A 55,654-nucleotide genomic window follows, 5' to 3' on the forward strand; every position below is an offset into this window, starting at 1 on the left:
CATGCGGCAGTCCTCGCAGAACGTCAGCGAGACCATGAACGTGGCGCTGGCGTGCGCGGCCGCGTTCCAGGCGGTCCACCTGCAGAACCTGGCGAAGCCCGGCAGCATCCGGTCCGTGGCGCTCGTCGGTCTCGGCGCGCGGACGGGACAGGTGCCGGCCCAGGTGTGCGCCAACCTCATGTGGACGGGCTACACGCTGTTCCACGACCACGGGTTCGCGGACTACGACGCCTTGCGGGCCGCGGTACTGGGGCAGCTGGACGACATCGAGGGCGCGGGGCCGGCCCAGCGGGTCCGGATCAAGGTGCCGGCGCAGCCTTCCGTCGCCCCGGCCGCGGACCCCCTGGGGCTCGCCGAACTGTTCACCGGCGGAGGTGAGCCGTGGCTGCCGCTGCTCGGCCCGGTGATCGAGGCGCAGCCGGGGGCCGGCGCCTTCGTCGGACCGAAGCGGAGCCCCGAGGTGGTTCCGGTGCGCGAGCTGACGTTCCAGGCGCTGAAGCCGCATCCGCCGCACAAGTGGAAGGTGGTGGCCTTCGGGCAGAACCCGTACCCGCGGGCGGAGAGCGCGACCGGCATCGCGATGTTCGACAACACGTTCCACGACTGGAAGGACAGTCAGTTCGGCCGGGTGGTCAGTATTCGCTGCCTCATCAAGGCGGCCGCGATGTGGAAGTACGGCATCGCCAGGAAGACGCCGATCGCCGGCGTCCGCGCCCTGCTGGAGAAGGAGGACACGGTCCAGCCGCCGGAGTGGTTCCAGGCGATGCTCACCCAGGGCGTGCTCCTGCTGAACGCCTCCCTCACGGCCAGTGCGGACGGGGCGGCGCCGACCGATCGGCACACGTCCTTCTGGCGGCCCGTGGTCGAGCAGATCATCGAGGAGATCCTCCGGGCGAAGCAGGATGCCGGCGAGGAGGACCGCGGAGTGGTGTTCGCCTGGTGGGGCGCGCACGCCCGGAGCCTGAAGCGGGTCGTCCAGCGCCTTGAGAAGAAGTACCCGGGGGTCGAGGTTAGGCACCTGGACCACGTGAATCCGGCCGCGCAGGGGGACGCCTTCTGCGAGGGGGACCACTTCACCTGGGTGAACGACGCCCTGGCGGCGGTGGGGGCCGAGCCGGTGGACTGGCTGCCGAGCAGGGGGTGGGACCAGCACACGCCCGACGCCGCCGGCTCCGAGCGGATGGGCGCGTTCATCGCGTCGACGATGGAGCTGCACCAGCTGTATCTGGAGCGGCTCACGAGCGTCAAGGACGAGGGTCTCGTCCTGCCACCGATCACCGGAGTCTTCGACACGCCGGTGATGGACTTCCGCAAGGCCGTCGAGCCGGTGACGCGGGTGCTCGCGAACCTGGACCGGTACGTCGAGCGGTCGAGCCGGTTCGCCGAGGCCAAGGTGGCGCAGGCGGAGGCCGCGGGCGGAGCGTCCGGGGCCGGCCTGTCCGCGGACGCGATCTCGGCGCTGTACCTGTACACGTGCGAGTCGGCGTTCTACCGGGAGATCAACGCCGTGCTGCGGTCCCCGGACCGGGAGCGGCTGGTGCCCTACCTGCCGTATCTGCGGCTGCTGTTCTCGGCCGTCGCCGAGCTGCCGGCGCAGACCCGGCCGTTGTGGCGGGGAGTGTCCCTCGACCTGCGGTCCCAGTACCCGCTGGGGCGGACGGTGACGTGGTGGGGCGTCTCGTCGTGCACGTCCGAGCCGAGCGTGGCCCGGGCCTTCCTCGGCAGCCGTGGCCGGCGGACGCTGTTCGAGGTGACGCCGGCGCGGGCGGTGGGGATACGGCGGTTCTCCGCGTTCACGGGCGAGGAGGAGTACATCCTCACCCCCGGCACCCGGCTGAAGGTGACGGAGGTGAGCACCGAGCGCGGCGGGCTGTGCACCGTACGCCTGACGGAACTGGAGGGCCAGGGGCTCGTCTCGTAGACCGCCCGAGGGCGGCGAAGCGGCGTTCAGCCGCCGGCTGCCGGAAGCACGCACGTCACACCCTCCGCCCCGGGCGGCTGCGCCGGCGACGTCGCATGCCGGTCAGCCGGAGGCGGTCCTTCTGAACCAGCCGCTGAAACTCGACGCCCCGGCCTCGGAATCGGCCCCCGGTCCGCTCGCGGCGCACACTCCGGTGCCCGCGCCGTCGGCATCGCGCCGGACGGCCCTCGCCAGGACCCGCTCCGCCTCGGCACGCCAACTCGCCGCGGTCGCACGGGGCGGCGGCAGGAAGGGGCCCCGCTCCGGCGCGTCGGCGGCCGCTCCGAAGAAGTCGCCGCCCTTGCGTTTCACGTCGTCCGTCCCCCAGGAGCGGCCGGAGTCGCGCGCGGGGACCCTCTGCAGGTGGGGGATGTGCTTGGCGCAGTGGATGTACGCCTCTTCGACCGTGATCTCCACCCAGACGCGGGCCCGCCGCCCGGGCACGGGGTCGGTCGCGAGCGTGGGGTGGTCACGGCGCATGTCGTCGTCGGCCACGATCCTGGCCCGGCCGTTGACGTGGAGTCCGATGCGGTCGCGGAGGAAATCCACCATGAGGACGCCGACGTGCGGGTTCTCCTCGATGTTGCCCAGGCTGGCGTGGACGCCGTTGCCCCGGTACTCGGGGTAGGCGAGCGTCACGTCGTCCAGGACGTGGAGGAAGCCGGGCGGGCCCGCGCGGAAGGTGTTGTCGCACTCGCCGTGGCGGTCGGCGGTGGCGAGGAAGAACATCTCCTGCCGGGCCGCGAACTCCCGCATCCGCGGGTTCAGGTGGTCCAGGACCTGCTCCGCGTAGAACCGGTCGGCGCGCTCCGCGGTGCCCAGGCGCTGCTGGATCAGGTGTTCGCCGTCGCTGCCGGGGCGGGTGGTGCGCAGAGGCGCCGTCACTGTCTGCCGCTGCTCAGCCTGTTCGAAAGTGCTCACGTACTTGCCCCGACCAGTCCTTCGATGGAGTCGTGCCGTATGCGACGGGAGGGGACGCCCATGTCCAGCAGGGTGTCGACGCCGCGTCGGATCATGCCGGGCGGGCCGGACAGGTACACGTCGTGGGTGTGCCACGAGCCGTACTCGCGTACCGCCTCGGGAAGTCCGCCGGACAGGCCGGCGGGACCGTCGTCGACGACCGGCCGGACCGAGAGCCAGTGGTGCGACTGCTGGAGCCGCAGCATGGTGTCGAAGTCGTACAGGTCGTCGTTGCGGCGGGCACCGTAGAACACGTCGACGGATCTGTGCCGGCCGTGCTGCGCGACGTCCTCCACCAGGGCCTTGATGGGCGCGATGCCGGTACCGCCGCCGAGGCAGAGCAGCCCGCTGTCGGTGGTGTGGTCGATCGTCATGGAGCCGGTGGGCGCCCCGAGTCGGATGACGTCACCGGGACGGGCCCGGTGGACCAGGGCGTTGGACACCCAACCCGCCGGCACGGCCTTGACGTGGAAGGAGAGCAGGCCGTCGGAGCGCGGGGCGGAGGCGAAGGAGTAGTGGCGCCAGACCCGTGGCCACCAGGGCGTCTCCAGGGCGGTGTACTGCCCGGCGAGGAAGGGGTACGGCTGGTCGGGCCGGACCGTGACGACCGCGATGTCCTTCGTACGCATCTCATGGGCGACGACCTCCGCCTGCCACCAGGCGGGCGCGCGCAGTTCGTCCGCGGTCGCCGCGTCGATCATGATCTGGGAGATGGTCGTGTAGGCACTGACCCACGCGGCCTGGGTCCTTGGCCCCCAGTTCACGGGCGCGTACCGGGTGAGGGCACCGATCAGGGCCTCGCCGACGGCCGGATAGTGCTCGGGCCGGGTGCCGTACTTGCGGTGGCCCCGCCCGAGGTGGGTCAAGTACGTGGTCAGGGTGTCGGGGTCGTCCGCGTGGGTGGCGGCGGTGAGCAGCGCTTTGAAGAGCCGGTCGCGCTGGGTGTCCATCGCCGCGGGGAAGAGCGCCCGAAGGTCGGGGTGGCGCAGGAAGAGCAGCGCGTAGAAGTACGAGGTGACCGTGTCGGCGATCGGCTCGATCTCTGCCATCGTCCGGCGCAGCAGTTCCGTGTCGGAAGCCTCCGCGGGTGCGGCGGGCGGCTCCTCCGGGTGGCGCCGCTGCGGCGGTACGGAGCGGGGCGCGGCCGTGGCCCTGCCGGGGCTTCGCGCGAACCAGCCTCCGCCGCCCATGCCCCCGTCGGTCCGGTCGCCGTCGGCCGAACCGTTGGCCGGAACTTCCATCGGTCTGCCTCGCCTCGAACGTCTACGGTCGGTCTTTCGTCCTGGGCCGGTCGTCACACGGGGCCCACAGGCCCCTGGTGCCCCACTTCTCGTTCACCATTCATCCGATCAGATGAACGCGGGCAGACCATACCCCGTTCGAGCGAACATGGCGCGGGCACTCCGTCACGTCCGCGACCTGCGTGTTTTCGCTGGTCAGCTCGGGGTTACTGACGAGTCGGGTGGGCACGCCGTCCCCTTCGACCCGAGTCGGCACGCGATTCGCCGACAGAAGACTCACGGATTCACCAAATCTCCTTCACATTTACGGGCCGGTGTAGACCACGCCCCCTCAAGACGCCGCCGACCGTTGTTCCTGACCGCCCTCCGACGGAAGAGAGAACACCTCCGACCTGCGTTTCGGGCCGCCGCCGCGCGAGCGGTCACTCGCCCCTGCGGCAGCGGCATCCGGACGGTCACCTCAGGAACCTTCCAGCAGACCGCTCAGCGTCTCGGCGGCGCGTACCGCGGCGTCACCGCAGCAGTTGTTGAACAGGACGTGCAGCTGCTCGGCCCGGTCCGCCAGAAAGCGCAGGCGCGGCAGCCAGGCGGCCAGTTCCCCCCGCGTGTAGGAATGACGGAAGCGGTCCTCCTTGCTTCCGGTCCCCCACGCGGCGCTACGGCCGTGGAAGCGGACCACTGCGAGCCCCGAGGACGTGACGGGTGTGACAGGAGGCATCGAGTGGGGCAGCCCTTGGACCGTGTCGACGGCCACCGCGGTGGCGTCCAGGTCCCTCAACAGCGCGGTGGTGCGCTCCCGCTGGTCCTCGCGCCACCAGTCCGGATGGCGGAACTCCACGGCCATCGGCCACTCGTACGCCCGTTTCCTGGTGGCATGGAGCACGGTCTCCGCCCGCGCGCCCGGACCGAACCACGGCGGGAACTGGAACAGTACGGCGCCCAGCCGGCCGGATTCGCGCAGGGGTCGCAGGGCCGCGCCGAAACGATGCCAGACCTCGTCGAGCAGCTCCGGGTCGCCGAGGGCGTGGTCGCGCAGGTCGGCGGGCAGGGCGGTCTTGCGGGTCGGGTGGCCGGTGAGGAGGGAGAACGCCTTGACATCGAACCGGAAGCTCGGCGGCGTGCGTTCGCTCCAGAGCAGACTGTTGCGCACGCTGGGGAGCGCGTAGTAGCCGGCGTCGACCTCCACGACGGAGAAGCGTTCGGCGTAGTGCCGCAGCCTCCCTTCCGGGTCACGCCGCCCGGGCGGGTACCATCCGCTGGCTACCAGCGCCTTGTCCGTCCACGAACACGTCCCGATCAACAACTCGCCCATACCGGCCGTCCTTTCTTCCTCGCCCCTCTACCCGCGAAAGCCCTCACCTCGCTCCGTGACGAACGGCGGGTTCACGTGTGAGGCCATGGCATGGCGCGACCGCCATGAAGTCGTCCACCGCACCACTGGAAGACGTCGGACGCCGAGGCTCCGGCGATCGGTTACGGAGGGGCCGCGCGCCTCGAACTGCACCCAGAGCCCGGGGCGGAGGCCGGGCTCCTCGGAGCAAAGCGCCGACTCCTCGAGATGTCTCCGCACCTGCCGCAGATGCGGGGTGCGCGGCGCGGCTCTGGCAGGCCGCGGCTTGCCCACCGACAGGTGGATGACGTCGCGCGATCGGGCCCCACGGCCGGTGGCTCGGCCCTGCCGGGATGCGGGAGCCGTCGCTTCCACCATGCGGGCCGCGAAGCACCGGCCCTGCCTGCGTCACCAGGAGGGCCGGTGGGCCGGATGTCCCTGAGGAAAGCCGCTCGGGGGTTCTGTCAGAACGCGAAGACCGTGCTGTCCGCCGTACGGGCCATCAGCTCGCACGGGTTGGCGTAGGTCGCCGACCAGTTGACGCGCCGGCCTCGCCAGACGCCGTCACCTGTGATCGTGACCGGCTTCCACTCGCGGGTGCAGGGGCGGCCTTCCCGTAAACCGGTCAGGCTCGTGAAGTCGCCATCTGCGGAGGCCAGTTCCGCGCAGGCCTCCTTCGGCGCGGGGTGGCTGCCGGACGGTACGGGGGCGCAGGTCAGGGTGACCGCACGGACGACGGTATTGGTCGCCGCGTGCTCACCCTCACTGAGGGTGAGCACGAGTGCCGACGGCGCATAGAGGCTCGCGGGCGCCGCCTCAGCGGCGCCCGTGCCGGTGAAGGCGGTGCCGACGAGCGCGAGGCCGGTCGCGGTGGCGAACGCGGTGGCGCCGAGGGTATGGAAGTAGCGCACGGAGGTGTCCCTTTCGTGGGGTGACAGGGGTGGTGATGCGAGCCGATCGGCTGCGCACCGGAGTCTTGTCGAAGCGGAGGGTGATCGCACACGTGGTCGTAGCTTTCCGGCCGCGCCCGCAACAGCCACCTACCGATTGGTCGTTCGGCCAGTTGAAAGGGTGTGTTCCGGTACTCCGCCCCGCTCCCCGGTCGCGGACGACACGGGAAGTCCAAGCTCGAACGATCCGCTGACCTGCACCGTCGCGGAAAAAGTTCGGGATTTGACCGCCCGTACCCACGCGTCATCGTCCGGAACCCAAGACCTCGGCTCCTCCAGCCGAACCGGGCTGGCCCTCACCACGGCCCCGCCCGGGCTCTGCTGTGGTCCTGCCCCTTACCGACAGCCGCCAGGATCTCCGGCAGCCGCTGGAGTTGCGGCCACGTCGACGGTCACCGCGAAACGTCCGTCCTGAGCGAGGCGGGCGTCGACCGCCCATCCGGGAACGAGCGCGTCGGAGTACCGGCCGTCCGAGATCGCGCGCTCGGCCCGGGCGACCAGTGTGTGCGTACCTGCTCGGCGGTGCTGTTCAGGCCGGACTGCGGCGGGGCCGGCTGCCCGTTTCGGTACCGGTCCCGAGCAGGAGAACGATGGTCCCCGCGGTTCGTGCGGAGCCCGCTTGTCGTCGGCCGCTGACGGCGGAGGCGGGGTGGTCCCCCACTGGTCCCCAAAAATGATCAAGGGGCCGTTTCAGATTACTCTGAAACGGCCCCTGACCTGCGACTCTTTCGAGTCGGGACGACAGGATTTGAACCTGCGACCCCTTGACCCCCAGTCAAGTGCGCTACCAAGCTGCGCCACGTCCCGATACCCGTCTGACCTGGGGTTTCCCCTGGCCGAACGCGCATGAGAACAATACCGCACTTTCTCCGGTGGTCACGTCCGGGTTTCCGACCCGGCCACGCACGCCGGTCAAACCCGTCATACCCGGTTCACTCTCCGTGACGCGCCTCCACGCCCCCAAACGCGCCCGCGCCCCTGCCGCACGAGATCGGAGGCCGGTGTCACGTGGGCAAGGAAGGGGTCGCGGGGGCTCGGGAGGCCGCTCCCCTGGGGAAGCGGGGGCTCATATGGCGACACCAGGCAGTCCCCACGCCATATGCCCGCACCTTCGTTGCCGTTGGCATGTGGCAGAAAGCTGACCGTCGGAAATCGACTGTCGACCGGCTCGAGCAGGCCGAGACCACATGAAACATAGTCAGAAAGGGACGTCAACCATCCAGGTTTCGGACAAACTTGGTGGCGATATTGATCCGTTCCGGAAAGATCAACACCATGAAGAGGTCGGCCTGTTCGGGACGGGACCACTGCCGATGCACCACCTGCGCGGACAACTAGACGAGCAGGCGTTTCGCAGAGGAGAACTCGGATGGACAGCTACTTCAGCAGCCGACTGCATCATGAGCTCAGGCAGACGGTCCGCGACTTCGCGGAGCGTGAGGTTCGGCCACGGATAGCCGAGATGGAGGCCTCCCGGACGGTCCACCACGAGCTCTCCCGCAAGATCGCCGAACAGGGCTGGCTGGGCGCGACAATCAGCCAGGAATACGGCGGTATGGGCGCCGGTCACCTGGCCAAGACGATCATCATCGAGGAGCTCTCCCGGGTCAGCGGCGCCATGGGCGCCATGGTGCAGGCCTCCCAGCTGGGCACCGCCAAGATCGTCCACTTCGGCAGCGACGAACAGCGCAAGACCTGGCTTCCGGAGATCGCCGCGGGCGCGTGCCTGCCGACCATCGCCGTCACCGAGCCCGAGTCCGGCGGTCACGTCCTCGGGATGAGCGCGAGCGCGGTCCGGGACGGCGACGACTACATCCTCAACGGCAGCAAGGTCTTCGTCGGCAACAGCCACGTCGGCGATCTGCACGGCGTCGTGGTCAGGACCGGTCCGGGATCGAAGGGGCTCACGGCCTTCCTGGTCGAATCCGATCGCCCGGGGTTCAGGCTCGGTCCCCAGCAGCAGGCCATGGGCCTCCACGGCTTCAGCTTCGGCGAGCTGATCTTCGAGAACTGCCGGGTCCCGGCCTCGAACCGGCTCGGCGACGAGGGCGACGGCCTCGCCGTCGCGTACTCCTCCAGCGTGCTGTACGGACGGGCCAACCTCACCGCCGTCTCGCTCGGGATCCACCAGGCGATCCTGGAGGAGACCACACGGTTCGCCTCCGAGCGCATCCGGTACGGCAAGCCGCTCCACGAGCTCCCCACGGTCAAGCTGAAGCTGGGGCAGATGCAGTCCCGGCTGATGACCGCCCGGCTGGCCGCGTACCACGCCGTGCACCTGCTCGACCAGGGGCTCTCCTGCGACACCGAGCTCATGAACGCCAAGCTCGTCAACGTCGAGTCGGCGATCGACTCCGGCCGCAGCGCCATGGAGATCCACGCCGCCGCCGGCCTCTTCACGGACCGGGCCATCGAGCGGTACCTCCGCGACGCCCACCACATCTTCGCCCCGGCCGGCACCTCCGACATCCAGCTCCTGCGGCTGGCCGAGGTCGCTCTCGGCCAGGACAAGGGCAGCTGGTCGGAGCGGCTCTCCGACCTTGTCCGCACGCCGGCGCCGGAGCCGGCGCACATCTGATCTCCCACCCCCACGGACCGGGAGCCCCGGTACGGCAGCGGCCGTACCGGGGCTCCCGGGCGTCCGTCGGGACGGATCAGAACATGCCGTCCTCGCGGCGGTGGATCTGCTCCATGAGCTCCGCCGCCATCGCCTTGATCGTCTCCAGACCGGCGCGCCCCCACGGCCGGACGTCGGTGTCGACCACGCAGATGGTGCCCAGCGCGACACCGGTACGGTCGATCAGCGGCGCCCCCATGTAGGAGCGGATGCCGATCTCGTCGACGACCGGGTTTCCCGCGAATCGCGGGTAGTCGCAGACGTCCTCGAGGACGAGCGCCTTGCGCCGTACCACGACGTGCGGGCAGTAGCCGTGGTCACGGGCCATGAAGCGGCCGACGCCGCCCCCGCCCGCCGCCGCTGCGCCCAGGTCGCTGCCCGAGTGCGTGCCCTCCGGGGTGTGCAGCCCCGCGAAGAACTGCCGGTTCTCGTCGATGAAGTTCACCATCGAGAACGGCGCGCCGGTCACCTCGGCGAGCCGGTGGGCGAAGTCGTCGAACGCCGGGTCCGGCCGCTCCCCGAGACCGAGTTCGCGCAGCCGCTGCACGCGGGCGGGCGCCTCCTTGTCGATGGGGGTCAGCAGGAGGTGAGCGGTCGGGTCGTAGGTCATGGCGTGGCTCCGTAGCTCGGCACGGTGTCCGGGATGGTGGTGAGCAGATGCTGCACGAGGGTCAGCAGGGTGCGGATTCCGGAGCTGGAGATCCGGGCGTCGCAGAGGACGACCGGCACCTCCGGCTTGAGGTCGAGGGCGGCTCGTACCTCGTCCGGTTCGTAGCGGTAGGCGCCGTCGAACTCGTTGACCGCCACGACGAACCGGATCCCCCGCCGCTCGAAGAAGTCCACGGCGGAGAAGCACTCCTGGAGCCTGCGGGTGTCGGCCAGGACGACCGCCCCGAGCGCGCCCTCGGAGAGCTCGTCCCACATGAACCAGAAACGCTCCTGGCCCGGGGTTCCGAAGAGGTACAGGACATGACGGTCGTCGAGCGTGATGCGGCCGAAGTCCATGGCGACGGTGGTCGTGGTCTTGGACTCCACGCCCTCCAGACTGTCGGTGGCCGCGCTGACCGAGGTGAGCAGCTCCTCGGTGCTCAGCGGTTCGATCTCGCTGACCGCGCCCACGAGGGTCGTCTTGCCGACGCCGAATCCGCCCGCCACCAGGATCTTGAGCGCGGTGGGGAAGGGGTCGGCCGCGAGACCGTCGTGGCGCTCAGAGCCGTTTTCGTAGGCCATCGAGCACTGCCTCCAGCAAGGAACGGTCGGTTGGGTTGGCGTGGAGGCGGGGAGCCCGGGCGGTCAGCGCCCCGCAGTCCACGAGGTCGGAGAGCAGGACCTTGGTGACGACGGCCGGGAGCCGTAAGTGCGCCGCGATCTCGGCCACCGAGGTGGGCCCCTCGCACAGCCCGAGGGCCAGGCTGTGTTCGGGGCCCATGTGCGGCTGGGGTGACGATCCGGTCGCCATCACCATGGACAGCAGGTCCAGGGCGGTGGTGGGCTTGGTCCGGCCGCCGCTCACGGTGTACGGGCGGATCAGCCGCCCGGCCGCGTCGTCGAGCCAGGGCCCGTCCTGATGAGACGTCACGACTACTGCCCGAGACCGCCCACCGCGCCGGCGGCCTGCCGGGCGGGGGTGACCAGGTACGGCCGGACGCTCTTGACGAGCATCGCCATCTCGTACCCGAGGACGGCGGCGTCCGCCTCGCGCCCGGCGAGGACGGCCAGGCACGTGCCGGAGCCCGCGGTGGAGACGAAGAGGAGGGTGGAGTCGAGCTCCACGACCACCTGGCGGACCTCGCCGCCGTCGCCGAACCGGGCGCCCGCGCTGCGGCCGAGCGAGTAGAGCCCGGAGGCGAGGGCCGCCATGTGGTCGGCGGCGTCGGGGTCGAGACCGTGCACGGATTTCACGAGACCGTCGGAGGAGAGGAGGACGGCGTTGCGGGTGTACGGGACCCGCTGGACCAGTCCGCTGAGCAGCCAGTCGAGGTCCGAGGAATGGCCGGTGGGCACATTGCTCGCCATGGTGCATCTACTCCTTGTGCGCGTCGTCGGGACGCGGCGATTCATGGGGGGCGGGCTGGGATTCGGCGAGGCCGATACCGCGCTGGAACGCGGCCATCAGGCCCGGGTCGTGCAGAGCGTGCTCCTCGGTCCTGCGGGTCACGGGCTGGTCCCGCAGCTGCGGGACGATGTGCTCCTGTGCGCGCCGCTTGGGGAGCAGGGGCCGGCCGTCCTCATCGGCCCGGGGAGCCGGGCGGAGCGGCGAGAGCAGGTGCTCCGGGGGCCCCGGGCGCTCGGCACCGGACTGCCGGGCCGGTACGGGGGCGTGACCGGGGTCCCCGTACGCGCTCGGCCGCTCGCTCGTGCGGGCGTAGGGGTACGACCCGGGCGCGGGGCTCTCCTGCTGAAGCGGTGCGGCCCGCTCGGGGGAGGGCGAGGGTACGGGGGCCGTGGCGGCCGTCCCGTTCATGGCCGGTGTCCCGTTCATGGCCGGTGTCCCGTTCATGGCCGGTGTCCCGCTCATGGAAGCCGGCGCGGGCGCTTGCAGGTGGCCGGAGACGGGGCCCGTGGTGTGGCCGGAGGTGTGCGCCACGACCGGGGCCGGGGCATGGCTCGGCGCGGGGGCCGGGGCGTGGGCCGGGAGGGGACTCGGCGCGGGGGCGGGGGCCGGGGCGGGGACATGGCTCGACGCGGCGGCCCCGGGCAGGCCCTGCGGCTGCATCTGCACCTGGCCGGGCGGGATCGCCGCGGAGCCGACGGTCGCGGCGGTCTGGCGCTCGTGCTGCGCGAGGCCCTCGGGGTCGGAGCCGAGAAGGCCCTGCGGGAGGACGAGGACGGCCTGGACACCGCCGTAGATGTTGGACTGGAGGCGCACGGCGATGCCGTGCCGGCGGGCGAGCGCCGAGACGACGAAGAGTCCGATGCGGCCGTCCTGGAGCAGATGCGCGACGTTGACCTGGTCGGGATCGGCGAGCAGGGCGTTCATCTTGTTCTGCTCGGTGACGGGCATGCCCAGTCCCCGGTCCTCGACCTCGATCGCGAGGCCCGCCGTGACGTACTGGGCGCGCAGCAGCACCGTGGTGTGCGGCGCGGAGAACAGCGTCGCGTTCTCGACGAGTTCGGCGAGAAGGTGGATGACGTCGGCCACGGCATGGCCCCGGAGCGTACCGTCGATCGGGGGGACGAGCTTCACGCGCGGGTACTGCTCGACCTCGGCGATGGAGGAGCGCAGCACCTCGGTCATGGTGACCGGATTCGACCACTGGCGGCGGGAGATGGCGCCGCCGAGCACGGCGAGGTTCTCGGCGTGGCGGCGGATGCGGGTGGCCAGGTGGTCGACGTGGAACAGGCCCTTGAGCAGCTCCGGGTCCTCGACCTCGTTCTCCAGCTCGTCGAGGAGCTGGATCTCGCGGTGGACCAGGGACTGGAGGCGTCGGGCGAGGTTGACGAAAACCTCGACCTTCTGTTCGTTTCCGACGCTGCTGGAGAGCCGGGACGCCTCCACGACGGCTGCCACGGCGGCCTCGTGAGACCTTGTCAGCTCCTGCGACAGCAGATCGAATTCGTCACCGGACCCGGGGGCGGCCGGCTGCGCGGGACGGGGCGGGGGGCCTTCGCCCCTGCGCAGTTGTTCGACGACCGTCCGGAGTTCGCTCTGGCCGCGGGCGCTGGCGCGGCGCAGGGAGTTGCAGCGGTCCAGGACGGCCTTGGCGGCCCGGTCGGCGCCCAGCGCGGCGGCCGTCAGGGAGGCGACGGTGAGGGCGGCGGCGCCGGTGAGCGCGGCCCAGAGGCCGGGCGTGGGAGTGGCTCCGGTGGAGCGGATGGTGAAAAGAACGGCCGCTGCCCCGCCGAGGGCCACCGCGACGGCGGGGAGGACGGAGGTGCGCAGGAGCTGGGGGCGTATGCGGGCTTCCGCGGGAAGCGGTGCGCTGGTCTGCGCCGGGGGGTTGCTGTGGGTACCGGTGGCGGAGCGGGCACCTGGCCGGCCGTGCCGTCCGCCCTCGCGTCGATCGGACCGCGAGGCGGGTGCGCGAAGTTGAGACATGAGTGTCCTTGGTACGTGCCCAGGATTCGGCGTACTGCGGGGGGCGTTCTGCAGGGGGTCGACGGGGGAGGTTTTCTACAGACGTGCGACGAGCCTACCGATGATCATCAACCACACACTGTAGTCGTCAACCGTTCATGTGCGGTGCGCAGTTGGCAAACTTACCCGTAGAGCGGGCCGCTCTGGTATTGCCCCTGGTACGACAGGCCGAGAGCGATCGGCCGAAAGTCGCCGCTCCGACCCGGAGGGGCTGCGGCGAGCGGGAGCGGAAGAGGGCGGAGGCGTTCTCACGCCTCCGCCCTCTGCGGAAATCGTCTCCGACCGGAATCCTCTGGAGGAGGGCGGCAGGGCCGGCCCCCAGGGGGTACGCGCGCACCCGCGTCTGGCTCCTGCGTGGCCCTCCGTCCCGGGGAACGGGAGCGGCTCAGGCCCACGGACCTAGGCGTACGCCGTCCTCGCCCCGACCGTCCGGTGACGGTCGGTAAGAGCGGAAGCTCCCCGGCCACCCGCGAAGCCGACCTCCGGCCCTGGCGGACCGTGACCGGTCCCCCGGCCCGACAAAGCCCTGTGCGGGGTGACCCAAGGCTCAGACCGACCCGCGCCAGGCCCCCGTCTCCTGGCCGCCGCGCTGCTCGATGAAGGACTTGAACCGCTTGAGGTCGCCCGTCACCTGCCGCTTGACGAGACCGAGCTTGTCACCGACCGTCTCGGCGACGCCCTCGGGTTCGAAGTCCATCTGGAGCATGACCTTCGTGCGCGCGTCGCTCAGGCGGTGGAAGGTGACCACGCCGGCCTGCCCGACCTCTCCGTCGACCGTCGTCCAGGCAACCCGCTCGTCCGGGATCTGCTCGGTGATGACGGCGTCGAACTCCCGCCGCACGCCGTCGATCTCCGTCACCCAGTGCGTCAGCGTGTCCGTCCGCTGCTCGATCCGCTCCACCCCGTCCATGAACCGGGGGAACGTCTCGAACTGGGTCCACTGGTCGTACGCGGCGCGGACCGGGACGTCGACCTCGACGGACTCCTCGACCTTCGACATGGTGAACACCCTTCTGCTGATCGGATCGTGCCGGGTATGGCACGGATTGCTTGTCTTCGCGTATCCCGTACGGCGCCGCTCACACCTCATCCGACCCGCGGCATGCCCGCCGCCACTCAGCGGGCGGCGTCGAGGGCGTCGCTCCGGTCGTCGCCCTCGGCCTCCGGGGCCGGTGCGTCCCATGGGGCGGGGGCCGCCGATGCGGTCCAGTCGTCCAGGGCCGCGCCGTCGACGCAGAGGATGCCGCTCATGGCTGCGTACTCCAGGGCCGGCGCGGTGAACGAACTGGTCGTCACGATGACGGCCACGTCGGCCTGGTGGACGGTGAAGCAGGTGCCGCCGAAGCGCTGGAGGTCCTGGGATCCGACCCGGTGGTCGTCCGCGTAGTGCTTGCACTGGAGCACCGCACGGCGTCCGTCCGCGGTCGTCGCGACGACGTCGGCGCCGAGGTCGCCCGCACCCCCCACCACCTCCACGGCGGAGCAACCGTCCCGGGCGCAGAGCGCGGCGACGGTGTGCTCGAAGCCGTCGGCGTCGACGGACGCGTGGTCCAGTGCGTCGGTGCCGACGGGGGGCGGCTCGACGGGGACCTCGGGCCGCGGGTGGGGACGGCGGCGGGTGGGGGCGACGCTCCAGCGGGCCATCGCCAGTCCGAGGCCGAGGACCGCCACGAGTGCCACGGGTATGAGGGGCATCCCCGCCCCGGTCTCGTGGGCGGTCTTGAGCAGCAGCAACGCTCCGCCGCCGACGGCCCCGGCGAGCCCGACCGCCAACGCCACGTCGCGCCCGGTCCTCCCCGAGCCTTTCCCGACCGCGCTCCTGCCCTTGCCGCCGACCATTGCCATGCGGGCCCCCTCCTGGTGTGCGACGCGTTCGGCCCTCGCTCCCGCCCTCAGGCCGGGGCTGCGGGACCGCGCCGGTGTGGCCGACTCCCGTCTAACCCCGTACGCCCTTTCGAAACGACAGCGCCTCCGATGCCTGTGCCGGACCACCGCCCTGAGCCCCGGACGCCGTCCCCACGCGACGACGGCGACCTCACCACCAGCGTCGAAACCGGCGGTACCGTCCTCCAGTTGGGCCATGTGCGCGGTGACACCACCCTGCGGCAGCCGACGGACACCGGACCGGCGTTTCCCCTCGCCATTCGCCGACCACTACTCCTGGAGCCATCGTGTTGATCCGGATACGACCGGGCCGCCTGGCCGGTCTGCTGCTGTCGACCGCACTCGCCGCCGGCGGCCTGACCGGCTGCTCGTTCCTCTCCCCCTTCAAGAGCTGCGAAGGAACCAAGAGCCGGGTGAAGGACCTGGGATCGCTCCCCATCCTCGAATCCAGGCCCGCGAGAGCGACCGTCCCCAGGGACTTCGAGGACCTCGCCCCCGGGTGCCTCGACGACAGCGGGGACGCCTGGCTGTTCGCCGAGCGCACGTACGCCTTCCCCGGCACCAGGTCCGAGGTGCTCGAGCACTACCGAACGGCGGCGGAACGCGACGGCTGGAAACTGGAGCCGGACCCCGGGCAGCCGCCCGTACCCGCGGAGACGGCGGGGCTGTGTTTCACCAAGGGCGCGGACGGGGAGGCCATGATGCTGACCGTCTCCTTCATGACGGCCCGGGAGTTCGCGTTCGAGGGCTACAAGGCCGGTCCCGAATTCGCCTCGGGATCCGGCTTCCGCATCGCAGCCGGTTCGGAGACCGACGGCGCGAGGACCGGGTGCTGGGACTAGGGGGTGTCTCGTCGATCATGCCGGGATCGCCCGGCACCGCGCCGCGGGCCCCGTCAGTTCGGGAAGGAGAAGTAGAGCGCCTCGCTGTAGAAGGACGCGAAGTGCCTCTGCCAGTCGGCCCGGACCGAGGCCAGCCAGTCGTCGTTCTGGCCGACGATCGCCGCCTCGGCCTTGGCGACGGCGTCGGGGATGTCCTCGGCCACCAGACGCCGCACGCTCGCTGCCGGATCCTCGCCCGTCATCGAGATGATCTCCCCGGTCTCGAGGACGAAGTACTGTGCCTGCTGCTTCTCGAGGTGGGCCGTGGTCCTCGCGGCGCATTCGGCGAACTCGGCGTCGTCCTCCAAGCCCTTGCCGACCGCGTGCAGGAGGTCACGGAGCAGGGCCGCCCCGGCGGCGTACTCCGCGGCGATGCCGATCGGAGGATTCCAGATCATGGACGGGACGATCGTCGTTCCGCGCCCCGCCATGAGTTTGTGCGCGAGCGGGATGTCCCAGTTGTGCTCGGATATGCACCGGATCCGCTGGGGGAGCTCCGCCTCGCTCGGCATCGAGTCCGCGGAGTAGAGATAGGAACGGTTTGCCATGGCGGGGACGCTAGCACCGGGATCCGACACTGCCGGCTCCGTCGGACTCCTGGGCGTCTCGTCGGGTACACCGCGAGCCCGGCCTGGTCGGCGCGACGAAACCCCGCCGCGCCGACGGCGGTACGCCGCGCGCCGCCGCGCCGGGCGGTCGAAGCGGCACCCCGAGCGGCGGACGACACCGCTCCGCGCCAGAATGGAGCCCACCCGCACAGTGTGCTCGGCCGAGCTCTCCGCGCTGCGCGGGCACCTGCCCCCGTACCCGAGGAGCTGACCGTGGCCGGCCTCGACGGCTTCACCGACGTACTCGACTACCCGATGTACGCCGTCACGGCGTCGGCCGACGGCGAGCAGGGCGGCTGCCTGGTGGGCTTCGCCTCGCAATGCTCGATCGACCCGCCCCGTTTCATGGTGTGGCTCTCCACCGCCAACCGCACCTACCGCATCGCGCGCCGCGCCTCGCACCTCGCGGTCCACGCCCTGCGCCGGGACCAGAAGGAGGTCGCCGAGCTGTTCGGAGGCCGGACCGGCGACGACATCGACAAGTTCGGCCGGATCGCCTGGCGTCCGGGGGAGGGCGGAGCGCCGGTACTGGACGACTCCTGCGCCTGGCTCGTGGGCCGGGTGGAGAACCTCGTCGAGGGAGCCGGAGGAGACCACGTCGGCTTCCTGCTCGTCCCCGTCACGCAGAGCCCGCCCGGCCCGGTCAGGCCGCCGCTGCTCCGGTTCAGTGACGTGGCAGACCTCTCGCCGGGTCACCCGGCCTGAGATCACGGTTCCGGATCCTCCCTGCCGAAGCTCCGCTCCCGGAGGCCGCAAGCGGAAGAGACGCCTACTCTTGGATTGAAGCCTCAGCGGAATCGGAGGACACCATGATCGTCCTCGGCATCATCTTGCTCGTCATCGGCTTTGTGGTCGGCATCAACATTCTCTGGACCATCGGGATCATCCTCGTGGTGATCGGCGTCATCCTCTGGATCCTGGGCGCGGTCGGTCACCAGGTCGGTGGGCGTCGGCACTACTGGTAGCCAGCCCGAACAGTCCCGGCCACCGGCGTCTCCGGTGATCGCGATGCCCTCCGGCGCCGAGCCACGGGCCGCGTCGCCCAGCCACCGCGCGTCCGGTCGTGGTCGCCTCCCCGAAGGCGCCCAGTGGACGGGTATGCGAAGCCCTCGTCGAGCGCTTGGACATCCCGGCGTCGTCGATGCCGTACTTCGCCGTCGACGACGCCGCCCCGAACGGCCGCCCGGATCGGCGAACGCTGTGCCGCCATGACCGCCTCGGGACCGGGGGTCGGCCGGTGCGGTCCTTTCGGAGCGGTTCAGGTCGACGCCCGGACCAGCCGCGCGGTGGAATCCTCAATTCGCTTGCGACTGCCCAGGTGAGCTGGAGCAAGATGCTCCCATGGACGTGGAAAGCTGCGTGGCCGAGGTCATCGAGCGAGAGCTGCAGTTGCTGAGTCCGGCCGGCCGGTCCTCCAGGGCACTGGCGGACGAACTCCTCGATCCGGAGTTCGTGGAGGTGGGGGCCTCAGGGCGCAGGTGGGATCGCCCGTCGATGCTCTCGGCGCTGCCGGACATGCAGGGTGCGGCCGACGATGGCCCGCAGTATGTGCCCACTGAGATGACGGGCACCGTACTGGCGCCCGGGGTGGTGCATCTGACGTTCGAAACCATGATCGATGGCAGACGAGCCCGGAGGAGCTCGATCTGGCGGAAGTCGGACGAGGAATCCGGGTGGCGGATGTATTACCACCAGGCCACGCCCGTGCCGAACGCATGAGGCGGTGAGCCCGTTCCGGCGGCATTGCTGAGCGAGGCGCCGTAGCGCTGCACACCCGCGGAGCCGGCTCACGGGTCAGCCGTCGTTCCGTCCTTGGAAAGAGAGCTGACCCGCTCCTGGCCGACGGGTATGGTGCACGCATCCTCGTCGTCCAGCGGCCAAGGACACCGGTCTCCGGTTCGCCCGGAATCGGAACCCGGGTTCAAATCCCGGCGAGGCCATCCGGGAGTGATCCCCCTCCGATCGGCGAGGGCCCGGACCACCGGGTGGTCGGCAGGCGCACCGGTCCCGCCGGTGTCGTCCTCGCTCGGCGTCACCGATCGCCCGCCAGGTCGAGGTCGTCGCTGCGCGTGTCCTCCGTCGCGACCTCGATACCCCGGGGGCCGAGCCACGGGCGTTCGATCGGACGGGACACCGGCAGCCACCACGGCTCCTCGGGCAGCTTCCCCGCCGGCTCGAACGGCTCGCCCGGCCGGGGGGTGGCCACCGCCTGGCCGGCCTTCTCGGCCGCGTCCCTCGTCCACTCCCCCGGCTCCGCCCAGGCGTGCGGGGCGAGGTTGAAGGTGCCCCAGTGGATCGGCAGCAGGACACCGCCCGGGGTGCCTCCCTGCAGGTCGAGGTGGGTCTGGACACCCTCGGCGGGCGTCATGTGGATGTCGGCCCAGAACTCCGAGTAGGCACCGATCTGGATCATCGTGGCGTCGAAGGGGCCATGCGCGGCGCCGATGTCCTTGAAGCCGGAGAAGTAGCCGGTGTCGCCGCTGTGGAAGATCCGGTGGGACGGTCCCGCCACGACCCAGGACGCCCAGAGGGTGTGCTGCTTGTTGCGAAGTCCCCGGCCGCAGAAGTGCCGGGCCGGGGTGGCGGTGAGCCTCAGCTCGCCGATCTCGGTGGACTCGTTCCAGTCCAGCTCGCGCAGGCGGGAGGCGGGCACTCCCCAGTGCTCCAGGTGCGCACCGACGCCCAGCGGCACCGCGAAGAGCGTGTCGGTGCCGGCCAGGGCCTTGATCGTGGGCAGGTCGAGGTGGTCGTAGTGGTCGTGCGAGATCACGACCACGTCCACCGGGCCGAGTGCGGCGAGCGGCACAGGCACCGGGTGGAGCCGCTTGGGGCCCGCGAAGGGGAACGGCGAGCAGCGGTCGCCCCAGACCGGATCGAAGAGGACCCGGTGGCCGTCGATCTCCGCCAGGACGCTGGAGTGCCCCATCCAGGTCAGGCGCAGACCGGTGGCCGGCGGCCTGGCCAGGTCGGCGAGGGTGGTGGGGTGGACGGGGATCGCGCCGGTGGGGGCTCGGCGCGCGCGCCCCTCCTTCTCGAAGTAGATCTTGGCCAGCTCGACGCTTGACCCGGAGGGGCCGCGTCGCGCCGGTTCGGGGTTCTGGAAGATCCCGTCCGCGAAGTTCGGCGAGCGGCGGATCCGGGCGAGACGCTCACCCGTGGGATCCGCGCCGAAGGACTCGGGGCGCAGCGCGCGCAGCCGGGCCCGCGGGGAACGGTCGGAGCCGGTACCGGTCACAGGACCTCCTGATCTCTGGGGGTCGTTCCATTATGAGCGGCCCGCACCGGAGTCGGCCGGGCGGTCGGGCGGCCGGGCGGTCGGGCGGTCGGGCGGTCGGGCGGTCGGGCGGTCGGGCGGTCGGGCGGTCGGCCGTACTGAACCGCCGTTCAGTACGACTCGCCCTTCCCTCCTGGAGACACCCCGATGAACGCCCCTCCCCTGCTCTCCGTCGGCTGGACCGACCATGTGACTGGATGCCGGGGCCACCTGGTGGTCGACCGGCTGGTGCGCGGGGTGGCCGGCGGGGGTCTGCGGATGCGCGAGGGGTGCACGGCCGAGGAGGTCGCCGGGCTCGCCCGCGGCACGACCATGAAGGAGGCCCTGCACTACGACCCGTCCGCCCGGTACGTGCCGCTGGGCGGCGCTAAGGGCGGTATCGACTGCGATCCCCGTTCCCCCGAGGCGTACGGGGTGCTCGTGCGCTACCTGCGGGCGATGCGGCCGTACGTCGAGCGGTTCTGGACCGCCGGCGAGGACCTCGGGCTCACCCAGGACCTCGTCGACCGTGCCGTGGCCGAGGCCAGGCTCGTCTCCTCGGTCCAGGCCGTGTACCCGCTCCTGGAGGACGAGGCGGCGGCCCGGAAACGGCTCGCCGACGCCTTCGCGATCGACGTGGACGGCATCGGACTCGACGAGCCGGTCGACGGCCTCGGGGTCGCCGAGTCCGTGCTCGTCGCCCTCGACCGGGCCGGTCGACCGTACGCGGGGACCCGGGTGTCCGTGCAGGGGCTCGGCACGATGGGCGGGGCGACGGCCCGTTTCCTGGCCCGCGCCGGGCTGCGGGTGGGGGCGGTCGCCGACGTCCGGGGCACGATCGTCGACCCGGACGGCCTCGACGTCGAGGCGCTGCTCGCCGCCCGGGACGCGCACGGGACCGTCGACCGCTCCGCGCTGCATCCCGGCGACCGCGAGGAGCCAGGACCCGCCTGGCTCTCGGCCGACGCCGAGGTCCTCGTCCCCGCGGCCGTCTCGTACGCCATCGACACCGCGAACCAGGACCGGATCACCGCCCGCTGGATCGCCGAGGCGGCCAACACGCCGGTCCTTCCGGAGGCCGAGGCGGCGCTCGCAGCGCGCGGAGTGACCGTGCTGCCGGACGTGGGCGTGAACTCGTGCACCAACGCCTGGTGGTGGTGGACGCTCTTCGGCGACATCGAGGCCGACGCCGGTCAGGCCTTCGACCGGAGGCGCGCGGGGTCGCGTCCGTGCGGATCTCCGACGTGGCCTCCGCGCTCGGCGTGAGCAACGCACTTGTGCTCTACCACTTCTCGTCGAAGGAGCAGCTGGTCGCCGCGGCCTTCGCGCACGCCGCCGAGGCCGACCTCGCCCGGCTGCCGCGGCTGCTCGGACGGCGCTCCCCGGCGGTACGACGATTGCGGGCCGCGGTGCGCTGGTACGCCCCCACAGGCCGGGCCAAGGGATGGCGGCTGTGGATCGAGGGCTGGTCGGTCTCGCTGCGCGATCCGGAGCTGCGCCGGGTCGCGGCCTCCCTCGATCAGGAGTGGAAGACGGCGCTGACCCGGGTGATCGAGGAGGGGGTGGCCGCCGGGGAGTTCCGCTGCGCGGATCCCGCCGCCGCGGCCTGGCGGCTCACCGCCTTCCTCGACGGCCTCGCCGTCCAGACGACGGCCTACACCGGCCCCCTCTCGCGCACCACGATGCTCCGCTGGGCGGACGCGGCCCTCATCCGGGAGCTCGACCCCCCCGGACGAGCAGCCGACACCCGAACCCCCGCAGATCGAGACCGGTGCCGAACACGAGGACGACGCTAGGGCCCGGCACTGACAAACGGTCGGCAGCCGCCCCGGCGAGGGGCGTTGTCGGTGCCGCTTGGTAGAACTCTCTCCATCAGCCGAGCCGTCTCGACCGTTGTCTGGAGCGCCGTCATGACCGTTGGCACCTACCTGCAGGAATTCCACGGCCTGCCCGTGTTCGACTTCCCGGAGGCGGACGCGCGGGTCGAGCTGCCCGCGACGGAGACGGTCGCCTGGCGGATCTCCGCCCCGACGTACTCCGATCCCGGGGACGAGCTGTGGGGGCAGCGGTTCGAGCGCTTCCTGAAGACGGTCGACACGGCCCGGGTGCGCGCCCTGGTCGTCGGTGGCTGGGACGAGGCCTACGAGAACTCGTCCGCCGACATCGTGACCGCGCTGATCGGCGCCAACGACCGTTTGACGGCCCTGGAGGCGGTGTTCCTCGGTGACATGACCGGTGAGGACTGCGAGATCTCCTGGATCGTCCAGTCCGACGTGACGCCGCTCCTCGCCGCCTACCCGGCCCTCAGGGAGTTCGGGGTGCGCGGTGGCTCGGAGTTGGCGTTCCCCTCCCTGCGCCACACCGGTCTGGAGAGCCTGGTCGTGGAGACCGGCGGTCTGGGCGCCGAGGTGGTGCGCGGCATCGTGGGCAGTGACCTGCCCGCCCTGGAGAACCTCGAACTCTGGCTCGGCACCGACGAGTACGGCGGCGACAGCTCCCCGGAGGACCTGGCGCCGCTGCTGGCCGGCACGGCCTTCCCCGCGCTGCGCCGACTGGGCCTGCGCAACAGCGTGATCCAGGACGCCGTGGCCGCCGCCGTCGCGGGCGCGCCCGTCGCCGCCCGGCTCGAGCGGCTCGACCTGTCCATGGGCGTGCTCACCGACGAGGGCGCGGCGGCCCTCCTCGACGGGCAGCCGCTGACCCACCTCGCCCACCTCGACCTCTCCCACCACTACCTGTCGGAGGCGATGTGCGAGCGGGTCCGCGCCGCGCTCGTCCCGCACGGCGTGACCGTCGCACTCGACGACGCGCAGGTGGCGGAGGACGACGGCGACGGGGACGTCTGGCGCTACGTCGCGGTCGCCGAATGACCTGCGGCCCGCGTCTCGTGGTCGTCGGCGATCCGGCGGGCCGCCGCGTCGCGTTCTTCCAGGACGCGCTGCGGTCCGCCGGGCTGCCCGGGGCGCGGGCGGTGTCCTGGCCGGAGGTGCTCCGGGGCCGGGCACGGTTCGGCGGGGGCGAGACCGTGCGTCTGGACTCTCCCGGCGAGGATCCGGAGGCCGACCGGATGCTGCGCGGGGTCGACGATCCGGCCCGGGTCGAGGGCACGGGGCGCTGGTACGAGCGGTTCACCACCGCCGTGGCAGGGCTCGCCCGCTCCGTCGCGGAGGCGGGCGCCGTCCTGGTCGACGACCCCGACGAGCTCGCTGTCCTGTTCGACAAGAGGCTGAGCCACGGCCGGCTGCGGGCGGCCGGTGTCCCGGTGCCCGAGTCGCCGACCTCGGGTGCCGGCGCTCCACCGGTGCGCGGCTGGACCGATGTCAGGGCGCTGACCGCCGGGGCGGGGATGCGCAGGGTGTTCGTGAAGCCCGCGCACGGCTCCTCCGCCTCGGGGGTGCTGGCGGTGGAGACGAACGGCGCGGGCCGGGTCCAGGCCACCACCTCGGTGGAGCGTGCGGCCGACGGGCGGCTCTTCAACTCCCTGCGGGTACGGCGCTACACGAGCGAGCGGGAGGTCGCCGCGATCGTGGACACCCTCGCCCCCGACGGCCTGCACGTCGAGCGCTGGCTGCCGAAGGCCACCCAGGGCGGCCGGGCCGCCGATCTGCGGGTGGTCGTGATCGACGGGCGGGCCACGCACGCCGTGCTCCGCACCAGCCGTTCCCCCATGACCAATCTGCACCTGGGTGGCGCCCGGGGCGATCTCGACGCCGCACGGGCGGCGATCGCCGCGGCCGGGGGCCGCTGGGCGGAGGCGGTCGGGGTGTGCGAGCGGGCCGCCGCCGCCTTCCCCGGCACCCGGTGCGTGGGCGTCGACCTGCTGCCGGCGAGCGGCTGGCGCCGGTTCGCCGTGGGCGAGGTGAACGCCTTCGGCGATCTGCTACCCGGTCTCACGGGCCTGCCCGGCAGCGGCGCCGAGGGGCTCGACACGTACGGCGCCCAGATCGCCGCGCAGTTCGGGCGCGGCCACGACGGCGCCCGCGCCCCTGACCGTACGCACGACTCGCCCCGAGCCCACCGAGCCGCGCGGACCTCCCGAGCCACGCGCCCCACCCGCACCACCACAGGAACGAGCGCCACGTGAACCAGCCCGACATGAACGCGATCGTCGGCAGCCACGACCTGCTCCTGGTCACCCTCGACACCCTCCGGTACGACGTCGCGGCCGAGCTCGCGGCCGAGGGCCGCATCCCGAACCTGGCCCGTCACCTCCCCGGCGGCGTCTGGGAGCGGCGGCACGCCCCCGGGAACTTCACGTACGCCTCCCACCAGGCGATCTTCGCCGGATTCCTGCCGACCCCCGCGGCGCCCGGCCCCCATCCCCGGCTGTTCGCCGCCCGCTTCGCCGGCAGCGAGTCGACGGCCGACGGCACCTGGGTCCACGACACTCCTGACGTCGTGTCCGCGCTGGCGGCCGAGGGCTACCGGACGGTCTGCGTCGGCGGGGTGGGCTTCTTCAACAAGCAGCCGCCCCTCGGCTCCGTGCTCCCCGGCCTGTTCCAGGAGAGCCACTGGGAGCCTTCCTTCGGTGTCGCCTCCCCCAGCTCCTTCGAGTCACAGGTCGCGCGCGCCGAGGAGGTCGTCACCGGACTCCCGCGCGAGGAGCGCCTTTTCCTCTTCGTCAACGTGTCGGCGCTCCACCAGCCCAACTGGTTCCACCTGCCGGGCGCGACCCGCGAGGCCGGCGACTCCCGGGAGACCCACGCGGCGGCCCTGGAGTACGTCGACCGGCACATCGGGCGGCTCTTCGCCGCGATGAGCGGCCGCCGCCCCTGTTTCGCCATCGTCTGTTCCGACCACGGCACGGCGTACGGGGAGGACGGCTTCACCGGGCACCGGCTCGGCCACGAGGTCGTGTGGACCGTGCCGTACGCGCAGTTCGTGTTGCCCGGCCCCGAAGGCGAGGCGGCGGCATGAGCGACACCCCCCGCCCGTACCGGAGTTACGTCTACGCCTACCCGCACAAGACGGCATACCGCGCGCTCCCCGAGCGCCCGGAGCTCGCCGCCCTCTGGGCCGGGGAGCCGAAGGACGCGCTCTCCCTCTACGCGCACATACCGTTCTGCGAGGTCCGCTGCGGCTTCTGCAACCTGTTCACCCGGATCGGCGCCCCGGACGAGCTGACCACCCGTTACCTCGACGCCCTCGACCGCCAGGCCGCCGCCGTCCGCGAGGCCCTCGGGGACGGCTCGCCGGTGCGGTTCGCCACGGCCGCCTTCGGCGGCGGCACGCCCACCTTCCTCACCGCCGCCGAACTGGAGCGGCTCTGCGACATCGCCGAGAAGCGGATGGGCGTAGACCTGCGGGCGGTGCCGCTCTCCGTCGAGACCTCACCGGCGACCGCGACGGCCGACCGCCTCGCGCTCCTGGCGGAGCGGGGCGCGACCCGGCTCAGCATCGGCGTGCAGAGCTTCGTCGAGGCCGAGGCACGGGCGGCGGTCCGGCCGCAGCGCCGCGCGGACGTCGAGGCGGCGCTCGGCCGCATCCGGGACACCGGCGTGCCCGTCCTCAACATCGACCTGATCTACGGCATCGACGGGCAGACGGAGCGGTCCTGGCGGGTCTCGCTGGACGCGGCCCTCGCCTGGCGGCCCGAGGAGCTCTACCTCTATCCGCTGTACGTCCGGCCGCTCACCGGTCTGGGCCGGGTCCAGGACCCGTCGGCCGCCGACCGGGAGTGGGACGAGCAGCGGCTCCGCCTCTACCGCTCCGGCCGGGACCACCTCCTCGCGCGCGGCTACGAGCAGGTGTCGATGCGGATGTTCCGCCGGGCGGACGCCGGTCCCGCGGGGCCGGACGACTACGCCTGCCAGACGGACGGCATGATCGGCCTGGGCTGCGGCGCCCGCTCGTACACCTCGGCCCTGCACTACTCCTTCGACTACGCCGTCGACATGCGGGAGATCCGCTCGATCATCGACGCGTACGCCGGGACCGAGGACTTCTCCCGCGCCGAGGTGGGCCGGGCGGTGGACGCGGAGGAGGCCCGCCGCCGTCATCTCCTCCAGTCGCTGCTCCAGGCCGAGGGCATGCCGGTCGCCGGGTACGAGGAGCGGTTCGGCTCCTCGCCGTTCGCGGACTTCGGCGCGGAACTCACCCGGTTCGCGCGGTACGGCTGGCTGGACACGGACGCCCCGGAGGGGCTGCTGCGGCTGTCGCCCGAGGGGCTCGCGCACTCGGACGGGCTCGGGCCCGAGATCTTCTCCCCCGCCGTACGGGCCGCGATGGCCGCGTACGAGGCGAAGTAGGCGGCGGCCGTGGATCTCACCCTGCTCTACCGGGGCCCGCTCTCCTCCTGCGACTTCGACTGTCCGTACTGTCCCTTCGCCAAGCGCCGGGACAGCCGGGAGCAGCTGCGTGCCGACCGTGCGGCGCTGGAGCGGTTCACCGGCTGGGCCGCGGCGCAGACCGGGGACCGGCTGCGGATCCTCTTCACCCCGTGGGGCGAGGGTCTGGTCCGCTCCTGGTACCGGCGGGCGCTGGTCGAACTGTCCCGGCTGCCGCACGTCGAGCGGGTGGCGATCCAGACCAACCTGAGCTGCCGGGCCGAGTGGCTGGCGGATGCGGACCCGGAGAGCGTCGCGCTCTGGTGCACGTACCACCCGGGGCAGACGCCGCCCGAGCGTTTCCTCGCGAAGTGCCAGGAGCTCGCGCGGCGAAGGATCCGGTACAGCGTCGGGGTGGTCGGTCTGCCCGAGCACCGGGAGCACGCCCGCCGGCTGCGGGCCGCGCTGCCGGCGCACGTCTACCTCTGGGTGAACGCGGCCGAGGGGCACACGTACAGCGACGCGGAGGCCGAGGAGTGGACGGAGCTCGACCCGCTGTTCCCGTACAGCCGGCATCCGCACCGCTCGGCGGGGCTCCCCTGCCGCACCGGCGAGTCGGTGATCTCGGTGGACGGCGAGGGGACGGTACGGCGCTGCCACTTCGTCAGGGCGGAACTGGGGAACCTGTACGACGGTTCGTACCGCGCCGCCCTGCGTCCCCGCGCCTGCCCCCTCGCCGTCTGCGACTGCCACATCGGCTACGTCCACCTGGAGACGCTGCCGCTGTACGACGTGTTCGCCGGCGGGGTCCTGGAGCGGATCCCCGCCGCTGTGCCGCCTACAGGGGCATGAGGTCGGGGCGCTTGGCCGCGACGTGGTCGCCGGAGCTCTCGCCGCGCAGCCGGCGCCCGATCCAGGGCACGAGGTACTCCCTGGCCCAGTTGATGTCGTCGCGGCGCACCTCCAGGGTGCCGCGCTGCGGGACCGGCGGCCACGGCTGGTCCGGGTCGGCGGGCACCGGCAGGCCGAGGACCTGGGCGGCACGCAGGGCGACGCGGGTGTGTCCCTCGGCCGAGAGGTGCAGCCGGTCGCCGTCCCAGGCGCGGCGGTCCTGGACGGACTTCAGCGACCACAGGTCGAGGACCGGGCAGCCGTAGCGGTCGGCGATGGCCCGGACGTGGCCGTTGTAGGTGGCGATCTTGCCGCGCAGGTGCTTGAGGAGGGTCACCCCACGGGTGTCGAATCCGGTGGTCACCATGACGGTGCCGACGGCGGAGGTGAGGTCGGCGACGGCGCGTTCGAAGCGCTCGGCCACGTCGTCCGGGTCCGTTCCGGGGCGGATGATGTCGTTGCCGCCCGCACAGAAGGTCACCAGGTCGGGGGCGAGTTCCTTCGCCCGGGGGACCTGTTCCGCCACGATCTGGTCGAGAAGGCGCCCGCGTACGGCCAGGTTGGCGTAGCGGAAGGCGTCGTGCTCCGGCAGCTGGTCGGCGAGCAGGACCGCGAAACGGTCCGCCCAGCCCACGTACGTCCCGTCGGGCCCGGGGTCTCCGACGCCCTCGGTGAAGCTGTCACCGATCGCCGCGTACGACCCGAATACGTTCTTGTCTCTTGATCTCGAATCGTCTGCCACGGGAGCACATCCTTCCTCCTGGCCTGTGACTTACGCGACCGTAAGGAGGGGTTGACGGTGGGTGACATATGCCACCGATAAAGATTCCGCCAAGCCGGAATACGCCGGAGGCCCGGCACGTACGTGCCGGGCCTCCGGAAAAAGCGCTACTGACGTTCCGTCAGATGTTCACGCCGTGCTGGCGCAGGGTGGCCAGGGGGTCGATGTCCGAGCCGTACTCCGGCCCGGTGCGCATCTCGAAGTGCAGGTGCGGGCCGGTGACGTTGCCGGTCGCGCCGGAGAGGCCGATCTGCTGGCCGCCGCTGACGGCCTGGCCGGCGGAGACGGAGATCGAGGACAGGTGGGCGTACTGCGAGAAGGTGCCGTCGGCGTGCTGGATGACGACCTGGTTGCCGTACGCGCCGCCGTCGCCGGCGGAGTAGACGGTGCCGGGGCCGACCGCGACGACGGTGGTGCCGGTGGAGGCCATGAAGTCCACACCGGTGTGGTAGCCGGAGGACCACATGGAGCCCGCGGCGCGGTACGGGGTGGAGATGCCGCCGCTGACCGGGGCGACCCAGCCGGAGGAGGAGGTCGTACCGGCCGGCGAGGACTCCGCGGCGGACGACGCGGTGGTGGTGGCCTCGGCGGCGGCCGGGGCCGAGGGGCGCTCGCCGCCGCGGGAGGCGCGGGGGGTGTCGCCGTTCTTGCCGGAGCTCTGCGTGCTCTTGGGCGCGGCCTTCGGCGCGGCGGCCTTGGCGCTGTTCTTCGCGCCGAGGGTGAGCTTCATGCCGGGCAGGATGAGCGAGGGGTTCTCGCCGATGACCCGGCGGTTGTCCTCGTACAGCCGGTGCCAGCCGCCCGCGAGGTGGTGCTCGGCAGCGATCTTCGACAGGTAGTCGCCCCGGACGACGGAGTACGTCTTCGGCGCGGCCTTCGCGGTGGCGGGCGCCGCCTGGACGGCGGCGGCCTTCACCTGGGCGGGAGCGGCGGCCGGGGCGGCCTGCTCGGCGGCGTGGGCGCCGGTGGCTCCGAGGAGCGGGAGGGCGACGACGGCGCCTCCGGTGCCGGCTGCGGCGATGCCGCGGGTCAGGAGGTTGGACTTGGTGCGGCGGTGCTTACCCTTCGCGGGCATGGCGAATTCCTCTCCGGCGCCTGCGAGGTGAGCTGTCGGGTTCGGACTGGAGATGTCCGGTCGCGTGGACACGCGACTTCACCCCGAGCCGTCCTTCTTCGAGGGATCGGCGACTTACCTGGGTCCCCCGCTCCTGCCTTGTACGGGTGAGTGCGGATTCCGGTCGGTGGCAGGATTCGGCGGTCCGTCCGGATTGAGCGCGACGCTAGACGAGGGGGGTCGGCGCGAACAAGCCACAGTTTTCCCGCGCTCCCGGATGACGCGATATCCGGTCGGAATTCCGGTCACCCTCCGTGGAGGGCGGTCCCCGGATCCCCTTTTGCCGGGGGTATTTGGAAAAGACGATCAGGCACGGTCCGTCACGGTTATGACGCTGCTCACGCGTCGATCCCCATCTCCCCTGCAACCGGGGCGGGTTATCTCGAACTCCTCAATACGGACAGATCACCCATTCCCGTGCGAGGGGGTGTGTTCCAGGGGCCTCACCCGAGATGATTGCCCCAGGAACCGATCGACAGAACAGGAGCAGCCGTGACGCAGCAGCTGCCGCAGACCCCGCCCGCCGAAGCCGCCGAGCCCGAGCTGGCGGAGGTCCGCAACTTCCGGGACGTGGGCGGCCTGCCGACGACGGACGGGCGCGCCGTCCGTCCGGGCCGCCTCTTCCGCAGCGGCCATCTCGCCCACGCGACGGAGGACGACGCCGCCTTCCTCGCCTCGCTGGGCCTGCACACCGTCTTCGACTTCCGCAACGAGGCGGACCGGAGGGTCGAGGGTGCGGACGTCGAGCTGCCCGGCGTGCGGAACGTGAACATACCCCTCAACGACCCGGCCGACGGCAAGGAGTTCTGGAGGCTGGTGCGCGACGGCGAGACCGCGCAGCTGCGGGAGGTCCTCGGCGACGGCAAGGCGGCCGCCCGCATGTCCGCTTCGTACCGGAAGATGGTGGTGGAGCGGGCCGCGGAGCACAGCCTGATCCTCCACTCCATGGCGGAGGAGAGCGTCCCGGCCCTCATGCACTGCGCGGCTGGCAAGGACCGGGCCGGACTCGCCGTGGCGATCACCCTGCTCGCGGTCGGCGTCGAGCGGGACGCGATCGAGGCCGACTACGTGAAGTCCAACGAGCCGCACCGCCGTTACAAGGTGCGCCGCAGCTCCACCGCCCCGGACGCGATGTCGCCCGAGGTGATGGAGCTGCTCAGCCCGCTCTTCGACGCGCGGGTGGAGTATCTGCGCGCGGCCTTCGACACGATCGAGGCGACCTGGGGCTCGATGGACGCCTACTTCTCGGAGGGCCTGCGGCTGGCCCCGGAGACCCGCGAGCGCCTCCGCGAGCGGCTGCTCACCGAGGCGTGATCCCGGCCTACTGGTTCTGCCCGCCCAGCGTGAAGAGCAGGTAGAGGAAGCCGGCGAAGAGGTGGCCTGCGATCAGGTAGGCGAAGAGGCGGAGGACGAGGCCCTTGGGGAACTTGCCCTCACCCCGCTCCTCGCCGGTGACCGGTACGGACTTCTCGGACATGTCGGTCCTTTCCTGAGGAATCATCACGGAACGTCAGCGCCGGTGCGGGGTCCCGTCGCCGAGACACAGCTCGGCGGCGGGGCTCTGCATCAGGGTGTGGACGAAGAGCAGTTCGGCCCCGCCGGGGGTGTCGGCCCCGATCCGGTGCGGGGTGAGCGAGTCGAAGTGCGCGCTGTCCCCCGGATCGAGGACGTGGACGGCCCCGCCGAGCGCGAGCCGCACCCGCCCTTCCAGGACGTGGATCCACTCCTCGCCGGGGTGGACGCGCACGATGTCGGCCCGGGTGGCGTGCGGCACGTGGACGCGCAGGCACTGGAGGGCGCGCCCGGCCCCGCCGGCCTGGCGGTAGACCCAGCCGTCGGCCTCGACGGGTTCGGAGCGGTCGGCCCGGACGACGGGGTCGCGCTCGGGGGGCGCCTCGCCCAGGAGCTCGGAGACGGTCGTACCGTAGATACGGGCCAGGGCGAGCAGCATCGGCAGCGAGGGCTGCCGATTCCCCGTCTCCAGGCGCGAGAGGTGGGCCGGCGAGAGTCCGGCCCGCTGGGCGGCGGCCTCCAGGGTGAGGCCCCGGCGGCGGCGCAGCGCCCGCAGCTGGGGGGCGACGTCGGGCAGGCCGCCGGAGGTGGCGGGGTCCGGGGAGGCTTCCCCGGGGACGTGGTCCATGCGTCCATTCCGCCAGGATCGTGCCTCTGAGGCAAGTTTCTTGCCCCAGAGGCAAAACCCGGACGGAGCCGCCGGGTCAGCGTTGCGCGACCGCCTGCTTGACCAGCGTCTTCCCGAAGTCCCACATCAGCCCGCCGCCGCCGTGGGCGTCGTCCATGACCGCGGTGAAGGCCGTGACGAACCGGTCCACGTCCGCCTCGTCGATGATCAGCGGCGGGATCAGCTTGATCACCTCCAGATGGTCCCCGGAGACCTGGGTGAGGATGTGGTGCCGCTGGAGCAGCGGCACGACGACCATCTGGGCGAAGAGCCCCTTGCGGGCCGCCTGGAGCATCGTCCAGCGCCCGCGCAGTCCGAGCGAGGACGGCCGCCCGAACTCGATCCCGATCATCAGGCCGCGCCCGCGGATCTCGTGCAGCAGCTCGTACCGGGGGACGAGCTCCTTCAGACGGCCCGAGAGCAGCTCGCCGATCCGGCGGGCGTGCGCGACGGTGCCCTCGTCCTCCATGACCGAGAGCACGGCGAGCCCGGCGGCCATGGCCTGCGCGTTCGATCCGAAGCTCGCCGAGTGGACCAGCACGCGGTCCATCGACGAGTACACCTTCTTGAAGATCCAGTCCTTTCCGAGGGTGGCGCCGACCGGCACATAGCCGCCGGAGAGCGCCTTGGCGACGCAGACCAGGTCCGGCTCGACGCCCTCCTCGTGCTGGTAGGCGTAGAAGTCGCCGGTCCTGCCGAGGCCCGTCTGCACCTCGTCCGCGATGAGCAACGCGCCGTGCCGGTGCAGCAACTCCTGAGCGCCCCGGAGAAAGCCCGGCGGCGCCTCGTGGACGCCCTTGCCCTGGATGGGCTCGACGACGAAGGCGGCCACGTCACCCTTGCGCAGCTCCCGCTCCAGGGCGTCGAGGTCGCCGAGCGCGATCGCGGTGTCGGGCAGGAGCGGGGCGAATCCGTCCCGGAAGCCCTGCTCCCCGTTGACGGAGAGGGAGCCGGTGGTGAGCCCGTGGAAGGCGTGGGAGCAGTAGAGGACCCTCGGCCGCCCGGTGGCGTAACGGGCGAACTTGAGGGCGGTCTCCACGGCCTCGGTGCCGCTGTTGCCGAAGAAGACCCGGTCGAGGTGCGGGCTGTGGGTGAGCAGCCTCTCGGCGAGAAGGCCCGGCAGCGGCTGGCAGTCGAAGCGGGTGAGGTCGGCGAGCTGGGCGTCCAGGACGTCGTGGAGGGCCTTGCGGACGACGGGGTGGTGCCGTCCGAGACCCATCACGCCGAAGCCGGCGAGCATGTCGAGGTGGTCGACGCCGTCGGCGTCCCAGAAGTGGGCGCCCTCGGCCCGCTCGTAGACCTTGTCGAAGCCGATGGTGTGCAGCATGCGCGGCAGCTGGTGGTTGAGGTACCTGGCGTGCAGCTCGTACCGCTCGCCGCCGCGCTCGGAGAGCAGCGCCCGCAGGTCGAACCCGCCGGTCATGACTTGTCGGTTCCGGAGACCGTCTCCCGGATCGCCCGCAGGGACTCCTTGAGGGAGCCCATGGTGGCGAGGACGGCGGTGGGCTCGTAGCCGCAGTGCGCCATGCAGTTGGCGCAGCGCGGGTCCTTGCCGCGGCCGTACTTGTCCCAGTCGGTGTCCTCGACGAGCTCGCGGTACGTGGGGACGTATCCGTCGCTCATCAGATAGCAGGGGCGCTGCCAGCCGAAGAGCGAGTAGTTGGGAATGGCCCAGGCGGTGCAGGGGAAGTCCGCCTTTCCTTCCAGGAAGTCCAGGAAGAGCGGCGAGTGGTTGAGCCGCCAGCGGCGCCGGTTCCCGCCGGCGAAGGCCTTCTTGAAGAGTTCGCGGGTCTGCTCGACGCCGAGGAAGTGTTCCTGGTCGGGGGCCTTCTCGTAGGCGTAGGCGGGCGAGATCATCATTTCGTCGACCTGGAGGTCGTCGTTGAGGAAATTGAGCACCTCGATGATGGTCTGCGGGGTGTCGGTGTTGAAGAAAGTCGAATTGGTGGTGACCCGGAAGCCGCGCCGCTTGGCCTCCTTGATGGCAGCCACCGCCTCGTCGAACACGCCTTCCTTGGCGACGGACTCGTCGTGCCGCTCGCGCAGCCCGTCGATGTGGACGGCGAAGGCGAAGTACGGGGAGGGGGTGAACTTCTCCAGCTTCTTGCGCAGCAGCAGCGCGTTGGTGCAGAGGAAGACGTACTTCCGACGCGCGACCAACTGACGCACGATCTCGTCGATCTGAGGATGCATCAGAGGCTCGCCGCCCGCGATGGACACCATGGGGGCGCCGGACTCCAGGACGGCGCCGACCGCCTGGGCGACCGGCATGCGCTGCTTGAGGACACCCGCCGGGTGCTGGATCTTTCCGCAGCCCTCGCACTTGAGGTTGCAGGCGTAGAGCGGCTCCAGCTCGACGATCAGCGGGAACTTGTCCCGCTTGCGGAGCTTCTGTTCGAAGAGGTAGGTCCCGACCCGGATGGACTGACGGAGCGGCATGGCCATAACTCGCTCACCTCCTGGGGAGCAGCAAAGAACGGTGCCATTCGAAGAACGCGGGAAGGACGGCACGAAGAACACGGAAGGCCGATATTCCCCCGCGCACCGTGCCGATCCGGACCAGTTCGTGTTCCGGGGCGTCCACGACCACCCGGACGGCCGCAACGGGGCGGGCGTCCGGCCCGTCCCCGAACCCTCCGGCGGCCCTGGCGGTACGGAGCGAGGCGGCGGACTCCATGTCGACGGCGATCGCACCGCCGGCCCGCAGGGCGGCCCGCTCGGGGCCGCGCACCACGTGGTCGGAGCCGATCAGCGGCCCGGTGTGGACGGCGCGCCCGGGCACCGCCTTGACCAGTGCCTTCACCAGAAGGTCGGTCCCTGTGCACAGGGTCGTACCGTCGGGGGCGCGGGTCTCCCCGGCGACGATGAGGTCCCCCGGGTGCATGCCCGGGGCGAGGCCGGCGCAGAAGCCGGAGGCGATCACCGCGGCGTCCCGCCACTGCTCCTCGGCGAGCACTCGTGATACGGCCCGGCCCGCCCGCTCCGGCCCCATGCCGGTGCGCAGCACGGTCACCGGGCCGGGTGCGCCGCCCCGGTCGCCGCCGCGCAGGGCGAACCGCTCGATGCCGAGCGCGCAGGCGACCAGCAGCGCCGGGCCGGCGCCCGGGGCGGGCTCGCGACCCATCAGCCCTCCTCGCGCGGCGCGGGATCCCCGTACACATAGCGCCCGAGCGCCGTGAGCGGGAAGACCTGCCGGTAGAGGTGGTAGTTGATGGAGAAGTCCCAGGGGAAGCCGGTGCCGGTGAAGTAGGGCTCGTCCCAGGAGCCGTCCTCCCGCTGGGTCGCGGTCAGCCAGGCGACGCCCCGCCGGACGGCCTCGGAGTCCCGCTCGCCGGCGGCGAGGAGCGCGATCAGCGCCCAGGCGGTCTGGGAGGCGGTCGAGGGACCGCGCCCCACCCACTCCTCCTCCTTGTACGAGCGGAGGTCCTCGCCCCAGCCCCCGTCGTCGTTCTGCACGGACGCGAGCCAGTCGACGGCCCGGCGGATCGCCGGGTGGGAGCCGGGCAGTCCCGCGGCGACCAGCGCGGGGACCACCGAGCCCGTGCCGTACACGTGGTTGACGCCCCAGCGGCCGAACCAGGCGCCGTTGGGCTCCTGTTGGGCGAGCAGCCACGCGATGCCCCGGCGGGCGCGCGGGTCCTGGGCCATGCCCTCGTACGCGAGCATCTCGACCACGTGGGCGGTGACGTCGGCGGACGGCGGGTCGATCACCTCGCCGAAGTCGCAGAACGGCAGCTTGTTGGGGAAGCCGCTGGTGTTGTCGGCGTCGAAGGCCGCCCAGGCGCCGTTGCGGGACTGCATGCCGAGCGTCCAGCGGGCGCCCCGGGCGATGGCCGCCTCGACCCGGGCCGGGTCGGGGTGCCGGACGCGGCGCAGGGCGAGCAGGACCTCGGCGGTGTCGTCGATGTCGGGGTAGTTGTCGTTGTGGAACTCGAACGCCCATCCCCCCGGCGGGAGTCCGGGCCGGCGCACCGCCCAGTCGCCGGTGCGGGTGATCTCCTCGTCGAGCATCCAGTCCACGGCCTTCACGAGCGCCGGGTGGTCGGGGCGGAGTCCCGCGTCGGCGAGCGCGATGGTGGCGAGGCAGGTGTCCCAGACGGGCGACTGGCAGGCCTCGATCATCCGGGAGCCGTCCTCGCGCCAGACGGCGAACCGGTCGAGCGATTCCAGGCCGGCCCGCATGACCGGGTGCTGGAGGTCGTAGCCGAGGAGGTGGAGGGCGATGACCGAGTAGACGGCGGGGGGCTGGATGCCGCCCCAGCAGCCGTCGTTCTCCTGGCGCTCCACGATCCACCGGGCGGCGATGTTCATGGCCGTCGCGCGCACCCCGCGCGGGGCGAAGCGGTGGTAGACGTGCAGGGCCTTGTCGAGCCGCTGGAAGATCCCGTCCCAGCCGGTGGCCGGGGCGAGCGGACGGGGCGGGTGCGGCCGCGCCGGATCGGTGTGCAGCTCGTCCAGCGGGAAGGGCGCGGGCCGGACCGGCCGCTTCGCGGAGACCACGGTGAGGGGCACGATCGTCTGCCGGGCCCAGCAGCCGAAGTCGTAGATGTTCAGCGGGAACCACTTCGGCAGGAAGAGCAGTTCCGGCGGCAGTTCGGGCAGGTCGTCCCAGCGCCACCAGCCGAAGAGGGCCAGCCAGATCCGGGTGAAGACCCGGGCGGCCGCGATCCCGCCCCGGGCGCGGACCCAGGCGGAGGCGCGGGCCATGTGCGGGGCGTCGGGCGGGTCTCCGGCGAGCCGCAGGGCCACATAGGCCTCGACGGTGGCGGAGAGCTCGCCGGGTCCGCCGTAGAAGGTGGCCCAGGCGCCGTCCGGGCCCTGCCCGCGGCGGATGTGGAGGGCGGCGGCACGGGTGGTGTCGGCGTCGAGGATGCCCAGGAACTGGCGGAGTAGCAGGTCCTCGGCGTCCATGGTGACGTTGGTCTCCAGGTCGCCCTTCCACCAGCCCGCCGGGTCCTGCCGGGCGAGCAGGTGCTCGACGGCCCGTTCGGCGGCCCGCGCGGCGGCGCCGTCGAGGCCGGACGCGAAGGCGTCGGTGTCGTTCGTCTTGCTGGCCGCGGCTGCCCGGGGGCTCACGGCCCCGGCGCTTCCGTCGGTCGTCGCTGTCATGGCTTCCCCTTTGCGCAGTCGGTTCCTTCTGCTCCTGCGGGTCTGCCGTCGGCCGGCGCCGGATGGCACCGGCCGGCGACCGCGAACTCATATCAGGGTGATGGTGATCATCTCTTCCGTACGACGACGAAGTCGGCCAGTGCGGTGAGCTGGTCCCGCACCAGGGCGGGCATGTCCACCTCGTTGAGGGCCGCGATCGCGACGGCGTGCTGGCGGCGGGCCTCCTGGGAGGTCCACTCGCGTCCTCCGGCTTCCTCGATGAGGGCCGCGCGGGTGGCGAACTCCTCCTCGGAGAAGGTGTCGAAGTCGTTGGACTTGACGTCGGCGGCGAGCAGTTCACCGAGCCGCTCGGAGGCCGGGCCGCCCGCGGCGAGCGCGGCGACGACCGGGAGGGACTTCTTGCGCTGGCGCAGGTCGCTCCAGGTCTGCTTGCCGGTGGCCTCCGGGTCGCCCCAGATGCCGAGCAGGTCGTCCACGGCCTGGAAGGCGAGGCCGAGGTGGTAGCCGTACTCCTCCAGCTTGTCTGCCGTGCGGTCGTCGGCCCCGCCGAGGACGGCGCCGATGGAGACGGCGCAGGCGAGGAGGGCGCCCGTCTTGTTGCCCTCCATCTCCAGGCACTCCTCGACGGTGACCCGCTCGCGGTGCTCGTAGGAGATGTCCTGGGCCTGCCCGTCGATGAGCTTGCGACTGGCCGTGGTCAGCCGGCGGGTGGCCCGGCCGGCCTCCACCGTGCCGAGCTCCAGCAGGATCTCGTTGGCGAGGGCGAAGAGGGCGTCGCCGACGAGGATCGCCTGGGCGGGGCCGTGCACCTTCCACACCGTGTCGCGGTGGCGGCGCTGCTCGTCGCCGTCCATCAGGTCGTCGTGGAGCAGCGAGAAGTTGTGCACGAGTTCCACGGCGACGGCGCCGGGGATCCCGACCTCGGGCGCGGCGCCCGCGGCCTCGGCCGACAGCAGGGCGAGCGCGGGGCGGACGGCCTTGCCGCCGTCGCCGTCGGCGGCCCTGCCCTGGGCATCGATCCAGCCGAAGTGGTAGGCGGCCACGGTGTCCATGGGCGGCGCGAGGCGGTCGACGGCCGCCCGCAGTACGGGGGTGGACAGGGTCCGCCCCCGCTCCAGCAGTGCGGACACGTCCGCGGTGTCGACGGCCGGATTTCCCGGCGGCGCTGTCGGCACGGTCTCTCCTCTTGTTCCGGTACTCACACTCATACCGCTTCCTGCAGCGGATGGTCATGGCGGCGGCCGAGGGCGGAGAGCGCGGCACCCGCGGCGCTGAATCCGCTGCGGACGGCACCCTCCATGGTCGCGGGCCAGCCGGTGGCGGTCCAGGCCCCGGCCAGATACAGCCCCGGGGCCCGGGTGCGGGCTCCGGGCCGGAGCCGGCCGACGCCCGGGGCGGGTGCGAACGTGGCCGTCCGTTCCCTGGTGACGAAGAAGTCGCGGATCCCGGCGCCGCGGGCGGCGGGCAGGAGCCGCTCCAGCTCGGGGAGGTACTTCGCGCGCAGGGCGGCGACGGGTTCGTCGATCTCGTCCTGGGCGGCGGACTGGGAGACGGCGAGGTACTGGCCGCCGCCGGTGAGTCCAGAGGAGTCGGTGCGGTCGAAGACCCACTGCACCGGGGAGCCCAGCGTGGTGAAGAAGGGCCGCTTGAGCACCTTGCGGTCGTAGACGACGTGCAGGTTGAGGATGGGGGCGGTGTCGATGTCGAGGAGCCGGTCGGGATCGTCGAGGGCGCCCTCGGGCAGCAGGCCGTGGGTCTCGTGCTGCGGGACGGCGAGGACGACGGCGTCGGCCTCGATCCGCTCTCCCGGTACGTCGACGGCCCAGCGCCCCCCGTCGGTACGGGTGATCCGCTCGGCCTTGGTACGGAGCAGGGTACGGACGCCGAGGGCGTCGAGCTCCTTCGCGGCCCGGGTGTCGTGGAGTTCGCCGAGCGGGACGTGCGCCCAGCCGATGTCGGCGGCGCCGGGCTCGGACAGGAGCCCGGTCTTGAAGACCATCGCCGCCAGGCCCATGGAGGCCTGCGGCGCGGGGGCGTTGAGGGTGGGGATGCCGACGAGGTCCCAGAGCGCCTCGACGGTCCGCGGGGACTGTCCGTGCCGGCCGAGCCAGGTGGCGAAGTCGATGCCGTCCAGCGCGGGGTCGGCGGGGTCGAGCTTCTTGAGGGCGAGCGCGGCCCGGCCGACGGAGGCCCGCTCGGCGAGGGAGAGGTGCGGGTAGGTGGCGAGGCTGCGCACGAGGTGCAGCGGTACGGGCAGGTCGTCGCGGCGGATCCGGCCGAGCCGGGGGCCGCGGGGGTGCCCGACGTCGAGGACGGGGACGTCGAGGCGGTCCTGGAGGGGGGCCAGGCGGGCGCCGTCGACCCGGTCGAGGAACCAGCGGTAGGCGGTGCAGCAGCGCAGGTAGACGTGCTGGCCGTTGTCGACGGTGAGGTCGCCCCGGCGGAAGGAGAAGGCGAGGCCACCGAGCCGGGGCCGGCCTTCGAGCAGGGTGACGTGGACGCCGCTCTCCGCGAGCTGGAGGGCGGCGGTGATCCCGGCGAGCCCGCCGCCGACGACGACGGCACGGGGCCGGGGGTCGCCGCCGGTCAGGACCGCCCCGGGGCCGGGCGCGGCCGGCGGGGTGTTCCGCTCGGTTCCTTCGTGGTTCACGCGGCCTCCGTTCGGGTCGTCGCGGTCGGATTCTGGGGCGCCTCGGGCAGGGACGCGTGGGCGGCGCCCGGGGTTGCCCGGCCGCCGGGGGCGCGGGGACTCATCAGCCCAGCCCCCGGGTGCGCCGGGCGATGTGGCGGGTGTCGAGGCCGGAGAGCCCGCGCACCGCGACGTACGCCTTCTCGCGGCCCGGCAGCGAGACGCGGCCGCGGAGCACGGCCCCGGGGTCGCGCTCGATCCGGTCGAGGAGGCGGCGGTAGATGCCGGCCATGGCGGCGACGCAGGCGCCGCTGCGCCGGTCGAGCATGGGCAGGAGCCGGTAGCCCTCGGCGAACAGGGCGCGGGCGCGCCGCACTTCGAAGTGGACGAGCCCGTCGAAGTCGGCCCCGGGGGCGGGCGTGACGCCGTCGAAGCCGTCGCCGCAGCCGAACTTGGCGAGGTCGTCGGCAGGCAGGTAGGTCCGCCCGTTCCCGGCGTCCTCGCGTACGTCCCTGAGGATGTTGGTGAGTTGGAGCGCGAGGCCCAGGGTGTCGGCGTACTCGGCCGCCCGGTCGGCGCCGTGGGCGCCCGGCTGGGTGCCGAAGACGCCGAGGGAGAGGCGACCGATCGCGCCGGCGACGCAGCGGCAGTAGACCTTGAGGTCGTCCCAGGTCTCGTAGGTCGCGCCGCGCACGTCCATGAGGACGCCGTCGATGAGCTCGTCGAGTCCGTCGAGCGGGATCGGGAAGCGGTGGGCCGAGTCGGCGAGGGCGACGGCGACGGGGTCGGTGTCGTCCTCCTCGACCAGCCCCTTGCGGACCCGGTCGAGGACGTCGCGGGTGGCTTCGAGCCGCTCCCGCTTCTCCTCGGGCGCGAGCGTGCCGTCGCCGATGTCGTCCACGCGCCGCGAGAAGGCGTACAGCGCGGACATCGCCTGCCGCTTCTCGGCCGGCAGCAGCCGGATCCCGTAGGCGAAGTTACGGGCCTGCTGTCCGGTGACCGCCTCGCAGTAGCTGTAGGCGGCCTGGACCGGTGCGGACGGCTGGTGCTGTGCCTCCACGGTCACGCTCACCCCTCTTTCCGCGCCCGGAGCAGAACCGCTCCCGCCTGGCGCATCAGGCTCGGCTTGGTGGCCTTCGGTGGGCCGGTCAGCACGTCGTACCCGGCGTCGGTGATCGCGTCGAGCGCCGCGAGTCCGCCGGCGGTGAATCCGGCGAGGAGGAGGCGGAGCCGGCCGTGGACGCTGCCGACGAGTGGGGCGCCCGCGTGCAGGAGCGTGCGGGCCCGCTCGGCCTCGAAGGCGATCAGGGCCCGCACGGAGGCGCCGGCGGTGGGCGCGGCGAGGTCGTCCTCGGTGACGTGGAAGCGCTTCAGGTCCTCGGCGGGCAGGTAGATCCGGTCGCGGGCGAGGTCCTCGGCGACGTCCTGGAGGTGCTCGACGATCTGGAGGGCGGTGCAGATCTCGTCGGAGCGCCGGATCCGCTCGGGGGTCTCGGTGCCGGTGATCGCGAGGACGAGCCGGCCGACGGGGTTGGCGGAGAGCTCGCAGTACGCGAGGAGGTCGTCGTACGTCTCGTAGCGGCGGACCTGCTGGTCCTGCCGGTTGGCCGCGACGAGTCCGAGGAAGGGCTCGGGGGTGAGCCCGCACCGGCGGACGGTCGGCTGGAGGGCCCGCAGCAGGGGGTGGTGCGGGGTGGAGTCGAAGACCCGGTGGAGGTCGGTCTCGAAGGCGTCGAGGAGGACGAGCCGGTCCTCCGCGGCCGCCGGGTCGAGGCCGAGGTGGCGGGCGTCGGCGCCGCCGGGGGCGAGGTCGCCGTCGCCGATGTCGTCGACGAGCCGGGCGAAGCCGTAGACGGCCATGAGGTCGTCGCGCCAGGCACGGGGCAGGAAGAAGGGGGCCACGGGGAAGTTCTCGTCCGCGGCCTTGCCGAGTGTGGCGCGTGAGGAGGCGTCGGGGCGCGCCTGCCGGGTATCCGTCACTGGGCGCTTCCCGACGGGGGGACGGCGACACCCTCGTGGAGCTGGAGATTCTGCGTCATGGCCGTCACGACTCCCGTTCTACACTGCCGATCCAATCCATCCTATTTCGGACACGCCGCCGACCCCTGCCGTAGGGCCGCCGCCCGGGGCCCGATGGCCGCGGGGTATCGCCCTACTTGCCGCGAAACAGACCGGTCCAGCTTACGTCGTAGGACGACTGTCGCCGTTCCGGGGTGGCGGGCGTCGCGAACCTCACCCGTACGAGGTGTCAATCCGCCCGCACCGCAAGGAAGTTCGGGTTCAGCCGACGGCCGCGCCGGAGACCACCATGGCGAGGGTCGCCTCGACGACGACGCTCCTGCCCTGCGCGGAGAGGCGGCGGAGCGGCCCGTCGACCAGCAGGAGTGACAGGCCGTGCACGGCCGACCACGCGGCGGCGCCGGTGGCGGGGCGGGCGCCCGGACGGGCGGTGCCCGGCCGGGCGAGCGCTTCGAGCGCCTCCCTGAGCAGGGTGAACGCGCGGATCTCCGGCTCGGCGGTCGGCCGTTCGGGCGCGGGCTCGGCCACCCCGGCGGGACGGGGGACGCAGAACGCGGCCCGGTAGAGGCCGGGCTGCTCAACGGCGAAGCCGACGTACCCCCGGCAGAGGGCGGCGACGCGGCGCTCGGCCGCGAGGACGGGGTCGTCGGCGCCCGGCTCGCGGGCGGCGGCCCGCTCCATGGAGGCGGCGAGTTCCCGCCGGGCGTGGCTCCGGACGGCGCGGAGGAGTTCGCAACGTCCTTCGAAGTGCCGGTAGGCGGCGGTGGGCGAGACGCCCACCCGGCGGGCCGCCTCGCGCAGGACGACCCGCTCGGGGCCGCCGTCGGCGGCGAGGTCGACGGCCGCGCAGATCAGCGCGTTGCGCAGATCGCCGTGGTGGTAGGTCTTTCCCGCCGAGGTCGCTGCCATGGGCTCATCCTGCCCGAAGTTAACCGCATGAACATTCCAGGTGGAGGAGCGACGCGCGGGAAAGGGGGCCGGCGCGAAGCGCCTTCCGGCAAGGGCGGTGGTGGGAGACGGGTGGGCGGAGGAGCCCCCGCCGGGTGAATCCCGCGGGGGCTCCCCGCCGCCCTCAGCGCGCGGTCTCGCGCTCGTACGCCTTGAGGACCTCGTCCGTGGGGCCGTCCATCAGGAGCTGCCCCTTCTCCAGCCAGAGCACCCGGTCGCAGGTGTCCCGGATGGACTTGTTGCTGTGGCTCACCAGGAAGACCGTGCCGGCCTCCTTGCGGAGCTCGCGGATGCGCTCCTCGGAGCGGATCTGGAACTTGCGGTCACCGGTCGCGAGCGCCTCGTCGATGAGGAGGACGTCGTGGTTCTTGGCCGCCGCGATGGCGAAGCGGAGCCGGGCGCCCATGCCGGAGGAGTACGTCCGCATGGGGAGGCTGATGAAGTCGCCCTTCTCGTTGATGCCGGAGAAGTCGACGATGTCCTCGTAGCGGGAGCGCACCTCCTCGCGGCTCATGCCCATGGCGAGGCCGCCCAGGATCACGTTGCGCTCGCCGGTGAGGTCGTTCATGAGGGCCGCGTTGACGCCCAGGAGGGAGGGCTGTCCGTCGGTGTAGACCTTGCCGCTCTCGGTGGGGAGCAGGCCGGCGATGGCGCGCAGCAGCGTGGACTTGCCGGAGCCGTTGGTGCCGATGAGGCCGATGGCCTCGCCCCGGTAGGCGGTGAAGGTGACGCCGCGGACGGCGTGGACCTTGCGGACGCCCCGGGAGACCTCGGCCTTGCCGCGGCCGACGATCCGGCTGAGCGCCGCGGTGGCGCTGCCCTTGCCGCCGCCTCCGGTGTGGACGCGGTAGACGATGTGGACGTCGTCGCAGATGACGGTGGGGACGCTGTCCCGGGTCGTGTCAGCCACGGCCGTACCTCTCCTCGGCCTTCCAGAAGTAGACGAAACCGCCGATGCCAAAGGCCAGGGCCCAGACGAGGGCGGTCATCCAGACGTGGTCCGGCAGGTTGTGCGCGCTGTAGTCCTTGATGAGGGCGTAGCGCATCAGATCCATGTACACGGCCGCCGGGTTGTACATGAGGACGTCGGAGATCCAGGCCGGCTTGTCGGCGAGCATGGTCTGGATCGAGAACATCACGCCGGACGCGTACATCCAGGTCCGCATGATGAAGGGCATCAGCTGCGCCAGGTCGGGCGTCTTGGCGCCCATCCTGGCCACGATCAGGGCGAGGCCCGTGTTGAACACGAACTGCAGGAACAGCGCCGGGAACACCAACAGCCACCGGAGGGAGGGGTAGCTGCCGAAGAAGACCGCGATCGCCACCAGCACGATCATCGAGTACAGCAGCTGCTGGAGCTGCTGGAGTGAGAACGAGATGGGGAGGGTGGCGCGGGGGAAGTGCAGGGCCCGGACGAGTCCGAGGTTGCCCGAGATCGCCCGGACACCCGCCATGACCGAGCTCTGGGTGAAGGTGAACACGAAGATGCCGGTGACGAGGAAGGGGATGTAGACGTCCTTGCTCATCCCCTGTCCCGCGTCCAGGATCAGACCGAAGATCAGGTAATAGACCAGGGCGTTGAGCAGGGGGGTCGCCACCTGCCAGACCTGGCCGAGTTTGGCCTGGCTGTACTGGGCGGCCAGCTTCGCGGAGGAGAAGGCCAGGATGAAGTGGCGACGGCTCCACAGCTCACGGACGTACTCGAACAGACCGGCCCGGGCGCCACTGACCGAGAGGCCGTACTTCGCGGCGAGGGCGGCCGGGGCCAGGCCCTCCCCGACGGAGGACGGAGGCGCGCTGGTCGCGACCGCTCCGCCCTGGTGTGTGTCACTCACAGTCGAAACTTTCGTGTTCAAGATGCGCGGCACGTGAGGTACCACGATGTCAGACGACCGGGGGGCGACCCAGCCGGGTCAGCCGCCACACCGTACGCCACCTCATGGGGCGGCGCGGTCCGCAGGGCGTCGTCCAGCCCGCGCGGAAACCGCCGAACCACGCCTTCAGCGCGGAGAGCGAGGGCCGCCGGGCCAGGGTGAGCAGGAGCCAGACGCCGAGGTAGACCGGCACCAGGGGCGCGGGCAGATTGCGACGTGCCAGCCAGACTCGGTTGCGGGCCACGTTGAAGTGGTACGAGGCGTGCCGGGACGGGGCTGTGGTGGGGTGCAACAGCACCATGTCGGAACGGTAGTCGATCATCCAATCGGCGTCGAGCGCGCGCCAGGCGAGGTCGGTCTCCTCGTGCGCGTAGAAGAACTCGCCCGGCAGACCGCCCACTTCGGCGAATACCTTGGTGCGGACGGCGTTGGCGCCGCCGAGGAAGGTGGTCACCCGCGAGGAGCGCATCGGGTCGGACGCGCGGAGCCGCGGGACGTGCCGGCGCTGGGTGACGCCGGTCTCCGGATCGGCGATGCGGAAGCTGATGATGCCGAGGCGCGGGTCGGCGGTGAAGGCCTGCCGGACCAGCTCGGCGGTGTCCGTGTGGGCGAGCAGTCCGTCGTCGTCGAGGAAGAGCAGCACGTCGACGTCGGTGCCGCCGGGACCGAAGGCCTCGATGCCGACGTTCCGGCCGCCGGGGATGCCGAGGTTCTCGGGGAGGTCGACGGTCCGCACCCAGTCGGGCACCCCGGTGACCGGGGTGCCCTGACCGACGACGACGACCTCGACGGGGTCGCCCTCCTGCTTGGCGACCGAGTCGATGAGGGCGCGCAGGTCGTCGGGGCGGTTGCCCATCGTGATGATGACGGCACCCACCCTGAGCGGCGTACTCACGGCCGACCTCACTTCAGCCTGCTGGAGACCATGATCGACACCAGGTGCAGCACGGTCTGGAGCAGCGCGATGCCGGCGAGGACGGCGACGCCGAGCCGGGTGAAGAAGAGGTCTCCCCTGACCTGGTCCGCGATCGCCAGGACCACGATGAGCAGCGAGGCCTCGATGCCGAGGACCAGCCGGTGGAACTTGAGCGCGGCGGCGGCCCGGCGGGCCAACGCCATCCCGGAGGAGCGCGGCTCGGACGCCGCCTCCTTGACCGGCGGCAGACCGCCCTGGTGGCGGGCGACGCCGACGAGGTCGGTCTCCGCCTTGATCAGGATGGCGCCGAGGGCGGCGAGCGTGCCAAGGAAGGCCCACAGCCAGTCGATCCGGCCCGAGCCCCACAGGTCGGCGGCGCGCAGGCCGAAGCCGACGAGGACGGCCGCGTCGCACAGGTAGGCGCCGACCCGGTCCAGGTACACCCCGCCGAGCGAGAACTGCTTCTTCCAGCGGGCCACCTCGCCGTCGACGCAGTCGAGCAGCAGGTAGAGCTGGACCATGAGCGCGCCGAGCAGCGCGCCCGGGATCCCGGGCACCAGCAGGGCCGGTGCCGCGAGGACGCCCGCGAGCGTCATGACGTACGTGAGCTGGTTCGGCGTGACCTTGGTGCCGACGAGCCGCCGGGTGATCCTGAGCGAGATCTCCCGCATGTACAGGCGGCCGCCCCAGTGCTCACCGCTCCGCCGGTCCTTCACACCCGGGGGGTGGACGACCGGTCGGAGTTCAGCTACCGATGGCTTTGGCATAGTCGGCGTACGCGTCCCTGATCTCGTCGTCGGACAGGTCGAGGTGTTCGAGGATGGTGAAGCGGCCCGGTCGGGTCTGCGGGGCGAAGGACACCGCCTGGACGAACTCGTCCACGGTGAAGCCCATCTCCTCCGGCAGGACGGGCAGCCCGTGCCGGCGCAGGGTCTCGACCATCGCGCCGGAGGCGTCCCGCGCGCCGCGCAGGTGCATCGCGAAGGCCGCGCCGAGGCCGCACTGCTCGCCGTGGCTGGCGGCGCGGGTCGGGAACAGCAGGTCGAAGGCGTGGCTGATCTCGTGGCAGGCGCCCGAGGACGGGCGGCTGTCCCCGCTGATCGACATGGCGATGCCGGACATCACCAGACCCTCGGAGAGGGTGACGAGGAACTCGTCGTCGCCCACCCCGCCGGGGTGGCGGAGCACGGCCTCGCCGGCGCTGCGGGCCATGGCGGCGGCCAGGCCGTCGACCGGCTCGCCGGTCTCGCGGTGCGAGAGCTCCCAGTCCTCGATGGCGGAGAGGTTGGAGATCGCGTCGCCGATGCCGGAGCGGACGTAGCGCACGGGGGCGTCCCGGATCACGTCGAGGTCGATGACCAGCGCGATCGGGGTGGGCACACCGTAGGAGCCGCGGCCGTTGTCGTTGTCGAGCGTGGAGATCGGCGAGCAGATCCCGTCGTGCGAGAGGTTGGTGGCGATGGCCACCAGCGGCAGCCCGACCCGGGCCGCCGCGTACTTCGTCACGTCGATGATCTTGCCGCCGCCCAGGGCGACCACGGCGTCGTACCGCTTGCCGCGCATGGCGTCGGCGAGCTTCACGGCCTCGTCGATGGTGCCGCCCGAGACCGGGTACCAGTCGGCGCCGGGCAGCTCGGGGGCGAAGTGGTCACGCAGCTTGAGGCCCGAGCCGCCGCTGATGGCGACGGCGATCTTGCCGTTGCTGGAGATCCGCTGGTCCGCGAGGAGCGCGGACAGGTCGTCCAGCGCTCCCCTGCGGATGTCGACGACGACCGGCGAGGGGATCAGCCGAGTCAGTACTGGCACGCGATCTCACGGCCCTTCGCGAGGTCGTCGTGGTTGTCGATCTCGACCCACTTGACGTCGCCGATGGGGGCCACGTCGACGGTGAAGCCGCGGTTGACGAGCTCCTGGTAGCCGTCCTCGTAGTAGAGGTCGGGGTCGCGCTCGAAGGTGGCCTTGAGGGCGTCGGCGAGCTCCTCGGCGGCCTCGGCCTCGATGAGGGTGACGCCGATGTACTCGCCGGTGGCGGTGGCCGGGTCCATGAGCTTGGTGATGCGCTGGACGCCCTTGCCCTCGGCGGTGATGACCTTCATCTCCTCGTCGGCGAGGTTCTTCACCGTGTCGAGGGCGAGGATGATCTTCTGGCCGTCGCCGCGGGCGGCGAGCAGGGTCTTCTCTACGGAGACCGGGTGGACGGTGTCGCCGTTGGCGAGGATCACACCGCGCTTGAGGACGTCACGGGCGCACCACAGGGAGTAGGCGTTGTTCCACTCCTCGGCCTTGTCGTTGTCCACAAGGGTGATCTTGAGGCCGTACGTGGCCTCCAGGTCGTCCTTGCGGTCGTAGACGGCCTCCTTGCGGTAGCCGACGACGATCGCGACCTCGGTGAGGCCGATCTCGGCGAAGTTCTTCAGCGTGAGGTCGAGGATGGTGGTGTCACCGTCGACAGGCACGAGGGCCTTCGGAAGGGTGTCGGTGTAGGGGCGCAGACGCCGTCCGGCACCGGCTGCCAGTACGAGGCCGATCATGCTGTTTCTCCTTCGTCGTGAACGGCGGGTGCTCCGGAGGAGACCCAGAAGCGGATGGACTCCACGAGCACCACCAGCGCGACGGCGACCGCCAGCGCGGTCAGTGCCAGGGTGAAGTCGTCGCCGCGGTCCGCCAGCAGGGCGGCGAGGACGGTCACGAGGAGCGTGCGCCCCTCGTGTCCGCCGGTGACGCGCACCAGCCAGGCGGGCGGCGCGCCGGTGCCTCCGCGAATGCGGTACACCGTGTCGTAGTGATGGTAGGCGACGGCCGCGACCAGCCCGAATGCGGCGGGCAGGGCGTGGTCCCCGTGGGACTTGGCGGCGAGGATCAGGACCGTGGCGTACTCGGCGGCGCGGAAGACGGGCGGTACGAGCCAGTCGAGGGCGCCCTTGAGGGGGCGGGCGACGGCGCCGCCGGCGAAGCCCGCGTAGATGACCGCGGCCATGACCGTGAAGGGGCTGCCGAACGGTTCGAGCCAGACGGACAGGAGCAGGCAGGCCGCACCGACCAGGGCGATCGCCAGGGGATACCGGGTGAACGGCCGGACGCCCGGCCGCCGCGCGGCCTTGGCCACCAGCTCCGCCAGCGGGCCGCTGTCCGCCAGGTCCGAGAGAGCCTGGGCGGCCCGGTCGGTGCGCTTGGCCTTGCGGGTCAGGGAGCGCAGGACGCGGCCGGCCGTGGTGTAGCAGGCGCCGAAGGCGCAGCCGATGATCAGGGCCCAGAAGACGACGCGGGGGCTGGTGGCGGCGGTGAGGACGGCGATCATCGCCCAGCGCTCGCCGATCGGCAGGATGATCATGCGGCGGACCCAAACCGTCCAGCCGACGCTGTCGAGCCGGCTGGAGAGGGCGGCGGTCGGGCTGGTGTTGGCCGTGGCGTCGTGGTTGGCCTCGTTGAAGGAGAAGTCCACGACGTGCCGGCAGGTCATGAGGACCATGGCGCCGAGCGCGAGGGCCCACACGTCGTCGCCGTCACGGGCGGCGCCGATGGCGAGGCCCGCGTAGAAGGCGTACTCCTTGGCCCGGTCGAAGGTGGCGTCGAGCCAGGCGCCCATCGTCGAGTACTTGAGCGCGTAGCGGGCGAGCTGCCCGTCGGTGCAGTCGAGGACGAAGGAGACCAGGAGGAGGACGCCGGCGGCGACGTAGCCGCCGCGCTCGCCGGTCGCCGCGCAGCCGGCCGCGATCAGCGCGGTGAGCAGCGAGGCGGTGGTGACCTGGTTGGGGGTGAGGCCGCGGCGCGCGCACCAGCGGGCGATGTAGCGCGAGTACGGGCTGATGAAGAAGGTGGTGAAGAAGCCGTCGTGCGCCTTGACGGCCGAGCGCAGGCGTACGGCCTCGTCGTCGACGGCCTCGACGGCGGCGCGGGCCTCGTGGCGGGCCTCGGCGTCGGTGGGCACGGCGGCGACGAGGGTGCCGAGCTGGGGCCGGTGCACGGCGACGCCGTCGGCGTCGAGGGCGTCGGCGAGCGCGTCGGGGAGGCCGTGGGCGTCGGTGACGCCGAGCGGGGCGGGGAGGGCCTCGGTGAGCGGGCCGGTCCCGGTGGCGCCGGAGGGCGCGGCGACCGCGTTCAGGGCGCGGGCGAGCGCGGGGCGGGCCTCGCGCTGCGCGGTGAGCGCCCCCGGGGCGGCGGCCGCGGGGAAGCGGGGGTCGGTCAGGGCGAGGCGCAGCGCGTGCAGGTGACCGACGAAGCGGGGGTCGACGAGCGCGACGCGCTCGCCCGCCGGGACGTCGGCCAGCAGGGCGCCGGCCTCCTCGGCGCCGGAGGCGATCCGGACGTCGAAGCCGAGCGACCGCAGATCACCGTCGAGCGAGGATCCGGGTGCCGGCGGGCCGGTGAGGATGGCGGTCGACAGACGAACTCACTCCTTGGAGCTGACGGAGGGGCCGGCGGGGCCATGGCGGCCCCGGGCGCGGCGGTGTGGCCCGGCACCGGGCGGCGACACGTCGGCTGAGGCTATCGGATGAACGGAACGCGAGTTCACCGAGGCTTCTCCGCCAGGACTCCCCCGCGACCGTCCGTGTCCGCTCGGGTGCGCCGCGTCCCTCGGAGATCATCATGGGCGATCGGCGGCCCGCCCCACAAACCCGGCCGGGAGGCCGTCGGTGACGCCCGGCCGATCTGACGTCGTCGCAGGTCAGAGCATATGACAACGGTGTTCAGTACCGTGTTGCACATACCCCCCACCCGTAGTTCACTTGCGAACCGGGGCACAGAAGACACGACCGGGAGGCCTTGTCATGGGGGCTGGACACGACCACGGGCACAGCCACGGCGGCCCGCCGCCGACGGGCACGGCGGCCGCCGCGTACAGGAACCGACTGCGGATCGCGCTCGGCATCACGCTCTCCGTGATGGTGATCGAGATCATCGGCGGTCTGGTCGCCGACTCGCTCGCGCTGATCGCGGACGCGGCGCACATGGCGACCGACGCGGTCGGCCTCGCGATGGCGCTCCTCGCGATCCACTTCGCGAACCGGCCGCCCTCGGGGAACCGCACCTTCGGCTACGCCCGTGCCGAGATCCTGGCGGCGCTCGCCAACTGTCTGCTGCTGCTCGGCGTCGGCGGTTACGTGCTGTACGAGGCGATCCAGCGGTTCGTCGAGCCGGCCGAGACCAAGGGCGGCCTGACGATCGCGTTCGCGGTGATCGGCCTGGTGGCCAACGTGATCTCGCTGTCGCTGCTCATGCGGGGCCAGAAGGAGAGCCTCAACGTGCGCGGGGCCTATCTGGAGGTGCTCGCGGACGCGCTGGGTTCGGTCACCGTGATCGCCGCGGCCGGGATCATCCTGGCGACCGGCTGGCAGTACGCCGACCCGATCGCCTCGCTCGTGATCGGCCTGATGATCGTGCCGCGCACGGTCAAGCTGCTGCGCGAGACCCTGGACGTGCTCCTGGAGGCGGCCCCGAAGGGCGTCGACATGGCGGAGGTACGGGCGCACATCCTGGCCCTGCCCGGCGTCGAGGACGTGCACGACCTGCACGCCTGGACGATCACCTCGGGGATGCCGGTGCTCTCCGCGCACGTGGTCGTCGACCAGGACGCGCTCGACTCGGTCGGGCACGAGAAGATGCTGCACGCCCTCCAGGGCTGCCTGGGGTCGCACTTCGACGTGGAGCACTGCACGTTCCAGCTGGAGCCGGTCGGGCACGCGGAGCACGAGGCGAAGCTCTGCCTGTGAGTACCTCCGGCTGTTAGTCTCCTCGTACGAACGCGTGGGAGAGGAGCTGAGGTTGATGACCGTCGCGATGGAGGCCGCCCCGTGCGGCAACACCCGGTCGTCCCTCAGCCTCCGGGTCTCCGGCTGACCTGATCCCGGTCTTCTCACCGGTCCGTCACGTCGTCGGCCGGGACCCTCTCTTCCCCAGGGGTTCCACGTTGTCCGACAACGATCTGCACGACTCCTTCTTCGCCCTGCACCACGGCCTTCCGCGCCAGGGTCCGGGCTCCGACACCACCACCCGTCGGCTCCTCGCGCTCTCGGGGCCGCTCCCCGAGCGTCCGCGCGTGCTCGACCTGGGCTGCGGCCCGGGCCGTTCCGCGCTGCTCCTGGCCGCCGAGGCGGGCGCCGAGGTGACCGCCGTCGACACCCACGGGCCGTTCCTCGCGGAGCTGCGGGAGACCGCCGCGGCGCGCGGACTCGACGGTTCCGTCCGCACCCTCGACACCGACATGCGCGCGCTGCCGTTCCCCGACGGCTCCTTCGACCTTGTCTGGGCCGAAAGCTCGGTCTTCGTCCTGGGCTTCGACCGCGCCCTGGCCGACTGGCGCAGGCTCCTCGCCCCCGGGGGCACCCTGGTGATCACCGAGTGCGTCTGGACCACCGAGGAGCCGGGCCCGGCGGCCCGCGCCTTCTGGGAGGCCCACTACCCCCTCCGTACCGTCGTCGAGAACGCGGCGGCGGCGGTCGGGGCCGGCTACCACGTCCTGGGGACCGTCCCGCAGCCCGAGAGCGACTGGGCCGAGTACCACGTCCCGCTCGCCGCGCACGCCGACGGCGCGGACACCTCCCTCCCCGGCATGGCCGAGGCGGTGGCCGGGGCCCGCGCCGAGATCGCGCTGCGGCGCGAGCACGGAGCGGACTACGGGTACGCCGGCTTCGTCCTGCGGCCCGCCGATCCCCGCTGGCCCACGCGCCCGGAGGGTGACGGGGACGTCGCCGGGGTGCGGGCGGTCAACGCGGCGGCCTTCCCGACCCCGGAGGAGGCCGGTCTCGTCGACGCGCTCCGCGCGGACGCCGGGGCCTGGCTGCCGGGTCTGTCGTACGTGGCGGAGGCACCGGACGGCACGGTCGCCGCGCACGCGCTGATCTCCCGCTGCCATGTGAACGGGGTTCCGGCGGCGGCCCTGGGTCCGGTCGCGGTCGCTCCGGAGCACCAGAACGCCGGTGCCGGGCAGGCCGTCGTGCGGGCGGTCCTCGACGCGGCCCGGCTGCGGGGCGAGCGGCTCGTGCTCGTCCTCGGCCATCCGGCGTACTACCCACGGTTCGGGTTCGTACAGGCGTCCGCGTACGGGATCAAGCCAGGTTTCGAGGTGCCGGACGAGGCGATGATGGCGCTCGTCCTGGACGGTTCGCAGCCCGTTCCCTCGGGCATGATCGTCTATCCGGCGGCTTTCGGGGTGTAGAGGCCCGGGAGGGGGCGCCGCTCCCGCCGCACCGGTTGTACTCCGGTGTGGTGGGAGCGGCCACGTCCGGCCGCCGAAGTACGGACAAGCCGCCTTTGTACGGCAGACTGTGGTGGCCCCACCGGGCCGAGGACCGATGCGAAGGATGGGTATGCCGACCACACCAGCCACCGCGGCTCAGATCTCGCCGGAGATCGCGTCGAACGGTGTCCAGCCGTCCGGAGTCCCGGCGCCGATCATGCTCGAACTGGTCGACGAGGAGGGGAGGACCATCGGCACCGCGGAGAAGCTCACCGCGCACCAGGCGCCGGGGCAGCTCCACCGCGCCTTCTCCGTCTTCCTCTTCGACGAGTCGGGCCGGCTGCTCCTCCAGCGGCGGGCGCTCGGCAAGTACCACTCCCCCGGCGTCTGGTCGAACACCTGCTGCGGCCACCCCTACCCGGGCGAGGCGCCGTTCGCCGCGGCGGCCCGGCGCACCTTCGAGGAGCTGGGTGTCTCGCCGACGCTGCTCGCGGAGGCCGGGACCGTCCGCTACAACCACCCGGACCCGGCCTCGGGCCTGGTGGAGCAGGAGTTCAACCACCTCTTCGTCGGCCTCGTGCAGGCCGATCCGCGGCCGGACCCGGAGGAGATCGAGTCCACCGCCTTCGTGACCGCCGGCGAACTGGTCGAGCGGCACGCCACCGCGCCCTTCTCCGCCTGGTTCATGACGGTCCTGGACGCGGCGCGGCCGGCGATCAGGGAGCTGACGGGTCCGTCCGGGGGCTGGTGACCGCCGGCTCCGGGGGACGCCTCCTGGCCCCGGTGCCATCGGGGCCAGGGCCTGCCCGACGCGGGGCGCCGGACCGGTCGGAGAGCGTCAGGCAGGACCCAGCGGCAGCGCCGCCCAGATGATCTTCCCGCCGCTCGCGGTGTGCTCGACGTCGCAGGCGCCCCCGGACTCCTGGGCGATCTCGCGGACGAGGAGGAGCCCCCGCCCGCCGGTCTGCCCCCAGTCCGCCTCCAGGGCCTTGGGACGGTACGGGTGGTTGTCCTCGACGGACACCCTGATCCACTCGGGGCCGATCGCGACCTCCACCGCTATCTCCGGCGAGAGCAGCGCCGCGTGCCGCACGGCGTTGGTCACCAGCTCGGAGACGATCAGCAGCAGGCCGTCCATGATCTCCTCACGGACGGGAACGCCCTGGCGGACCAGCAGGTCGCGTACGGCGTGCCGGGCCTGCGGGACGGAGACGTCGACCGCCGCAGCGGTGAAGCGCCAGACTCCTTCGTAGGACGGTTGCCGGGCGGGGACACCTTCGTGGGTCTCCACCGTCCCGCTCCCACCCTCGTGCTCGATTCTCGCCACGGATCGAGTCTTGGCAATGCGCGCGGGCGGACCGACCTACTGACCAGAAGTCGACACTTATCGGCTACCTTCTGATCGGCCGAGTATGCCAACGTCAGTTGTTCGACCGATCCTGTGCGTTTTCTGGGGGCTCCGGAGGCGGGCCCGCGGCCGGAGCCGAGGGGGTCACCATACTGACGATGCGTCTGCCGCCGATCCCGATCGCGATCAGCCCCAGCCCGTCGAAGAGCAGGGCGAGCGAGAAGAAGACACCGAGGACGTACCGGCTGCTGTGCGGCCAGTCGAACAGCACCAGCAGACCGAGCAGCAGCCCGAAGGCTCCCTGGAGCAGCGTCCAGCCGAACTGCGGCCCGCGCACCACCACGCTCCCGACCAGCCGGAACAGCCCGCCGGTCAGGAACAGCAGGGCCGCGAACATCGTCAGCGCCTCCGCCGAGCCCTCCGGGTGACGGATCACCACGACACCGGCCGCGATGTTCAGGGCGGCCACCACCACGGCGAGCCAGAAGTAGCTCGTGCCGCGCGACTGGATGGCCTGCAGCAGCCCCACGACGCCGCCGATCAGCAGCAGCCAGCCGAAGAGCAGCATCGAGGTCAGGGTGGCGGCGCCCGTGTAGACCAGGCCGACCACACCGCCCAGCACGAGCAGGGTGCCGAGCGCCGCCAGCCAGCCGAAGCCGCGGCTGAGCCTCTTACCCTCGCGCGCCATCTCCCCGACCGGGTCCGGCCCCGTACGCGTCCCGTGGGCGTCCTTGGCCATGTACTGCCTCCTCGGAGCGACCCCTTCCTGATCGTACGTTCGGGCCCGGTGGATAGCATCCGGCCCATGGAGCCGCAGCTGAAGCACAGCGTCACGGACGGGCTCGCCACCGTCGTCATCGCCAACCCCGCCAAGCGCAACGCGATGACCGCCGGCATGTGGCGCGCCCTGCCGGGCGTCCTGGAGACACTCGCCGCCGACCCCGCCGTCCGGGTCCTGGTCCTCACCGGCGAGGGCGACACCTTCTGCGCCGGGGCGGACATCTCGGCGCTGCGGGAGCCCGGGGACGAGCAGCAGACGCTCGCGGTACGGGCCGAGGAGGCGCTCGCGGCCTTCCCCCGGCCGACCCTCGCCGCCGTCCGGGGCTTCTGCGTCGGGGGCGGCAGCCAGCTCGCCGCCGCCTGCGACCTGCGCTTCGCCGAGGAGGGTGCCCGCTTCGGGATCACGCCCTCCAAGCTCGGCATCGTCTACCCGTCCTCCTCGACCCGCAGGCTCACCGCCCTGGTCGGGCCCTCGACCGCCAAGTACCTCCTCTTCTCTGGTGAGTTGATGGAGGCGGAGCGAGCGCTGCGGACCGGCTTCCTGGACGAGCTGCACCCGGCGGGCGCGCTGGACAAGCGGGTGGCCGAGTTCGCCCGGGTGCTCGCCTCCCGCTCGCTGCTCACCCAGGCGGCGGCCAAGGAGTTCGCCGACGGACGCCTGGACCGGGACGCCCACTGGGCGGACCAGGCACGCGGCAGCGGCGACACCGCCGAGGGTGTCGCCGCCTTCCTGGAGCGCCGGCCGCCCCGCTTCACGTACGGGCTCTGAGACTCAGCCCTCCCGCGCGGGCAGCCTCTGTCCGCGCCAGTGGGCGACGATCGCGGCCGGGGCCTTCTCCGGCGAGCCCGCGTCGTACGGCGGCTGCGGGTCGTACTCGGTGAGCAGCTGGATCGTCTGGGCGGTCTCGTCCCCGGCGATGCGGCCGAGCAGGTGCAGCGCCATGTCGATGCCGGAGGAGACGCCGGCGGCGGTGACGTACTTGCCGTCGAAGACGACCCGCTCGCCGGTGGGCTCGACGCCGAGGGCCCGCAGTTCGTCGAAGGCGAGCCAGTGGGTGGTCGCCCGGCGGTCCTTCAGGAGACCGGCCGAGGCGAGGACGAGCGAACCGGTGCAGACGGAGGTGGTCCAGGTGCTGGTGGCGTCGGCGGTACGGAGCCAGTCGAGGATCTCCGGGTCGTGCATGGCGAGCCGGGCGTCGGGGCCGCCGGGGACCAGGACGATGTCCGGGCGCGGGACCTCGGCGAGGCTCCGGTCGGCGACGAGCGCGAGGCTGCCCTGGTCGTTGCGGACCGGTCCGGCCTCCTTGGCCACGAAGACGGTCTCGGCGCCGGGGAGGCGGGCGAGGAGCTCGTACGGGCCGACGGCGTCGAGGGTGGTGAAGCGGTCGTAGAGCAGGACGGCGATCTGCACGGGGTTCCTTCCGGTGGGTGGAAACGTCGATGACGGGCCCGGTCGGCCACGGATCAGGGGTGAAGGGCCGGTCCACGAAGGGATCGCCTCGTACGACGCCCGGGCGACCGACGATGGGGGAGGCTGACGGCCTGGGCGGACGGTCAGGACGGGACCGCGTGGAAGCGGCGGCGGTACTCCGCGGGGCCGGTCCCCAGGGCTTTCAGGAAGGCGCGGCGCATCGTCTCCGGCGTGCCGTACCCCGAGGCGCGGGCGACCTCCTCGACGCCGCGCGAGGTCTCCTCCAGGAGGCGGCGGGCGTGCTCCAGCCGGACCCGGTCGACGTAGCGGCCGGGCGGGGTGCCGGTCTCCGCGTGGAAGGCACGGGCGAAGTGGCGGGCCGAGAGCCGGGCGCGGGCGGCGAGCGCCTCGACGGAGAGGTCCGCCTCGGGATGCTCGCTGATCCAGTGC

The 55,654-nt window shown here is 72.1% G+C and carries 55 protein-coding genes, 2 tRNA genes and 1 riboswitch (2 of these 58 only partly in view); of the genes, 19 read left to right on the forward strand and 38 right to left on the reverse strand.

Translation table 11 applies throughout. From position 1 onward, the window contains the following. On the forward strand, positions 1 to 1,921 hold the 3' portion of the coding sequence (locus ACZ51I_RS09180; RefSeq protein WP_468873024.1) for an ADP-ribosyltransferase domain-containing protein. Its footprint begins 335 nt before the window's first position; the window shows 1,921 of its 2,256 coding nt (coding positions 336-2,256); its start codon lies off the left edge, out of view; it ends in the stop codon at positions 1,919 to 1,921. Positions 1,922 to 2,023: 102 nt separating this feature from the next. On the opposite strand, the gene ACZ51I_RS09185 is transcribed toward ACZ51I_RS09180, so the two are convergent. The 5 genes from ACZ51I_RS09185 to ACZ51I_RS09205 form a co-directional block, all read right to left on the reverse strand. Continuing rightward, positions 2,024 to 2,881: a pyridoxamine 5'-phosphate oxidase family protein gene (locus tag ACZ51I_RS09185; protein ID WP_468873025.1), complete on the reverse strand. Its 858-nt coding sequence runs from the start codon at positions 2,879 to 2,881 to the stop codon at positions 2,024 to 2,026. Beyond that, positions 2,878 to 4,218, reverse strand: a complete 1,341-nt coding sequence (locus ACZ51I_RS09190; RefSeq protein WP_468873027.1) for a globin domain-containing protein — start codon at positions 4,216 to 4,218, stop codon at positions 2,878 to 2,880. Before ACZ51I_RS09190 ends, ACZ51I_RS09185 begins: the two co-directional genes overlap by 4 nt. 403 nt (positions 4,219 to 4,621) lie before the next feature. Then, on the reverse strand, positions 4,622 to 5,473 hold the full coding sequence (locus ACZ51I_RS09195) for a DUF72 domain-containing protein (RefSeq protein WP_468873030.1): 852 nt from the start codon (positions 5,471 to 5,473) through the stop codon (positions 4,622 to 4,624). A 482-nt stretch (positions 5,474 to 5,955) separates the two neighbouring features. Further along, complete coding sequence (locus ACZ51I_RS09200) at positions 5,956 to 6,402, reverse strand: subtilase-type protease inhibitor (protein WP_468873032.1); 447 nt, start codon at positions 6,400 to 6,402, stop codon at positions 5,956 to 5,958. Between the two features lie 772 nt (positions 6,403 to 7,174). After that, positions 7,175 to 7,248: transfer RNA gene (locus ACZ51I_RS09205), tRNA-Pro, on the reverse strand. A 562-nt stretch (positions 7,249 to 7,810) separates the two neighbouring features. Here ACZ51I_RS09205 and ACZ51I_RS09210 point away from each other — a divergent pair. Beyond that, positions 7,811 to 9,019: an acyl-CoA dehydrogenase family protein gene (locus tag ACZ51I_RS09210; protein ID WP_468873034.1), complete on the forward strand. Its 1,209-nt coding sequence runs from the start codon at positions 7,811 to 7,813 to the stop codon at positions 9,017 to 9,019. A 76-nt stretch (positions 9,020 to 9,095) separates the two neighbouring features. Here ACZ51I_RS09210 and ACZ51I_RS09215 read toward each other — a convergent pair whose 3' ends face one another. From ACZ51I_RS09215 to ACZ51I_RS09245, 7 genes are all read right to left on the reverse strand, one after another. Next, positions 9,096 to 9,668, reverse strand: coding sequence for a GAF domain-containing protein (locus ACZ51I_RS09215; RefSeq protein WP_468873035.1), 573 nt, complete (start codon positions 9,666 to 9,668; stop codon positions 9,096 to 9,098). Continuing rightward, positions 9,665 to 10,288 carry a GTP-binding protein gene (locus tag ACZ51I_RS09220; RefSeq protein WP_468873037.1) on the reverse strand — a complete coding sequence of 208 codons (624 nt, stop codon included), beginning with the start codon at positions 10,286 to 10,288 and terminating at the stop codon, positions 9,665 to 9,667. The genes ACZ51I_RS09215 and ACZ51I_RS09220 overlap by 4 nt, the downstream gene beginning before the upstream one ends. Next, positions 10,266 to 10,637 (reverse strand): DUF742 domain-containing protein, encoded by a 372-nt coding sequence (locus ACZ51I_RS09225; protein ID WP_468873040.1) that lies wholly within the window; start codon positions 10,635 to 10,637, stop codon positions 10,266 to 10,268. The genes ACZ51I_RS09220 and ACZ51I_RS09225 overlap by 23 nt, the downstream gene beginning before the upstream one ends. 2 nt (positions 10,638 to 10,639) lie before the next feature. Then, positions 10,640 to 11,074 carry a roadblock/LC7 domain-containing protein gene (locus ACZ51I_RS09230; RefSeq protein WP_041132185.1) on the reverse strand — a complete coding sequence of 145 codons (435 nt, stop codon included), beginning with the start codon at positions 11,072 to 11,074 and terminating at the stop codon, positions 10,640 to 10,642. Between the two features lie 7 nt (positions 11,075 to 11,081). Beyond that, the gene (locus ACZ51I_RS09235; protein ID WP_468873042.1) at positions 11,082 to 13,097 is read right to left on the reverse strand and encodes a sensor histidine kinase; all 2,016 of its coding nucleotides are present in this window, start codon (positions 13,095 to 13,097) and stop codon (positions 11,082 to 11,084) included. A 586-nt stretch (positions 13,098 to 13,683) separates the two neighbouring features. Then, the gene (locus tag ACZ51I_RS09240; protein ID WP_468873045.1) at positions 13,684 to 14,136 is read right to left on the reverse strand and encodes an SRPBCC family protein; all 453 of its coding nucleotides are present in this window, start codon (positions 14,134 to 14,136) and stop codon (positions 13,684 to 13,686) included. Between the two features lie 116 nt (positions 14,137 to 14,252). Then, positions 14,253 to 14,975 (reverse strand): restriction endonuclease, encoded by a 723-nt coding sequence (locus ACZ51I_RS09245; RefSeq protein WP_468873813.1) that lies wholly within the window; start codon positions 14,973 to 14,975, stop codon positions 14,253 to 14,255. 332 nt (positions 14,976 to 15,307) lie between these two features. Here ACZ51I_RS09245 and ACZ51I_RS09250 point away from each other — a divergent pair, with 332 nt between their 5' ends. Then, positions 15,308 to 15,862 (forward strand): hypothetical protein, encoded by a 555-nt coding sequence (locus ACZ51I_RS09250; RefSeq protein WP_468873047.1) that lies wholly within the window; start codon positions 15,308 to 15,310, stop codon positions 15,860 to 15,862. A gap of 53 nt (positions 15,863 to 15,915) precedes the next feature. On the opposite strand, the gene ACZ51I_RS09255 is transcribed toward ACZ51I_RS09250, so the two are convergent. Next, positions 15,916 to 16,449, reverse strand: a complete 534-nt coding sequence (locus ACZ51I_RS09255) for a DUF7822 domain-containing protein (protein WP_468873049.1) — start codon at positions 16,447 to 16,449, stop codon at positions 15,916 to 15,918. Positions 16,450 to 16,722: 273 nt separating this feature from the next. On the opposite strand from ACZ51I_RS09255, the gene ACZ51I_RS09260 reads away from it, so the two are divergent. From ACZ51I_RS09260 to ACZ51I_RS09275, 4 genes are all read left to right on the forward strand, one after another. Then, positions 16,723 to 17,214 (forward strand): flavin reductase family protein, encoded by a 492-nt coding sequence (locus ACZ51I_RS09260; RefSeq protein ID WP_468873051.1) that lies wholly within the window; start codon positions 16,723 to 16,725, stop codon positions 17,212 to 17,214. Between the two features lie 104 nt (positions 17,215 to 17,318). Next, a complete protein-coding gene (locus tag ACZ51I_RS09265) occupies positions 17,319 to 17,474 on the forward strand; it encodes a DUF6131 family protein (protein ID WP_468873054.1) in 156 nt (51 codons plus the stop codon). 376 nt (positions 17,475 to 17,850) lie between these two features. After that, positions 17,851 to 18,228 carry a nuclear transport factor 2 family protein gene (locus ACZ51I_RS09270; RefSeq protein ID WP_468873056.1) on the forward strand — a complete coding sequence of 126 codons (378 nt, stop codon included), beginning with the start codon at positions 17,851 to 17,853 and terminating at the stop codon, positions 18,226 to 18,228. Between the two features lie 142 nt (positions 18,229 to 18,370). Then, positions 18,371 to 18,449: transfer RNA gene (locus ACZ51I_RS09275), tRNA-OTHER, on the forward strand. Positions 18,450 to 18,541: 92 nt separating this feature from the next. On the opposite strand, the gene ACZ51I_RS09280 is transcribed toward ACZ51I_RS09275, so the two are convergent. Next, positions 18,542 to 19,744: an MBL fold metallo-hydrolase gene (locus ACZ51I_RS09280; protein ID WP_468873059.1), complete on the reverse strand. Its 1,203-nt coding sequence runs from the start codon at positions 19,742 to 19,744 to the stop codon at positions 18,542 to 18,544. Positions 19,745 to 19,930: 186 nt separating this feature from the next. Between ACZ51I_RS09280 and ACZ51I_RS09285 the strand changes: the two genes are divergently transcribed. The 7 genes from ACZ51I_RS09285 (at position 19,931) to ACZ51I_RS09315 (ending at position 26,880) form a co-directional block, all read left to right on the forward strand. Beyond that, positions 19,931 to 21,028, forward strand: coding sequence for a Glu/Leu/Phe/Val dehydrogenase dimerization domain-containing protein (locus tag ACZ51I_RS09285; protein ID WP_468873061.1), 1,098 nt, complete (start codon positions 19,931 to 19,933; stop codon positions 21,026 to 21,028). Then, positions 20,917 to 21,558, forward strand: a complete 642-nt coding sequence (locus tag ACZ51I_RS09290; RefSeq protein WP_468873063.1) for a TetR/AcrR family transcriptional regulator — start codon at positions 20,917 to 20,919, stop codon at positions 21,556 to 21,558. The genes ACZ51I_RS09285 and ACZ51I_RS09290 overlap by 112 nt, the downstream gene beginning before the upstream one ends. Before the next feature lie 114 nt (positions 21,559 to 21,672). Further along, entirely contained in the window at positions 21,673 to 22,632 is a 960-nt protein-coding gene (locus tag ACZ51I_RS09295; protein ID WP_468873065.1) for an STM4015 family protein, read from the forward strand. After that, on the forward strand, positions 22,629 to 23,846 hold the full coding sequence (locus tag ACZ51I_RS09300) for an STM4014 family protein (protein ID WP_468873067.1): 1,218 nt from the start codon (positions 22,629 to 22,631) through the stop codon (positions 23,844 to 23,846). Before ACZ51I_RS09295 ends, ACZ51I_RS09300 begins: the two co-directional genes overlap by 4 nt. 11 nt (positions 23,847 to 23,857) lie before the next feature. Then, the gene (locus tag ACZ51I_RS09305; RefSeq protein ID WP_468873816.1) at positions 23,858 to 24,679 is read left to right on the forward strand and encodes an STM4013/SEN3800 family hydrolase; all 822 of its coding nucleotides are present in this window, start codon (positions 23,858 to 23,860) and stop codon (positions 24,677 to 24,679) included. Then, the gene (locus ACZ51I_RS09310) at positions 24,676 to 26,010 is read left to right on the forward strand and encodes an STM4012 family radical SAM protein (protein WP_468873069.1); all 1,335 of its coding nucleotides are present in this window, start codon (positions 24,676 to 24,678) and stop codon (positions 26,008 to 26,010) included. Before ACZ51I_RS09305 ends, ACZ51I_RS09310 begins: the two co-directional genes overlap by 4 nt. Positions 26,011 to 26,019: 9 nt before the next feature. Beyond that, a complete protein-coding gene (locus ACZ51I_RS09315; RefSeq protein ID WP_468873071.1) occupies positions 26,020 to 26,880 on the forward strand; it encodes an STM4011 family radical SAM protein in 861 nt (286 codons plus the stop codon). Here the strand turns inward: ACZ51I_RS09315 and ACZ51I_RS09320 are convergent. Next, entirely contained in the window at positions 26,867 to 27,661 is a 795-nt protein-coding gene (locus ACZ51I_RS09320; RefSeq protein WP_468873073.1) for an SGNH/GDSL hydrolase family protein, read from the reverse strand. The genes ACZ51I_RS09315 and ACZ51I_RS09320 overlap by 14 nt on opposite strands. A gap of 160 nt (positions 27,662 to 27,821) precedes the next feature. Beyond that, positions 27,822 to 28,775 carry a M23 family metallopeptidase gene (locus ACZ51I_RS09325; RefSeq protein ID WP_468873075.1) on the reverse strand — a complete coding sequence of 318 codons (954 nt, stop codon included), beginning with the start codon at positions 28,773 to 28,775 and terminating at the stop codon, positions 27,822 to 27,824. Positions 28,776 to 28,777: 2 nt separating this feature from the next. Continuing rightward, positions 28,778 to 28,934: riboswitch (cyclic di-AMP (ydaO/yuaA leader) on the reverse strand. Positions 28,935 to 29,306: 372 nt separating this feature from the next. Between ACZ51I_RS09325 and ACZ51I_RS09330 the strand changes: the two genes are divergently transcribed. Beyond that, a complete protein-coding gene (locus ACZ51I_RS09330; protein ID WP_468873077.1) occupies positions 29,307 to 30,128 on the forward strand; it encodes a tyrosine-protein phosphatase in 822 nt (273 codons plus the stop codon). Positions 30,129 to 30,135: 7 nt separating this feature from the next. Here ACZ51I_RS09330 and ACZ51I_RS09335 read toward each other — a convergent pair whose 3' ends face one another. The 18 genes from ACZ51I_RS09335 to ACZ51I_RS09420 form a co-directional block, all read right to left on the reverse strand. Next, positions 30,136 to 30,291 carry a DUF6126 family protein gene (locus tag ACZ51I_RS09335; RefSeq protein WP_468873079.1) on the reverse strand — a complete coding sequence of 52 codons (156 nt, stop codon included), beginning with the start codon at positions 30,289 to 30,291 and terminating at the stop codon, positions 30,136 to 30,138. A gap of 33 nt (positions 30,292 to 30,324) precedes the next feature. Continuing rightward, positions 30,325 to 30,954, reverse strand: a complete 630-nt coding sequence (locus ACZ51I_RS09340) for a helix-turn-helix domain-containing protein (RefSeq protein WP_468873081.1) — start codon at positions 30,952 to 30,954, stop codon at positions 30,325 to 30,327. Between the two features lie 76 nt (positions 30,955 to 31,030). Beyond that, positions 31,031 to 32,416: an aspartate aminotransferase family protein gene (locus ACZ51I_RS09345; RefSeq protein ID WP_468873083.1), complete on the reverse strand. Its 1,386-nt coding sequence runs from the start codon at positions 32,414 to 32,416 to the stop codon at positions 31,031 to 31,033. Further along, positions 32,413 to 33,438: an adenosyl-hopene transferase HpnH gene (gene hpnH / locus ACZ51I_RS09350; protein WP_468873086.1), complete on the reverse strand. Its 1,026-nt coding sequence runs from the start codon at positions 33,436 to 33,438 to the stop codon at positions 32,413 to 32,415. The genes ACZ51I_RS09345 and hpnH overlap by 4 nt, the downstream gene beginning before the upstream one ends. A gap of 7 nt (positions 33,439 to 33,445) precedes the next feature. After that, positions 33,446 to 34,117 carry a phosphorylase family protein gene (locus ACZ51I_RS09355; RefSeq protein WP_468873088.1) on the reverse strand — a complete coding sequence of 224 codons (672 nt, stop codon included), beginning with the start codon at positions 34,115 to 34,117 and terminating at the stop codon, positions 33,446 to 33,448. Next, the gene (gene shc, locus ACZ51I_RS09360) at positions 34,117 to 36,102 is read right to left on the reverse strand and encodes a squalene--hopene cyclase (protein ID WP_468873090.1); all 1,986 of its coding nucleotides are present in this window, start codon (positions 36,100 to 36,102) and stop codon (positions 34,117 to 34,119) included. The genes ACZ51I_RS09355 and shc overlap by 1 nt, the downstream gene beginning before the upstream one ends. 107 nt (positions 36,103 to 36,209) lie before the next feature. Further along, the gene (locus ACZ51I_RS09365) at positions 36,210 to 37,310 is read right to left on the reverse strand and encodes a polyprenyl synthetase family protein (RefSeq protein WP_468873092.1); all 1,101 of its coding nucleotides are present in this window, start codon (positions 37,308 to 37,310) and stop codon (positions 36,210 to 36,212) included. After that, positions 37,307 to 38,692, reverse strand: a complete 1,386-nt coding sequence (gene hpnE, locus ACZ51I_RS09370) for a hydroxysqualene dehydroxylase HpnE (protein ID WP_468873819.1) — start codon at positions 38,690 to 38,692, stop codon at positions 37,307 to 37,309. The genes ACZ51I_RS09365 and hpnE overlap by 4 nt, the downstream gene beginning before the upstream one ends. Positions 38,693 to 38,855: 163 nt before the next feature. Beyond that, positions 38,856 to 39,803: a presqualene diphosphate synthase HpnD gene (gene hpnD / locus ACZ51I_RS09375; RefSeq protein ID WP_468873094.1), complete on the reverse strand. Its 948-nt coding sequence runs from the start codon at positions 39,801 to 39,803 to the stop codon at positions 38,856 to 38,858. Further along, positions 39,800 to 40,711 (reverse strand): squalene synthase HpnC, encoded by a 912-nt coding sequence (hpnC, locus tag ACZ51I_RS09380; protein WP_468873097.1) that lies wholly within the window; start codon positions 40,709 to 40,711, stop codon positions 39,800 to 39,802. Before hpnC ends, hpnD begins: the two co-directional genes overlap by 4 nt. Positions 40,712 to 41,011: 300 nt before the next feature. Next, positions 41,012 to 41,659, reverse strand: coding sequence for a TetR/AcrR family transcriptional regulator (locus tag ACZ51I_RS09385; RefSeq protein ID WP_468873099.1), 648 nt, complete (start codon positions 41,657 to 41,659; stop codon positions 41,012 to 41,014). Positions 41,660 to 41,822: 163 nt separating this feature from the next. After that, complete coding sequence (locus ACZ51I_RS09390; protein WP_468873100.1) at positions 41,823 to 42,608, reverse strand: ABC transporter ATP-binding protein; 786 nt, start codon at positions 42,606 to 42,608, stop codon at positions 41,823 to 41,825. Further along, complete coding sequence (locus ACZ51I_RS09395) at positions 42,601 to 43,533, reverse strand: ABC transporter permease (protein WP_468873102.1); 933 nt, start codon at positions 43,531 to 43,533, stop codon at positions 42,601 to 42,603. The genes ACZ51I_RS09390 and ACZ51I_RS09395 overlap by 8 nt, the downstream gene beginning before the upstream one ends. 49 nt (positions 43,534 to 43,582) lie before the next feature. Continuing rightward, positions 43,583 to 44,428 carry a glycosyltransferase family 2 protein gene (locus ACZ51I_RS09400; protein ID WP_468873821.1) on the reverse strand — a complete coding sequence of 282 codons (846 nt, stop codon included), beginning with the start codon at positions 44,426 to 44,428 and terminating at the stop codon, positions 43,583 to 43,585. A gap of 47 nt (positions 44,429 to 44,475) precedes the next feature. Continuing rightward, positions 44,476 to 45,255, reverse strand: coding sequence for a CDP-alcohol phosphatidyltransferase family protein (locus ACZ51I_RS09405; protein ID WP_468873105.1), 780 nt, complete (start codon positions 45,253 to 45,255; stop codon positions 44,476 to 44,478). Next, complete coding sequence (locus ACZ51I_RS09410) at positions 45,233 to 46,294, reverse strand: iron-containing alcohol dehydrogenase family protein (protein ID WP_468873107.1); 1,062 nt, start codon at positions 46,292 to 46,294, stop codon at positions 45,233 to 45,235. The genes ACZ51I_RS09405 and ACZ51I_RS09410 overlap by 23 nt, the downstream gene beginning before the upstream one ends. Beyond that, positions 46,282 to 47,019, reverse strand: coding sequence for a phosphocholine cytidylyltransferase family protein (locus tag ACZ51I_RS09415; RefSeq protein ID WP_468873110.1), 738 nt, complete (start codon positions 47,017 to 47,019; stop codon positions 46,282 to 46,284). The genes ACZ51I_RS09410 and ACZ51I_RS09415 overlap by 13 nt, the downstream gene beginning before the upstream one ends. Continuing rightward, entirely contained in the window at positions 47,016 to 48,872 is a 1,857-nt protein-coding gene (locus tag ACZ51I_RS09420) for a DUF5941 domain-containing protein (protein ID WP_468873823.1), read from the reverse strand. Before ACZ51I_RS09420 ends, ACZ51I_RS09415 begins: the two co-directional genes overlap by 4 nt. 385 nt (positions 48,873 to 49,257) lie before the next feature. Between ACZ51I_RS09420 and ACZ51I_RS09425 the strand changes: the two genes are divergently transcribed. The 3 genes from ACZ51I_RS09425 to idi all read left to right on the forward strand — a co-directional run bounded on the left by ACZ51I_RS09425 (position 49,258) and on the right by idi (position 52,416). After that, a complete protein-coding gene (locus tag ACZ51I_RS09425) occupies positions 49,258 to 50,199 on the forward strand; it encodes a cation diffusion facilitator family transporter (protein WP_468873112.1) in 942 nt (313 codons plus the stop codon). A gap of 197 nt (positions 50,200 to 50,396) precedes the next feature. Further along, the gene (locus tag ACZ51I_RS09430; protein WP_468873114.1) at positions 50,397 to 51,644 is read left to right on the forward strand and encodes a GNAT family N-acetyltransferase; all 1,248 of its coding nucleotides are present in this window, start codon (positions 50,397 to 50,399) and stop codon (positions 51,642 to 51,644) included. Between the two features lie 151 nt (positions 51,645 to 51,795). Beyond that, a complete protein-coding gene (gene idi, locus ACZ51I_RS09435) occupies positions 51,796 to 52,416 on the forward strand; it encodes an isopentenyl-diphosphate Delta-isomerase (RefSeq protein WP_468873117.1) in 621 nt (206 codons plus the stop codon). An 87-nt stretch (positions 52,417 to 52,503) separates the two neighbouring features. Here idi and ACZ51I_RS09440 read toward each other — a convergent pair whose 3' ends face one another. Both ACZ51I_RS09440 and ACZ51I_RS09445 read right to left on the reverse strand, forming a co-directional pair. Beyond that, positions 52,504 to 52,956, reverse strand: a complete 453-nt coding sequence (locus ACZ51I_RS09440) for an ATP-binding protein (protein ID WP_468873826.1) — start codon at positions 52,954 to 52,956, stop codon at positions 52,504 to 52,506. Between the two features lie 130 nt (positions 52,957 to 53,086). Next, positions 53,087 to 53,752, reverse strand: coding sequence for an HdeD family acid-resistance protein (locus ACZ51I_RS09445; protein WP_468873119.1), 666 nt, complete (start codon positions 53,750 to 53,752; stop codon positions 53,087 to 53,089). 66 nt (positions 53,753 to 53,818) lie between these two features. On the opposite strand from ACZ51I_RS09445, the gene ACZ51I_RS09450 reads away from it, so the two are divergent. Next, positions 53,819 to 54,562, forward strand: a complete 744-nt coding sequence (locus ACZ51I_RS09450; RefSeq protein ID WP_468873122.1) for an enoyl-CoA hydratase/isomerase family protein — start codon at positions 53,819 to 53,821, stop codon at positions 54,560 to 54,562. Positions 54,563 to 54,565: 3 nt separating this feature from the next. On the opposite strand, the gene ACZ51I_RS09455 is transcribed toward ACZ51I_RS09450, so the two are convergent. Continuing rightward, a complete protein-coding gene (locus ACZ51I_RS09455; protein ID WP_468873124.1) occupies positions 54,566 to 55,204 on the reverse strand; it encodes a DJ-1/PfpI family protein in 639 nt (212 codons plus the stop codon). Between the two features lie 143 nt (positions 55,205 to 55,347). Further along, a protein-coding gene (locus ACZ51I_RS09460; protein WP_468873127.1) for a GlxA family transcriptional regulator crosses the window boundary here: on the reverse strand, positions 55,348 to 55,654 show its 3' end. Its footprint extends 665 nt past the window's final position; the window shows 307 of its 972 coding nt (coding positions 666-972); its start codon lies beyond the right edge, outside the window — the gene reads right to left on this strand; its stop codon occupies positions 55,348 to 55,350.

The sequence above is a fragment of the Streptomyces sp. NPDC034084 genome (assembly GCF_055575535.1).

Coding starts and splice junctions, on each gene's coding strand:
- idi (WP_468873117.1), top strand. CDS start 51,796: ATGCCGACCACACCAGCCACCGCGGCTCAGATCTCGCCGGAGATCGCG.
- ACZ51I_RS09335 (WP_468873079.1), bottom strand. CDS start 30,291: ATGTCCGAGAAGTCCGTACCGGTCACCGGCGAGGAGCGGGGTGAGGGC.
- ACZ51I_RS09345 (WP_468873083.1), bottom strand. CDS start 32,416: ATGACCGGCGGGTTCGACCTGCGGGCGCTGCTCTCCGAGCGCGGCGGC.
- ACZ51I_RS09415 (WP_468873110.1), bottom strand. CDS start 47,019: ATGATCGGCCTCGTACTGGCAGCCGGTGCCGGACGGCGTCTGCGCCCC.
- ACZ51I_RS09210 (WP_468873034.1), top strand. CDS start 7,811: ATGGACAGCTACTTCAGCAGCCGACTGCATCATGAGCTCAGGCAGACG.
- ACZ51I_RS09355 (WP_468873088.1), bottom strand. CDS start 34,117: ATGGGTCGCGAGCCCGCCCCGGGCGCCGGCCCGGCGCTGCTGGTCGCC.
- ACZ51I_RS09385 (WP_468873099.1), bottom strand. CDS start 41,659: ATGGCAGCGACCTCGGCGGGAAAGACCTACCACCACGGCGATCTGCGC.
- ACZ51I_RS09230 (WP_041132185.1), bottom strand. CDS start 11,074: ATGGCGAGCAATGTGCCCACCGGCCATTCCTCGGACCTCGACTGGCTG.
- ACZ51I_RS09265 (WP_468873054.1), top strand. CDS start 17,319: ATGATCGTCCTCGGCATCATCTTGCTCGTCATCGGCTTTGTGGTCGGC.
- ACZ51I_RS09235 (WP_468873042.1), bottom strand. CDS start 13,097: ATGTCTCAACTTCGCGCACCCGCCTCGCGGTCCGATCGACGCGAGGGC.
- ACZ51I_RS09310 (WP_468873069.1), top strand. CDS start 24,676: ATGAGCGACACCCCCCGCCCGTACCGGAGTTACGTCTACGCCTACCCG.
- ACZ51I_RS09450 (WP_468873122.1), top strand. CDS start 53,819: ATGGAGCCGCAGCTGAAGCACAGCGTCACGGACGGGCTCGCCACCGTC.
- ACZ51I_RS09285 (WP_468873061.1), top strand. CDS start 19,931: ATGAACGCCCCTCCCCTGCTCTCCGTCGGCTGGACCGACCATGTGACT.
- ACZ51I_RS09325 (WP_468873075.1), bottom strand. CDS start 28,775: ATGCCCGCGAAGGGTAAGCACCGCCGCACCAAGTCCAACCTCCTGACC.
- ACZ51I_RS09400 (WP_468873821.1), bottom strand. CDS start 44,428: ATGGGCAACCGCCCCGACGACCTGCGCGCCCTCATCGACTCGGTCGCC.
- ACZ51I_RS09305 (WP_468873816.1), top strand. CDS start 23,858: ATGAACGCGATCGTCGGCAGCCACGACCTGCTCCTGGTCACCCTCGAC.
- ACZ51I_RS09295 (WP_468873065.1), top strand. CDS start 21,673: ATGACCGTTGGCACCTACCTGCAGGAATTCCACGGCCTGCCCGTGTTC.
- ACZ51I_RS09340 (WP_468873081.1), bottom strand. CDS start 30,954: ATGGACCACGTCCCCGGGGAAGCCTCCCCGGACCCCGCCACCTCCGGC.
- ACZ51I_RS09195 (WP_468873030.1), bottom strand. CDS start 5,473: ATGGGCGAGTTGTTGATCGGGACGTGTTCGTGGACGGACAAGGCGCTG.
- ACZ51I_RS09365 (WP_468873092.1), bottom strand. CDS start 37,310: ATGAGTGTGAGTACCGGAACAAGAGGAGAGACCGTGCCGACAGCGCCG.
- ACZ51I_RS09425 (WP_468873112.1), top strand. CDS start 49,258: ATGGGGGCTGGACACGACCACGGGCACAGCCACGGCGGCCCGCCGCCG.
- ACZ51I_RS09270 (WP_468873056.1), top strand. CDS start 17,851: ATGGACGTGGAAAGCTGCGTGGCCGAGGTCATCGAGCGAGAGCTGCAG.
- ACZ51I_RS09255 (WP_468873049.1), bottom strand. CDS start 16,449: ATGGCAAACCGTTCCTATCTCTACTCCGCGGACTCGATGCCGAGCGAG.
- shc (WP_468873090.1), bottom strand. CDS start 36,102: ATGACAGCGACGACCGACGGAAGCGCCGGGGCCGTGAGCCCCCGGGCA.
- ACZ51I_RS09240 (WP_468873045.1), bottom strand. CDS start 14,136: ATGTCGAAGGTCGAGGAGTCCGTCGAGGTCGACGTCCCGGTCCGCGCC.
- ACZ51I_RS09405 (WP_468873105.1), bottom strand. CDS start 45,255: ATGCCAAAGCCATCGGTAGCTGAACTCCGACCGGTCGTCCACCCCCCG.
- ACZ51I_RS09245 (WP_468873813.1), bottom strand. CDS start 14,975: ATGGTCGGCGGCAAGGGCAGGAGCGCGGTCGGGAAAGGCTCGGGGAGG.
- ACZ51I_RS09220 (WP_468873037.1), bottom strand. CDS start 10,288: ATGGCCTACGAAAACGGCTCTGAGCGCCACGACGGTCTCGCGGCCGAC.
- ACZ51I_RS09445 (WP_468873119.1), bottom strand. CDS start 53,752: ATGGCCAAGGACGCCCACGGGACGCGTACGGGGCCGGACCCGGTCGGG.
- hpnH (WP_468873086.1), bottom strand. CDS start 33,438: ATGGCCATGCCGCTCCGTCAGTCCATCCGGGTCGGGACCTACCTCTTC.
- ACZ51I_RS09215 (WP_468873035.1), bottom strand. CDS start 9,668: ATGACCTACGACCCGACCGCTCACCTCCTGCTGACCCCCATCGACAAG.
- ACZ51I_RS09300 (WP_468873067.1), top strand. CDS start 22,629: ATGACCTGCGGCCCGCGTCTCGTGGTCGTCGGCGATCCGGCGGGCCGC.